The organism is Massilia sp. Masssp94, from assembly GCF_059491305.1.
The window spans coordinates 1,083,263-1,138,347 of sequence record NZ_CP168501.1; the positions used below are offsets into that span (position 1 = coordinate 1,083,263).

General features: G+C 66.4%; 58 protein-coding genes and 1 pseudogene. 23 read left to right on the top strand and 36 right to left on the bottom strand.

The features are described from left to right. Window positions 1-45: 45 nt before the first annotated feature. Window positions 46-285 (bottom strand): M13-type metalloendopeptidase, encoded by a 240-nt coding sequence (locus tag ACEN9G_RS04630; RefSeq protein ID WP_413341898.1) that lies wholly within the window; start codon window positions 283-285, stop codon window positions 46-48. Continuing rightward, the gene (locus ACEN9G_RS04635; protein ID WP_413341899.1) at window positions 177-458 is read right to left on the bottom strand and encodes a hypothetical protein; all 282 of its coding nucleotides are present in this window, start codon (window positions 456-458) and stop codon (window positions 177-179) included. Before ACEN9G_RS04635 ends, ACEN9G_RS04630 begins: the two co-directional genes overlap by 109 nt. A gap of 124 nt (window positions 459-582) precedes the next feature. On the opposite strand from ACEN9G_RS04635, the gene ACEN9G_RS04640 reads away from it, so the two are divergent. Then, on the top strand, window positions 583-867 hold the full coding sequence (locus tag ACEN9G_RS04640; RefSeq protein WP_091659394.1) for a flagellar protein FliT: 285 nt from the start codon (window positions 583-585) through the stop codon (window positions 865-867). A gap of 6 nt (window positions 868-873) precedes the next feature. Here the strand turns inward: ACEN9G_RS04640 and ACEN9G_RS04645 are convergent, their stop codons facing one another. From ACEN9G_RS04645 to ACEN9G_RS04655, 3 genes and pseudogenes are all read right to left on the bottom strand, one after another. After that, entirely contained in the window at window positions 874-1,269 is a 396-nt protein-coding gene (locus ACEN9G_RS04645) for a winged helix-turn-helix transcriptional regulator (RefSeq protein WP_413341894.1), read from the bottom strand. Between the two features lie 355 nt (window positions 1,270-1,624). Beyond that, complete coding sequence (locus tag ACEN9G_RS04650) at window positions 1,625-2,080, bottom strand: hypothetical protein (protein ID WP_495605575.1); 456 nt, start codon at window positions 2,078-2,080, stop codon at window positions 1,625-1,627. Window positions 2,081-2,321: 241 nt separating this feature from the next. Then, a pseudogene (locus ACEN9G_RS04655) lies at window positions 2,322-2,642 on the bottom strand (type IV pilus assembly protein FimV); the annotation flags it as partial. Window positions 2,643-2,728: 86 nt separating this feature from the next. Here ACEN9G_RS04655 and fumC point away from each other — a divergent pair. The 3 genes from fumC (at window position 2,729) to ACEN9G_RS04670 (ending at window position 4,887) form a co-directional block, all read left to right on the top strand. Beyond that, a complete protein-coding gene (gene fumC / locus ACEN9G_RS04660; RefSeq protein WP_413345061.1) occupies window positions 2,729-4,123 on the top strand; it encodes a class II fumarate hydratase in 1,395 nt (464 codons plus the stop codon). Window positions 4,124-4,240: 117 nt separating this feature from the next. Next, on the top strand, window positions 4,241-4,453 hold the full coding sequence (locus tag ACEN9G_RS04665) for an RNA-binding S4 domain-containing protein (RefSeq protein WP_413345059.1): 213 nt from the start codon (window positions 4,241-4,243) through the stop codon (window positions 4,451-4,453). A 170-nt stretch (window positions 4,454-4,623) separates the two neighbouring features. Beyond that, on the top strand, window positions 4,624-4,887 hold the full coding sequence (locus tag ACEN9G_RS04670; protein WP_413345057.1) for a DUF883 family protein: 264 nt from the start codon (window positions 4,624-4,626) through the stop codon (window positions 4,885-4,887). Here the strand turns inward: ACEN9G_RS04670 and bufB are convergent. The 8 genes from bufB to ACEN9G_RS04710 all read right to left on the bottom strand — a co-directional run bounded on the left by bufB (window position 4,878) and on the right by ACEN9G_RS04710 (window position 10,772). Further along, a complete protein-coding gene (gene bufB / locus ACEN9G_RS04675) occupies window positions 4,878-6,533 on the bottom strand; it encodes an MNIO family bufferin maturase (protein WP_483126435.1) in 1,656 nt (551 codons plus the stop codon). The two genes, ACEN9G_RS04670 and bufB, sit on opposite strands and share 10 nt — an antisense overlap. Before the next feature lie 8 nt (window positions 6,534-6,541). Further along, entirely contained in the window at window positions 6,542-6,811 is a 270-nt protein-coding gene (locus ACEN9G_RS04680) for a BufA1 family periplasmic bufferin-type metallophore (protein WP_371764832.1), read from the bottom strand. A gap of 237 nt (window positions 6,812-7,048) precedes the next feature. After that, window positions 7,049-7,249, bottom strand: coding sequence for a YjfB family protein (locus ACEN9G_RS04685; protein WP_413345589.1), 201 nt, complete (start codon window positions 7,247-7,249; stop codon window positions 7,049-7,051). 93 nt (window positions 7,250-7,342) lie between these two features. Beyond that, on the bottom strand, window positions 7,343-7,879 hold the full coding sequence (mobB, locus tag ACEN9G_RS04690) for a molybdopterin-guanine dinucleotide biosynthesis protein B (RefSeq protein WP_413387294.1): 537 nt from the start codon (window positions 7,877-7,879) through the stop codon (window positions 7,343-7,345). Then, entirely contained in the window at window positions 7,866-8,513 is a 648-nt protein-coding gene (locus tag ACEN9G_RS04695; protein ID WP_483126436.1) for a general secretion pathway protein GspB, read from the bottom strand. Before ACEN9G_RS04695 ends, mobB begins: the two co-directional genes overlap by 14 nt. 1 nt (window position 8,514) lies before the next feature. After that, on the bottom strand, window positions 8,515-10,104 hold the full coding sequence (locus ACEN9G_RS04700) for an ExeA family protein (RefSeq protein WP_483126437.1): 1,590 nt from the start codon (window positions 10,102-10,104) through the stop codon (window positions 8,515-8,517). Between the two features lie 15 nt (window positions 10,105-10,119). Beyond that, on the bottom strand, window positions 10,120-10,605 hold the full coding sequence (locus tag ACEN9G_RS04705) for a hypothetical protein (protein WP_413344912.1): 486 nt from the start codon (window positions 10,603-10,605) through the stop codon (window positions 10,120-10,122). After that, the gene (locus tag ACEN9G_RS04710; RefSeq protein WP_036238481.1) at window positions 10,587-10,772 is read right to left on the bottom strand and encodes a hypothetical protein; all 186 of its coding nucleotides are present in this window, start codon (window positions 10,770-10,772) and stop codon (window positions 10,587-10,589) included. Before ACEN9G_RS04710 ends, ACEN9G_RS04705 begins: the two co-directional genes overlap by 19 nt. A 185-nt stretch (window positions 10,773-10,957) precedes the next feature. Here ACEN9G_RS04710 and ACEN9G_RS04715 point away from each other — a divergent pair, with 185 nt between their 5' ends. The 12 genes from ACEN9G_RS04715 to ACEN9G_RS04770 all read left to right on the top strand — a co-directional run bounded on the left by ACEN9G_RS04715 (window position 10,958) and on the right by ACEN9G_RS04770 (window position 24,111). Beyond that, on the top strand, window positions 10,958-11,926 hold the full coding sequence (locus ACEN9G_RS04715; protein WP_413344910.1) for a hypothetical protein: 969 nt from the start codon (window positions 10,958-10,960) through the stop codon (window positions 11,924-11,926). Between the two features lie 217 nt (window positions 11,927-12,143). Further along, window positions 12,144-13,505: a GIN domain-containing protein gene (locus tag ACEN9G_RS04720; protein ID WP_483126438.1), complete on the top strand. Its 1,362-nt coding sequence runs from the start codon at window positions 12,144-12,146 to the stop codon at window positions 13,503-13,505. A 10-nt stretch (window positions 13,506-13,515) separates the two neighbouring features. Continuing rightward, window positions 13,516-13,740 carry a hypothetical protein gene (locus ACEN9G_RS04725; RefSeq protein WP_413343878.1) on the top strand — a complete coding sequence of 75 codons (225 nt, stop codon included), beginning with the start codon at window positions 13,516-13,518 and terminating at the stop codon, window positions 13,738-13,740. A gap of 38 nt (window positions 13,741-13,778) precedes the next feature. Continuing rightward, window positions 13,779-15,707, top strand: coding sequence for a CocE/NonD family hydrolase (locus ACEN9G_RS04730; RefSeq protein WP_413343880.1), 1,929 nt, complete (start codon window positions 13,779-13,781; stop codon window positions 15,705-15,707). An 8-nt stretch (window positions 15,708-15,715) separates the two neighbouring features. Further along, window positions 15,716-15,961, top strand: coding sequence for a GFA family protein (locus tag ACEN9G_RS04735; RefSeq protein ID WP_413343883.1), 246 nt, complete (start codon window positions 15,716-15,718; stop codon window positions 15,959-15,961). Window positions 15,962-16,083: 122 nt separating this feature from the next. Then, on the top strand, window positions 16,084-16,953 hold the full coding sequence (gene htpX, locus ACEN9G_RS04740; protein ID WP_413343885.1) for a protease HtpX: 870 nt from the start codon (window positions 16,084-16,086) through the stop codon (window positions 16,951-16,953). After that, window positions 16,950-18,068, top strand: coding sequence for an AI-2E family transporter (locus ACEN9G_RS04745; RefSeq protein WP_483126439.1), 1,119 nt, complete (start codon window positions 16,950-16,952; stop codon window positions 18,066-18,068). The genes htpX and ACEN9G_RS04745 overlap by 4 nt, the downstream gene beginning before the upstream one ends. Before the next feature lie 64 nt (window positions 18,069-18,132). After that, complete coding sequence (locus ACEN9G_RS04750; RefSeq protein WP_483126440.1) at window positions 18,133-19,008, top strand: glucosamine kinase nucleotide-binding domain-containing protein; 876 nt, start codon at window positions 18,133-18,135, stop codon at window positions 19,006-19,008. Window positions 19,009-19,019: 11 nt separating this feature from the next. Next, entirely contained in the window at window positions 19,020-20,129 is a 1,110-nt protein-coding gene (gene nagA / locus ACEN9G_RS04755) for an N-acetylglucosamine-6-phosphate deacetylase (protein WP_413345349.1), read from the top strand. Further along, window positions 20,122-21,132 (top strand): SIS domain-containing protein, encoded by a 1,011-nt coding sequence (locus ACEN9G_RS04760; RefSeq protein WP_413345350.1) that lies wholly within the window; start codon window positions 20,122-20,124, stop codon window positions 21,130-21,132. Before nagA ends, ACEN9G_RS04760 begins: the two co-directional genes overlap by 8 nt. A gap of 9 nt (window positions 21,133-21,141) precedes the next feature. After that, window positions 21,142-22,626 carry a glycoside hydrolase family 3 protein gene (locus ACEN9G_RS04765; RefSeq protein WP_495605529.1) on the top strand — a complete coding sequence of 495 codons (1,485 nt, stop codon included), beginning with the start codon at window positions 21,142-21,144 and terminating at the stop codon, window positions 22,624-22,626. A gap of 186 nt (window positions 22,627-22,812) precedes the next feature. Beyond that, window positions 22,813-24,111: a tetratricopeptide repeat protein gene (locus tag ACEN9G_RS04770; protein ID WP_413344951.1), complete on the top strand. Its 1,299-nt coding sequence runs from the start codon at window positions 22,813-22,815 to the stop codon at window positions 24,109-24,111. Between the two features lie 281 nt (window positions 24,112-24,392). Here the strand turns inward: ACEN9G_RS04770 and ACEN9G_RS04775 are convergent, their stop codons facing one another. Continuing rightward, window positions 24,393-25,532 carry an IS4 family transposase gene (locus ACEN9G_RS04775; RefSeq protein ID WP_413346176.1) on the bottom strand — a complete coding sequence of 380 codons (1,140 nt, stop codon included), beginning with the start codon at window positions 25,530-25,532 and terminating at the stop codon, window positions 24,393-24,395. Window positions 25,533-25,849: 317 nt separating this feature from the next. Between ACEN9G_RS04775 and ACEN9G_RS04780 the strand changes: the two genes are divergently transcribed. The 3 genes from ACEN9G_RS04780 to ACEN9G_RS04790 are packed head-to-tail and all read left to right on the top strand — an operon-like array spanning window position 25,850 to window position 27,993. Next, a complete protein-coding gene (locus ACEN9G_RS04780) occupies window positions 25,850-26,917 on the top strand; it encodes a flavodoxin family protein (protein ID WP_413340353.1) in 1,068 nt (355 codons plus the stop codon). 54 nt (window positions 26,918-26,971) lie between these two features. Next, window positions 26,972-27,712: a GntR family transcriptional regulator gene (locus ACEN9G_RS04785; protein WP_413340354.1), complete on the top strand. Its 741-nt coding sequence runs from the start codon at window positions 26,972-26,974 to the stop codon at window positions 27,710-27,712. Between the two features lie 23 nt (window positions 27,713-27,735). Continuing rightward, complete coding sequence (locus tag ACEN9G_RS04790) at window positions 27,736-27,993, top strand: hypothetical protein (protein WP_413340356.1); 258 nt, start codon at window positions 27,736-27,738, stop codon at window positions 27,991-27,993. A gap of 11 nt (window positions 27,994-28,004) precedes the next feature. On the opposite strand, the gene ACEN9G_RS04795 is transcribed toward ACEN9G_RS04790, so the two are convergent. The 10 genes from ACEN9G_RS04795 to rpsP all read right to left on the bottom strand — a co-directional run bounded on the left by ACEN9G_RS04795 (window position 28,005) and on the right by rpsP (window position 36,577). Then, window positions 28,005-28,787 carry an SDR family oxidoreductase gene (locus ACEN9G_RS04795; protein ID WP_371764849.1) on the bottom strand — a complete coding sequence of 261 codons (783 nt, stop codon included), beginning with the start codon at window positions 28,785-28,787 and terminating at the stop codon, window positions 28,005-28,007. A gap of 150 nt (window positions 28,788-28,937) precedes the next feature. Continuing rightward, window positions 28,938-31,670, bottom strand: a complete 2,733-nt coding sequence (locus tag ACEN9G_RS04800) for a M16 family metallopeptidase (RefSeq protein WP_413340358.1) — start codon at window positions 31,668-31,670, stop codon at window positions 28,938-28,940. A 67-nt stretch (window positions 31,671-31,737) separates the two neighbouring features. Then, complete coding sequence (locus ACEN9G_RS04805) at window positions 31,738-32,187, bottom strand: CBS domain-containing protein (RefSeq protein ID WP_056129047.1); 450 nt, start codon at window positions 32,185-32,187, stop codon at window positions 31,738-31,740. Between the two features lie 62 nt (window positions 32,188-32,249). Beyond that, complete coding sequence (locus ACEN9G_RS04810; protein ID WP_056129044.1) at window positions 32,250-32,594, bottom strand: DUF3579 domain-containing protein; 345 nt, start codon at window positions 32,592-32,594, stop codon at window positions 32,250-32,252. A 113-nt stretch (window positions 32,595-32,707) separates the two neighbouring features. Next, window positions 32,708-33,667, bottom strand: a complete 960-nt coding sequence (locus ACEN9G_RS04815; protein ID WP_413340359.1) for a CobD/CbiB family protein — start codon at window positions 33,665-33,667, stop codon at window positions 32,708-32,710. Window positions 33,668-33,745: 78 nt separating this feature from the next. Next, window positions 33,746-34,411, bottom strand: a complete 666-nt coding sequence (locus ACEN9G_RS04820; protein ID WP_413340361.1) for a CoA pyrophosphatase — start codon at window positions 34,409-34,411, stop codon at window positions 33,746-33,748. Window positions 34,412-34,471: 60 nt separating this feature from the next. Continuing rightward, window positions 34,472-34,855 carry a 50S ribosomal protein L19 gene (rplS, locus tag ACEN9G_RS04825; RefSeq protein ID WP_056440636.1) on the bottom strand — a complete coding sequence of 128 codons (384 nt, stop codon included), beginning with the start codon at window positions 34,853-34,855 and terminating at the stop codon, window positions 34,472-34,474. A gap of 89 nt (window positions 34,856-34,944) precedes the next feature. Next, entirely contained in the window at window positions 34,945-35,706 is a 762-nt protein-coding gene (gene trmD, locus ACEN9G_RS04830) for a tRNA (guanosine(37)-N1)-methyltransferase TrmD (RefSeq protein WP_413340363.1), read from the bottom strand. Between the two features lie 26 nt (window positions 35,707-35,732). Then, entirely contained in the window at window positions 35,733-36,263 is a 531-nt protein-coding gene (gene rimM, locus ACEN9G_RS04835) for a ribosome maturation factor RimM (RefSeq protein ID WP_413340365.1), read from the bottom strand. Window positions 36,264-36,328: 65 nt separating this feature from the next. Then, window positions 36,329-36,577 carry a 30S ribosomal protein S16 gene (gene rpsP, locus ACEN9G_RS04840; RefSeq protein WP_036238507.1) on the bottom strand — a complete coding sequence of 83 codons (249 nt, stop codon included), beginning with the start codon at window positions 36,575-36,577 and terminating at the stop codon, window positions 36,329-36,331. Window positions 36,578-36,780: 203 nt separating this feature from the next. Between rpsP and ACEN9G_RS04845 the strand changes: the two genes are divergently transcribed. Further along, window positions 36,781-37,194, top strand: a complete 414-nt coding sequence (locus ACEN9G_RS04845; protein WP_413340368.1) for an NINE protein — start codon at window positions 36,781-36,783, stop codon at window positions 37,192-37,194. Window positions 37,195-37,211: 17 nt separating this feature from the next. On the opposite strand, the gene ACEN9G_RS04850 is transcribed toward ACEN9G_RS04845, so the two are convergent. The 10 genes from ACEN9G_RS04850 to ACEN9G_RS04895 form a co-directional block, all read right to left on the bottom strand. Continuing rightward, window positions 37,212-37,955 carry a hypothetical protein gene (locus ACEN9G_RS04850; protein ID WP_483126442.1) on the bottom strand — a complete coding sequence of 248 codons (744 nt, stop codon included), beginning with the start codon at window positions 37,953-37,955 and terminating at the stop codon, window positions 37,212-37,214. Window positions 37,956-38,125: 170 nt separating this feature from the next. Then, complete coding sequence (locus ACEN9G_RS04855) at window positions 38,126-39,916, bottom strand: acyl-CoA dehydrogenase (protein ID WP_413341612.1); 1,791 nt, start codon at window positions 39,914-39,916, stop codon at window positions 38,126-38,128. 132 nt (window positions 39,917-40,048) lie between these two features. Beyond that, window positions 40,049-40,981: an electron transfer flavoprotein subunit alpha/FixB family protein gene (locus tag ACEN9G_RS04860; protein ID WP_413341614.1), complete on the bottom strand. Its 933-nt coding sequence runs from the start codon at window positions 40,979-40,981 to the stop codon at window positions 40,049-40,051. Between the two features lie 13 nt (window positions 40,982-40,994). Further along, the gene (locus ACEN9G_RS04865) at window positions 40,995-41,744 is read right to left on the bottom strand and encodes an electron transfer flavoprotein subunit beta/FixA family protein (protein WP_056129015.1); all 750 of its coding nucleotides are present in this window, start codon (window positions 41,742-41,744) and stop codon (window positions 40,995-40,997) included. 201 nt (window positions 41,745-41,945) lie between these two features. Further along, window positions 41,946-42,173 carry a sulfurtransferase TusA family protein gene (locus ACEN9G_RS04870; protein ID WP_036238555.1) on the bottom strand — a complete coding sequence of 76 codons (228 nt, stop codon included), beginning with the start codon at window positions 42,171-42,173 and terminating at the stop codon, window positions 41,946-41,948. A gap of 323 nt (window positions 42,174-42,496) precedes the next feature. Continuing rightward, a complete protein-coding gene (gene alaS, locus ACEN9G_RS04875) occupies window positions 42,497-45,112 on the bottom strand; it encodes an alanine--tRNA ligase (RefSeq protein ID WP_413341616.1) in 2,616 nt (871 codons plus the stop codon). 114 nt (window positions 45,113-45,226) lie between these two features. Further along, the gene (locus ACEN9G_RS04880) at window positions 45,227-46,858 is read right to left on the bottom strand and encodes a flagellinolysin (protein ID WP_495605530.1); all 1,632 of its coding nucleotides are present in this window, start codon (window positions 46,856-46,858) and stop codon (window positions 45,227-45,229) included. Between the two features lie 96 nt (window positions 46,859-46,954). Next, the gene (gene ugpQ / locus ACEN9G_RS04885; protein ID WP_483126443.1) at window positions 46,955-47,707 is read right to left on the bottom strand and encodes a glycerophosphodiester phosphodiesterase; all 753 of its coding nucleotides are present in this window, start codon (window positions 47,705-47,707) and stop codon (window positions 46,955-46,957) included. A 21-nt stretch (window positions 47,708-47,728) separates the two neighbouring features. Further along, on the bottom strand, window positions 47,729-48,070 hold the full coding sequence (locus ACEN9G_RS04890; protein WP_413345261.1) for a DUF1294 domain-containing protein: 342 nt from the start codon (window positions 48,068-48,070) through the stop codon (window positions 47,729-47,731). Between the two features lie 52 nt (window positions 48,071-48,122). Then, entirely contained in the window at window positions 48,123-49,088 is a 966-nt protein-coding gene (locus ACEN9G_RS04895) for an alpha/beta fold hydrolase (RefSeq protein ID WP_413345263.1), read from the bottom strand. Between the two features lie 137 nt (window positions 49,089-49,225). Between ACEN9G_RS04895 and ACEN9G_RS04900 the strand changes: the two genes are divergently transcribed. From ACEN9G_RS04900 to ACEN9G_RS04910, 3 genes are all read left to right on the top strand, one after another. Beyond that, entirely contained in the window at window positions 49,226-49,744 is a 519-nt protein-coding gene (locus ACEN9G_RS04900) for a hypothetical protein (RefSeq protein ID WP_413345265.1), read from the top strand. Window positions 49,745-49,775: 31 nt separating this feature from the next. After that, window positions 49,776-50,234 carry a DUF3597 domain-containing protein gene (locus ACEN9G_RS04905; protein ID WP_483126444.1) on the top strand — a complete coding sequence of 153 codons (459 nt, stop codon included), beginning with the start codon at window positions 49,776-49,778 and terminating at the stop codon, window positions 50,232-50,234. Between the two features lie 242 nt (window positions 50,235-50,476). After that, complete coding sequence (locus tag ACEN9G_RS04910) at window positions 50,477-52,666, top strand: glycoside hydrolase family 9 protein (protein ID WP_413342938.1); 2,190 nt, start codon at window positions 50,477-50,479, stop codon at window positions 52,664-52,666. 9 nt (window positions 52,667-52,675) lie between these two features. On the opposite strand, the gene ACEN9G_RS04915 is transcribed toward ACEN9G_RS04910, so the two are convergent. After that, window positions 52,676-53,725, bottom strand: coding sequence for a serine endopeptidase (locus ACEN9G_RS04915; RefSeq protein ID WP_413342940.1), 1,050 nt, complete (start codon window positions 53,723-53,725; stop codon window positions 52,676-52,678). 125 nt (window positions 53,726-53,850) lie between these two features. Further along, the gene (gene trpS, locus ACEN9G_RS04920) at window positions 53,851-54,873 is read right to left on the bottom strand and encodes a tryptophan--tRNA ligase (RefSeq protein WP_036238519.1); all 1,023 of its coding nucleotides are present in this window, start codon (window positions 54,871-54,873) and stop codon (window positions 53,851-53,853) included. Window positions 54,874-55,085: the final 212 nt, after the last annotated feature.

Sequence of the window (55,085 nt, forward strand, 5' to 3'; positions counted from 1 at the left end):
TCTTTCCGACCGGCGCAGCTTACCCGTCAGACATAAATCGCCGGTTTACCAAACGCGTACGCGCTCGTCCGGCGGCAGGTACAGCGCCTGCCCCGGCTGCACGTCGAACGCCTTGTACCAGGCGTCCAAGTTGCGCACGGTGGCAGTGCGATATTGCGGCGGAGCGTGGCCGTCCGTCAGGATACCGCGCCGCTCGGCCGCCTCGCGCGCCTTCGTGCGCCAGCTCTGCGCATAGCCCGGTCCTCGGGGATGGTCGTTTTGGCAAGCCAGTCCTTGTTGGCCCAGGCAAAGAAATCGTCGCCCGGCCGCAAGGTGGCCTGGGCGGTCCCGGCCGCATTGACGTCCTCCCTGGCCGCGGGCGGGGTCTGCCCGGATGCCGCCGCGCCCGTGGTAACGAGCGCGGTACCGCACATCGCGAGGACGATGACGGTCCTGACCGGAGTCCAGCTGATGTTCATGGTGCCTCTCCTAAAAAAATTTCAAAAAAATCTTTCGAAAACCCTAAAGTTCTCCAAAACGCTGCCGTAAAAGGCAGACAACCGGCAATCCGGCCGGAGTTTGCCTCATTGGTGGAGCGCAGTCATGACGTCCAACGAAGTCCTCGCAATGTACGAAAACATCGCCGCCCTCAGCAGCCGCATGGCTGTCGCTGCGCGCGAAGGGGATTGGGACGGCCTGGCACGCCTGGAAACGCAGTGCGCCCTGCAGTCGAGCGCGGCGAAGAGTGGCGTCCCGCCGCTGGATGGCGCCGCCCGCAAGCGCAAGATCGACCTGCTCAAGCAGATCATGGCCAACGACCGCGCCGTGCGCGACATCACCGAGCCGTGGATGGGCCAGCTGGACCGCGCACTGAGCCCCGCCCACTGATCCGTCCTACCCCGCCTGAGGCCCCTTCGACTTGCCGTCCAAGGGGCTTTTTGCTTTCTGCGCGGCCAGGATGCCATCCATGTTCCCTTCGATCCATGCGGCGAGGTCGCCAAGCTTGTGCCCGATCTGCTCGCCGAGCGGCGTCAGCCGGTATTCCACGTGAGGCGGGACGACGGGATGGGCGATGCGCTGCACGAAGCCGTCCTGCTCGAGCCAATACAGCGTCTGGGCCAGCATTTTTTCGCTGATGCCGCCCACCTTGCGGCGCAGTTCGCCGAAGCGGTGCGTGCCATCCGTCAACGCGACGAGCAGCAGCACGCCCCAGCGGCTCGTCACATGTTTCAGCACTTCACGCGACGGGCAGTATTCGGAGAATAAATCCGCGCGTACCAGCTCGTTCATGCCCCCTCCTCGATCGATGATCTGCCCCTATGGTAGCGATAACCCGAGCGGGAGGCCAACGCGCGCCGCGCAAACAAAAACCGCGCAGCGACGTGGGTCATCAGCGCGGTTTCCAGGAATGGGGAGCGCGACTACCAGGCATCCCCTGGCGTCGCCTCTTGCCGGTTGCCTCCGGCGTCCGTCTGCCACTGTTGGCAGCGAACCGCTTCCGGCATCAGGCGCTTCCTCAGCGATCGTCCGACCCCGCGCCACGCTATCGGTGGTGGCTGCGGCGGACCCTGATCCGTGTACTTCTGGATTGAGTATAACGCAAAATCCGCACTTGTGTAGACGAGTCGAGCGAAGATTTTGAACACTACTCCAGCGTCGGCTCGGCGGCCCCGCCTGCCGCAGGCGGCGCCTTGCGGCGACGGACGGCATATGCCCCCGCCCCACCCAGCGCCAGCACGCCGATGGCGGCGCCGATCCAGCCCCACGGCAAGCGTTCGTCCGGCGGCGGCGCCTTCGGCTTGTGCGGCACGAGCGGCTTGATCGACGAGATCGGGCGCGGGCCGGCGGGTTTCGGCAGAGGCGGCGCCGGCTTGCTCTCCGGCCTGGTCTCGGGCTTCGGCGCCTCGTGCGCCACGGCCGGCGCGGCCAGCGACACCTGCAGCTTCTTCATCCGGTCCTCGACCTGGCCGAGGCGGGAACGCAACTCGTCGTTCTTCGCGCCGAGGGCCGCGCAGGCCTGCACTTCCTCGGCCCGAGGCGCACAGGCGGGCGGCGGGACCTCCGGCCTGCCGACGGGCGCCGGCGGCGGACGGCGCACCACCGGCACTGGGCGGCGGCGTTACGGGTTTTGCGGCTTCGCGCCGGACCACCGGCGCCGCGTGCGCCACGCGGGCCCGTTCGACCTGCGCGAGCAATACCGCGTCGGGGTTGGCCGGCGGCACCGGCGCCGGCGCAGGTGCCGCCACGCGCACGGGCGCGGGCGGCGGCGCGGGATTCGGATCCGGTGTCAACCACAGCGTGGCCAGGCGCACGGCACGCTGGCCCTTGTCGACGAGTTCCAGGTACAGGTGCACATGGTCCGCGTCGACGGCACGCAGCGACGTCACGTGCAGGAACTGGCGGCCGTCGCGCCGCATCACCGACAAATTCAGGCTGGACAGCACGGGCGGCACGGCGATGCCCGCACCGTTGTAGACCTCCGGGCTGGCCACGCGCACCTGCACGGGCGTGGCGGCATCGTCGAGCATCGTCAGCTCGACGTCGGCCACGAGCGGCTGGCCGATGTGCGACGACACGCGCGGGTCGCCCAGCTCGGCCGCGTGGGCGGATGCAAGCGCGGCGAGAGCGAGGCTGGAGAGAATAAGGCGGGTGCGGCGGGCCATGGCGTGGAAAAATGGGGGCTACAACGTGGTTAACGGCCGTTGCGGTACACTCTTTAATTCCATTGTCAAACCAACAGGATGCATCCATGGAAAACCGGATTGAGAAGGACAGCTTCGGCCCGATCGACGTACCGAACGATCAGCTGTGGGGTGCGCAGACCCAGCGTTCGCTGCACCACTTCCACATTTCGAGCGAGAAGATGGCGCCGGAACTGGTCGCCGCACTGGCGCAGGTGAAGCGCGCGGCCGCCGCCGTCAACCGCTCGCTCGGCAAGCTCAAGCAAGACAAGGCCGACGCCATCATCCGCGCGGCCGACGAAGTGCTGGAAGGCCGTCATCCGTCCGAATTCCCGCTGTCCGTGTGGCAGACCGGCTCCGGCACCCAGAGCAACATGAACATGAACGAGGTGCTCGCGAACCGCGCCTCGGAACTGCTGGGCGGCGAGCGGGGCGAGGCGCGCCTGCTGCATCCGAACGACCACGTCAACATGGGCCAATCGTCGAACGACATGTTTCCCACCGCGATGCACGTGGCGGCCGCGCTGGCCGTCGCCAGGGACGTGCTGCCGGCGCTGGCGAAGCTGCGCGGCACGCTGGAAGTGAAGTCGCGCGACTTCGCCGACATCGTCAAGATCGGCCGCACGCACCTGCAGGATGCGACGCCGCTCACCTTGGGCCAGGAATTCTCCGGCTACGTGGCGCAACTCGAATTCGCCGAGCACGCGATCAAGAACACGTTGCCCGGCCTGCTGCTGCTGGCCGCCGGCGGCACCGCGGTGGGCACGGGCCTGAACGCGCATCCGGAATTCGCCAACCGCATCGCGGCCGAGATCTCGTCGCGCACCGGCCTGCAATTCAAGTCGGCGCCGAACAAGTTCATGGCGCTGGCCGGCCATGACGCGATGGTGCTGGCGCACGGCGCGTTCAAGACGCTGGCCACGGCGCTGATGAAGATCGCCAACGACGTGCGCTGGATGGCGTCCGGCCCCCGCTCCGGCCTGGGCGAGATCACGATCCCGGAAAACGAGCCGGGCAGCTCGATCATGCCGGGCAAGGTGAACCCGACCCAGTGCGAGGCACTGACGATGCTGTGTTGCCAGGTGTTCGGCAACGACGTCGCGATCACCGTCGGCGGCGCGCAGGGCAATTTCGAACTGAACGTGTTCAAGCCGATGATCGCCCACAACTTCCTGCAGAGCGCGCGCCTGCTGGCGGACGGCATGCGCTCGTTCGACGAGCATTGCGCGCAGGGCATCGAACCGAATCGCAAGCGCATCGGCGAGTTGATGGAGCAGTCGCTGATGCTGGTGACCGCGCTGGCCCCGCATATCGGTTATGATCGCGCCGCGCAAATCGCCAAGACGGCCCAGCACAACGGCCTGACCTTGCGCCAGGCAGCCCTGCAATCGGGCTTCGTCGACGAGACGCAGTTCGACCAGTGGATCGTGCCGATCGAGATGACGCGGCCCAGCCCGGCCTGACGGCACCGCATCGGATACATGACGTCGCCCCGCTCGCGTGGAGGCGACGTTGTTTTTTTGAAAAGTGTTGTCTAAACGAACACAACAATACGACGCCCATTTTTAACAGAGGATAAAATGCAAACAACAACTTTTGAACTGACTTCCGAGTTCGTCGAGCTGAACCAGCTGCTGAAGCTGGTCGGCGTGGTGGACAGCGGCGGCGCCGGCAAGCACGTGGTGGCAAGCGGCGACGTGTCGGTCGATGGAAAGAAGGAACTGCGCAAGACGGCCAAGATCCGTGCCGGCCAGGTCGTGACCTTGGGCGATATCCGTATCCAGGTACGCTGAAATGAGCTGAGGCGCACCGCGCGCGCCCCGCGGTTGCACCCCGCGAGCCGTCCCCGACGGTAGGGTTGACGTTTGCGCGCTGACAAACTTGGGCAGTCCCCCTTCTCTATATTGAAGTCGTAACATTCGGCCCAAAGGTGAGGAAGATGGAAACCCCAGAATCAAGCCCCATGACGCAGCAGCGCTTGATCGGCGACCTGCGTCTCGTCATCGAAAACGCGGAAGAGCTGCTCAAGAATACCGATCACTACACCGGTGTCGTGTACCAGAACGCCCGCGCCAAGCTGGCCGTCGCGCTCAATGCCGCCAATGAGGAACTGGCCCGCTTCGAAGAGGACCAGTTGAACCGGATGATGGAAGCGACGCGTGCGGCCAACGAGCTGCACCACGACAGGACCGGAGAAGAACGCATCCTGCGCGCCTTCTACCACTGAGCGCGCGGCGCCACCGTCCACGGCGCCGCGTTCGCCCCGTTTTTGATTCCCGCCACCATTCCCCGATCGAGCCAGCGCCGCAGGTGCATGGCCACGTCGAAGTCCTCGTCCAGATCGAATGCCGCATCGAGCGCCGCGCCGAACGAATCGCCGCGCGCCAGGCACGCCAGCGCCGCATGTTCCGCCGCGCCGATGGCTTCCACTTCCACGTCGAGCCGGGGCCGCAGCACCAGCGCGTGCGTGGGCGCCTGCAATTTATCCGGGAAGCCCGGACCGTCCGCCTGGTGCGCGCGCCACAGCGCCACCGTGGCCCACGGCGACGCATGCAGGCGCAGCGCCGGATGCAGCACGGCGCGCGCCGCTTCGAATGCGTCGGGCGCGAGGCCGGCGAGGCTCGCGGGTGCCGCATCCGCATCGGGCGCGTACCACGCCTCGTGCACACACCATTCGAGGCGCGCGACGTCGGGCAGGTAGGGATGATCGGCCGCCGGCGTAAAACCGGCGAGGAAGTCCGGCAGCGCGGCGCCGAAGCGATTGAGGTCCGGATCGCGTGCCGGATGCGCCTGGCCGTAGACCCGGGCGAGCGCGTCGAAAAATTCCCCGCCCACGAGCTGGCGCAGCACGGGGTATGCCGACGCCAGCGCGCGGGTCCAGTGCGCGTGCAGGTTGCCCCGGTAGATGCCGACGCGGCGCGGATCGCCTTTCAGCAGCGGAGACAATGCGGCGTCGTGCGTGCTGTCGAACAGCGCCGCGCCGAACGTTTGCTGGAGTGCCTCCAGGCCGGCGGCCGGCGCCGGGTCGATGGGCGCGGCGGCGCTGTCGGCGCTGTCGGCGATGATGCCCTGCCCCGCCGTCGCCGCCATCGCGTCCGCCCGCGCCGCCTCGTCGAGCAGCACGTCGAGCGGCGGCAGGTCCGTGTCCCATTCGACGAGCGTGGGCACGGCGCCGAAGCGCGCCAGCGCCGCGCGGTACAGGTCCCACACGGGCGGCGCGACCCGGGCGCCGTGGTGGTCGATGAGGCCATCGGCCGTGACGAGATGGCCGCCCAGGTGGATCTCGCCCACGCAGCCGGCCGGCAGCGCGGCGATGGCGGCATGCGGATCCTCGCCGTGATTGCGCTCGTTGACGTACAGGTTGTTCACGTCCAGCAGCACGCCGCAACCCGTGCGGCGCGCGAGTTCGGCGAGGAAGTCCGCTTCGCTCATCGCGTCGCCCGCGAAGCGCACGTAGGTGGAGACGTTTTCGACGAGGATGCGCCGTCCCAGCACGTCCTGCACGCGCCCGACGCGCGCGGCGACGAGGCCGAGCGCCTCATGGTCCAGCCGCAGGGGCAGCAGGTCGTTCAGCTGGCGGTCGCGCAGCGCGCCCCAGGACAAGTGTTCGGAGACGAGGACCGGCTGGAGTGTTTGCACGAGGGCGGCCACGCGGGCCAGGTGGTCATCGGAAAAGCCGTGCACAGACCCGAGGCCGAGGCCCACGCCGTGCAGGCTGACTTGATAGTCGCGGCGCACCGCGGACAGCACGCGCCAGTCGTGGCCCGCGCGCGCGAGAAAGTTTTCCGTGTGGACCTCGACCCAGCCAACGTCGGGCCGGCGGTCGAGGAAATCGCGGTAATGCGGCGCGCGCAGACCGATGCCGGCGGCCATGGTAGTGCTTATTTACCCTGCTTCGGCGGATTGAGTTTGCCGCCGGCTTTTTCGCAGGTGCCCTTCGGGACGAATTTCCATTCGCCCGGGTCCTTGTCGGCCGTCGCCATGCCGGCGCAACCGTGGGTGGCGGTACCGCAATCGTTCTGGCCGGCCTTGGCGACGCCGTAGCATTTTTCTTCGTTGCCGGATTGCGCATCCATCTGGCCGCCGGCCGTGGCCTGGGTGGCGCAGACGCTCGCGAGCGCGGCGGCGATCAGGGCTTGTCGTTTGTTCATGAGCATTCTCCAAAAATACGCGTACGTACCGCGGGAGGCATTCTATCCCGGTCGGAACGTGCTGAGGGGAAAAGTAACCCGGCCGGGGCGGCCGTTGTCGGCTGCGCGCCGGACGTTGTCGTCACTAGCGGCAGCCCGATGGTGGCGGCTGAGCGGATGGTATTGTGTGGCCGCCCCCGTCGCGCCGGGTACTGGGCCGATAACGCGGGCGGCGGGAATTCCGTTGACGCGCGCGCGTCAGGCCGTCGTGTTGATGTGGTTGCCCAGGTGCGGCGGCAGGTTCGACGCCGGCGCGGCGGACTGCACGGCTTCCAGCAGCTGGGTGGCTGCCGCAGCCTGGATGTCCTGCGTCTTTTTCAGCACGGCGACGGCGACGTCCTGGCGGGTGCCGGTGTCGGCGATGCTGGTGGCAAGCTTGGCGATACCTAAGGCGTCCATATGCGCTCCTGGTGGGTGTGTCGACAGTCGGGCAGCACGGGGGTCGCCCGCACTGCCGCTTATCCCCTGTTATCGACAGGGCGCGCAGGAACTTTAGGCGGGCAAACCATTAAATTGCCTGACCCAGCGCAAGACCGCGTCCGGATCGAGCAGGTCGAGCCACGCCACGTGCGGCGCCAGCCCCTCCGGGCGCGCCATCGTGGACGCGACGGCCACGATGTGCGGGTCGCCCGGAAACATCGGCGGCTTGCCGACCTCCGGCCGGTACACCTCCAGCTTGGGCAGCGCCTCCCATTTATAGCCTTCCACCAGGGTCAGGTCGGCCGGCGCGAGGCGTGCCAGGTGTTCGGCCAGCGACGGCTCCGCGGCGCCGCGCAGCTCGCGCATGATGGCCACGCGGTACGGCGACGCGATCATGACCTCGGCTGCGCCGGCCGCGCGCATGCGGGCGCTGTCCTTGTGCGGCGGTTCCAGCATGACGTCGTGGTGGCTGTGCTTGACGACGTTGACGCGCAGGCCCGACGCCGCCAGCCGCGCGACGAGGAGTTCCAGCAGCGTCGTCTTGCCGCTGCCCGACCAGCCGATGACGCCCAGCACGGGCCCGCGGCCGGCGAAATCAGTAGGCGACACGGTAGCGGATTCCCCGGAAGTTCATGACGGCCGCCTTGGGCAGCAGCTTTTCCAGCACGAGGCCCGGGGCGACCTCCTCGCCTTCGTGGCGCAGCGCCTTGTCGACGATCAGCAGGCGGTCGGCCGCGTTGGCGGAATACATGTAGCCGCCGAACGTGACGCGCGGGATGTCGCGCTGCTGGGCGTCGGGCAGCTGCTGCAGGAACGGCAGGCTGTCTTCCGGCGCCGCCTTCGCGACGGGCGCCGGCGCGGCCGGCACCGGGGCCGGGCGGGATGGCGCGGGCGCGGGCGCGGGTACGTGTTCGCGCACGGTCACGGGCGGCGGCGCGGGCGCGCGTTCGCGCACGGTCACGGGCGGCGGCGCGGGCGGCGCGCTCACCACCAGCGGCTCCGGCGCAGGTGCTGCCGGCGCGGGCACGCGCTGCGTGACGGTCTGCGGCGCCGGCCGCCACAGCACCAGCGCCCCCGCTACGACGACGAGCGCACCGGCGCCGAGGCCGACGAGGAGCGGCTTGCGGCTCGCCCCGGCGGCCGCCGGCGCGGGCGTCGCGGCCTGCGGCGCGTGAATCGTCGGCGCGTTGCCGAGCTGGCGTTCGGCCTGGGCCTTCTTCAAAGCTTCGAGGATGTACGACATATCACTTCCCGGTGGCTGCCAGCAGGCGCGGTTCGTCGACGCCCGACAGCTGGTTCAGGCGCATGTAGGTGCGCGGACCGGCCAGGCCGTCCGCCTTCAGGTTCTGCTTGACCTGGAACGCGCGCAGCAGGCGCCGCGTGGGCTCGTCCAGGACTTGCCCGGCCGGCGGCGCGGCGCGCCGGCCGTCCAGTTCCGCGAGGCGGGCGGCGATCCAGTCGACGTCCGGCCCGCTGTCGCCCGGCCCCACCTGGTCGCGGAAACCGCGCGGCACCTTCCACAAGGTCGTGTACTCGCCATCGATGCGGGTCGCGAGCAGCCCCAGGCTCACCGTGTGGCGCCGGCCGTTGATCGCGAGCGTGGCCGTGTCGTCGTCCATGCCGGTCAGCACGGCGTAGCCCACGCGGGCGCCGTCGTGCAGGCCGACGATGGCCGGCCGGTCGAGCAGGCGCAGTTCGTACAGGCCGCCGCGGCCCTGGTAGCAGCGCAGGCCGGCGCGCGGCGCGGCGTCGCACGCGGCGGCGGCCGGCAGTTGCTGGCCCCACAGCGCGCCCAGTTCGCGCAGCGCGTCGTCCTGCGTGGACAGCGCCAGCGGCTTGGGCTGCATGCCCGCCTTCGCGGGCGCGGGCTGCGCTTTCACGGCCACGGGCGCAACCGGAGCAGACGTCGGACGATGCGGCACCGCCTGCCACGCCGCCGCGCTGATGGCGGCGCCGGCCAGCACGCCGCCGGCCACGAACGGCCAGCGCAGCGGCTTGCGCGGCGCACCGCCGGCGCTCGCATCGTCGCCGGCGAACACCTCGCGCGCGGCACGGCGCAGGATCGCCGGCGTGACGTCGCGGCTGTTCTCGACATAGGCGCCAAGCAGCGCGCGGTCGCACAACAGGTTGATGCGGCGCGGGACGCCGTCCGTCAGGCGGTGGATCAATGGCGCCAGCGCGGCGGGAACCGGCGTCGCGGCCTGCACGCCCGCGACGGCCAGGCGGTGCGCGACATAGGCGCTCGTCTCCTCGGCGGACAACGGGCCGAGATGGTAGCGGGCGATGACGCGCTGGGCCAGCTGCTCCAGTTCCGGCCGCGCGAGCATCGTGCGCAGTTCCGGCTGGCCGATCAGGATGATCTGCAGGAGCTTGCGCTCGCTGGTCTCCAGGTTCGTCAGGAGGCGCAGCTGCTCCAGCACCTGGGCCGACAGGTTCTGCGCCTCGTCGATCACGAGCACGTTGTTGTGGCCTTGCGCGTGGCTGTCGAGCAGGTAGGCGTTGATCGCGTCCACATAGGCTTTCACCCCCGCCGCGGACGACACGGCGATGCGGAATTCGTCGCAGATCGTCTGCAGCAATTCCTCGACCGTCAGCTTCGGGTTGAAGATATAGGCCAGGCGGCAGTCGTCCGGCACCTGCTCGATGAAGCAGCGGCACACGGTCGTCTTGCCGGCGCCGATCTCGCCCGTGAGCAGCACGAAGCCCCCGCCGCTGCCTATCCCATACAGCAGGTGCGCGAGCGCCTCGCGATGGCGTTCGCTCATGAACAGGTAACGTGGATCGGGCGCGATGGAAAACGGCGCCTGTTTTAAGTGGAAGTAGTTTGTGTACATGTCAATACCAAAAGCTTACCGGCGCGGGGGCAGCGGTTTGAACTTCGCGCAGTATATTTTGCTTTTGGCATTGTAGTAAGCGATCGTGCTGCCGGGGACGGATACGCGCAAAGGGTAAGGCGACGCATCGGCCGCCAGGTGGCGCACGCCCGCCGCCTTGCGGACGGCCTGCTCCAGTTCGTCCGGCGCCACGTCGGCGACGGCGCCCACGAACACCCATTCGCTGGTGTCGTCGCTGACCATCACCTCGGTGACGGGCGCGCCCCACAGGATCGTCTCGCCCGTGCGGAACCAGTACGCGCCGCCTTCGTGCTTGTACGCGGGGCCGAAATGGGTCTTCAGCCAGGTATAGAAATACTTGTTGTCGAGATGGTCGTGGCACAGCAGGGCCGCGCCGATGACGGGGCCGAACGTGGACGGCGGCTTGTCCTGGGTCTGCGCGTGCACGGGCCCGGCGAGCGCCAGTGCGGCAGCCAGCAGGCCTACAATTTTCCCAACCATGCGCGGTTGGCGGCGATCTTCGCCTTCACCGAGGCCGGCAGCGCCTCGTAACAGCCTGGATGCTGCTTGAGCGCGTGCTCGCGCACTTCCTTTTCCATGCCGTTGACGATGAATATATAGACGGAGGCACCTTCCGCATTCTTGCGGGTGCCCATGTAGCGAATCACGATGATCTCCTTGACGAGCACCCATTATGACATTCGCCCTCCGTTCCGGCCACGGCCGGGCACCAGGCGTGCGTCGGGATGGGGTACGCGCAATGGCCCGGCAGGCGCCGTCGTTGCGCTCCAACCACATCTGCAGCAGGTCGCGGTTGTCATGCTGCCAAGCAATCCGTAGCTATAATTCCGGCATGACGACCGCCCTCCTCCCTCGCATCTTCGCGTGCCTGCTCACCCTGGCGGCCGGTACGGCGCATGCCGCCACGCCGCGTCTCTGGAAAGCCACGCATGCGGTCGAAGGCCATGGCATGACCACGCTGTACGTGCTCGCCGCGACGCCCGCCGGCCTGCCGGCCGAATTCGACGCCTATTACACCCGCGCCGTGCTGCCCGCGCTGCGCGCGTCCGCCACGCTGGCGGTCGAGGGCGTGGACGATGGCGAGGAAGGCCCCGCGGCACCCGGATGCGACCTGCGCCAGCTCGACGAGCAAGGCATCGCCATGCTGAACGACGCGCGCCAGCGCATCCTCACGCTCGCGCTGCAGGCCGACATGGCCCGGCGCGACGCGCTCGACGTCAAGGCGCTCGCGAAGGCGCCCGATCCGGACACGCAGGCGCAGTCCTGGGCGCGCCTGATCGAGATGAGCGACGAATTCACGCTGCTGCAGTTCGCGCGCATGCAGGTGGCCGCGCTCGCGTCCGCCGCGCCAGACCACAACAAAGGCGGCAACGTCGCCGAAGCCCTCGTGCGCGCGCGTCCGGACATCCCCGTGCACGACATCGATTACCGCACGGGCATGATGCACGCCTACTGCGCCGCCGGCCCGCGCCGCACGACGATGCTGCTGGACGTCGTGGACAGTGCGCCGCCCTCCCCGGCGGCCACGGCGCGCCTCACGCGCGACTTCGACGCCCTGCTGCACGGCCGCGCGCCGTCCGACGGGAGTCTGCTGACCAGGCTGGCGCCGCTGGACGCGGGCCTCGTGTGCGCGCGCAACCGCGCCTGGATCGCACGCATGGCGAAGGTGGCGGACGGCCGCACGCATTTCTACGTGGTCCCCGTGCGCAACCTGTTCGCGGCGCGGCACGACGATGCGGATTGCGGGGGGCTGCTGGACGATCTCGCACAGGCCGGTTTCACGGTCACGGCCGTCAAGTAACCCGTCGTTCCCGCGAAAACGGGAACCCATGCCGAGCATCCCAGTCAGCGCCGTATGGATCCCCGCCTTCGCGGGGATGACAGCGACGCCATCCACTCCTTGTTTTGCGCAGCCTGTCCCCCGTTTTCGCGCATTCGTCGAAAGCCGGCTGCATCGGCGTTCTGCCTGCCGTATCGTGCAGTCTCCCGGCGCTGCCGCAGACAACCACGACGACACCATGAAAAACGCCCTCAAGCTCACCGTCCTGGCCGCCGCGCTCGCGGCCGGCGCCTTCGTCACGATGCCCGCCTCGTTCGCCCAGCCGCAGGAGACCGGCAATGCCACGGAACGGCGTGCAATCACGGCATTCAGCGCGATCGAGCTGGCGGGCCCGTACCACGTCGTGATCGACGCGCAGGCGAAGCCGTCGCTGGAACTGAGCGGCGAACGCAAGCAGCTGGCCGAGATCGAGACCGTCGTGCGCGGCGACACGCTCGTCGTGCGGCCCGTGCAGCGCAACGGTTTCTTCTTCAACTTCGGCAAGCGCCGCGAGACCGTCACCGTCCGCATCGGCGCGTCTGCCCTGAAACGCCTGACGGTGGCCGGCAGCGGCGACGTCGAGATCGACCGCATCAACGCCGAGCGCTTCACGTTGGCCGGCAACGGCCCGGGCGACGTCCACGCGAGCGGCACCGTGCGCCAGCTGACCGTGACGTCCAGCGGCAGCGGCGACCTCGAGCTGCAGCACCTGAAAGCCGGCGACGTCGACCTGGCGCTGAACGGTCCGGGCGACGTGGAACTGGCCGACGTGAGCGGCACGCTGTCCGTGCAGGCCGGCGGCTCCGGCGACCTGGAAGCGGACGGCCTGCGCGCGAGCAAGGTGACGGCACGCATGCGCGGGCCGGGCAACGTCAAGCTGTCGGGCAGCGCGCGCGAACTGGACCTGGAGATGTCCGGCTCGGGCGATTTCGAAGGCTGCGACCTGCGCGTCGACGGCGGCGCGCGCAGCGTGCAGCGGGGACCGGGCAATGCGTGCCTCGCGGGCGCCATCCGCAAGTTCGACGGCGAAGTGGACGGCTCGGGCGAACTGGCCGTGCGCGGCCTGCAGGCCGGGACGGCGCAGCTGCGCATGAACGGGCCGGGCAACGTCGCGCTGGCCGGCACGGTGGGCGACCTGAACGTGGAACTGGCCGGCTCGGGCGATCTCGATGCGGCCGGCCTCAAGGCGGGCAAGGCGACGGTGCGGGCCCGCGGCCCCGGCGGCGTCACGCTGGCGAACGTGGGCGATACGCTGGACGCGGCCCTGTCGGGCTCCGGCGGCCTCAAGGCGAGCATGTCCGGCAAGCGCCTGCTGTTGCGCATGAACGGTCCGGGCGACGCCCGCATCGACGGCAACGTCGCGCAGGTCGACGCGCAGATCGCCGGCTCGGGCAGCCTCGATGGCCATGGCCTGACGGCCGCCCATGCGGACATCGTCGTGCACGGACCGGGCACCGCGTCGGTCAACGTCGTCTCTCAGCCCGACCGCGCGGACACGAAGACCGTCGCGCGCGGCCAGCTGCTGCTCGTCGACCGCAGCGGTTCGCACACGGCCCGGTAAGGAGGTCGCCATGCTGTCCACGATGTTGCCTATACTCGCCCGCCTGAAACGCCGCCTCGCGCCGGCGTCGGCCCCCGCCGTGCGCGTGTTCCCGGACTGCTTCGCCGCCGGCGATACCGTCGTGCCGTGGGCGGACGTGAGCCGCGTGCTGGCCTATGCGAACGAGGACGGCCTGCGACCATCCGCGCGCCGGGCAACGTGCCGCCCACGGCTGAACGCCTGGTCCTTGTGCTAATGTAGCGGGCGCCGCCCACGACACGCCCAAGGATATCGATGACGTCATTCCCAGTCCGCCTCGCGCCGCTCATCGGTGCAGTGGCGCTCGCCGGTTTCGCGCACGCGCAGACGGCGCCGCAGTATACGGAACTCCCGTCCGAGACCCCGGCCGAATTCAGGGCGCCCGACGCCGGCTTCAACTACGTGAAGCGCACGGTCATGATCCCGATGCGCGACGGGACGAAGCTGAACACCATCATCATCGTGCCGAAGGGCGTGCACGACGCACCCATCCTGCTCACGCGCACGCCGTACGATGCGTCCAGCCTCGTGAACCACGCGGACAGCTCCGACCTGGAGACGATCCTGACGGGCTACGACAACGCGGCCGACGTCATCGCCGGGGAAGGCTATATCCGCGTCGTGCAGGACGTGCGCGGCAAGTACGGGTCCGAAGGCGACTACGTGATGAACCGCCCGCTGCATGGGCCGCTGAACCCGACGCCCGTCGACCACTCGACCGACACGTACGACACGATCGAGTGGCTGACGAAGAACGTGCCGGAGACGAACGGCCGCGTGGGCATCATCGGCATTTCGTACGACGGCTTCCTGCCGCTGATGGCGCTCGTGAACCCGCACCCAGCGCTGAAGGTCGCGGTGCCGATGAATCCGATGGTGGACGGCTGGAAGGGCGACGACTGGTTCCACAACGGCGCCTTCCGGCAGATCAATATGTCGTACATGCTCGAACAGGTCGTCACGCGCGCGAACACGGCCAAGTGGCCCATCACGAACTACGACGACTACGACATGTACCTGCGCGCCGCTTCCGCGGGCGCGCTGGGCCGCGAGCGGGGCCTGGAACAGAGCGGCTTCTGGAACAAGGTCGTCGCGCATCCGGCGTACGACGCGTTCTGGCGGCAGCAGGCGATGGACGGCATCCTCGCGCGCCAGCCCGTCACGGTGCCGACACTCCTCGTGCACAGTTATTGGGACGCGGAAGACATCTACGGCGCCATCGCCGTGTGGAAGGCCATCAAGCCGCATGACACGGAGAACAAGGTATTCCTGTCGCTGGGCCCGTGGTCGCACGGCGGCTCGATCGGCGACGGCGCCACGCTCGGCGCCCTGAAATTCGGCAGCGACACGGCGCTGTACTGGCGCCAGCAGGTCTTGAAACCGTTCCTCGCGCGCTACCTGAAAGGGGATGCGAGTGTACCCGCGATCCCGACGGTGACCGCGTTCGAAACGGGCACGAACAAGTGGCGCAACCTGCCCGCGTGGCCGGGCGGCGCCATCGAACCCGTCGCGCTGCGCCTCGCCGCGAACCAGAAGGCCCGGTTGGGCGGCGCGGCCGATGCGAAGGGCTACGACGAATACGTGTCCGACCCGGCCAAGCCCGTGCCGTTCCGCCAGCGTCCGATCCCGCCATACGGCTATGACGAAGCGAAGGGACAGACGTGGCCGCGCTGGCTCGTCGACGACCAGCGCGAGGCGTCGGGCCGCACGGACGTCGCGACGTTCGTGTCCGACGTCCTGACGGCGCCCGTGAAAATCAGCGGCGAGCCGGTCGCGCACCTCGTCGCGTCGACGAGCGGCACGGATTCCGACTGGGTCGTGAAGCTGATCGACGTGTACCCGGACCAGGTGGGGTCGCAGCCGGCGATGGGCGGCTACCAGCTGATGGTGGCCGGCGACATCTTCCGCGGCCGCTACCGCGAAGGCTTCGACAAGCCGAAAGCGCTGGCGCCGAACAAGGCGCTGGCGTACCGCTTCGGCCTGCCGACGGCGAACCACGTGTTCCTGCCCGGCCACCGCATCATGGTGCAGGTGCAATCGAGCTGGTTCCCGCTGTACGACCGCAATCCGCAGACGTTCGTGCCGAACATCTTCTTCGCCCAGCCGGGCGACTACCGCAAGGCCACGCAGCGCGTCTACCACAGCAGCTACGTCGAACTGCCGCTCGTGAAAGCGGCGCAATGACGGGCGGCGTGCGCACCTGGCACGGCAGCTGCCACTGCGGTGCCGTGCGCACGGAGCGCCACCTGTTCTGCGCCACGTGCGGCATCCGGCCGTTCGGCACGGGCACGTCGCCGCGCTGGGGAGATTACGTCGCGGTCAGCGTGCACTGCCTGGACGACCTGCCGGCCGACGCACGCGCGGCGCTGCCCGTCACATACCTGAACGGCCGTGACGACGACTGGGACAATCCGCCGGCCGGCCTGCGTCAGTTATAATTCCATTTTTCCGAAGAAATCCTTCTGTTTACTTCGCTTTTTCAAGATCTGTCATTGTCCTATTCTCTTGCCTTGACAACGGCCCTCCCGGCCGCGATTCTTGTTATTGATGAGAGACGACCATGAAACGCATCCTGCTTTTCCTTGCCACCAACCTCGCCATCATGCTCGTGCTTGGCATCACGGCGAGCCTGCTGGGCGTTAACCATTACCTGACGGCCAAGGGCCTGAACCTGGGCGCCCTGCTCGTCTTCGCCGGCCTGATGGGCTTCGGCGGCGCGTTCATTTCGCTGTGGCTGTCGAAGCCCATCGCGAAATGGTCGACCGGTGCGCGCGTGATCGCGCAGCCGTCCAACCCCACCGAGCGCTGGCTGCTCGACACCGTCGCCCGCCAGGCGCAGAAGGCCGGCATCGCGATGCCGGAAGTCGCGATCTACGAAGGCGCACCGAACGCATTCGCGACCGGCGCGACGAAGAACGCGTCGCTCGTCGCCGTGTCGACGGGCCTGCTGACGTCGATGACGCACGATGAAGTGGAAGCGGTGCTGGCGCACGAAGTGGCGCACGTCGCGAACGGCGACATGGTGACGCTCACGCTGATCCAGGGCGTCGTGAACACGTTCGTGATCTTCCTGGCGCGCGTCGTCGCATACGCCGTCGACCAGTTCCTGCGCCGCGACGGCGAGGAGCGCGGCCCCGGCATCGCGTTCACGATCACCTCCGTCGTGTGCGACCTGCTGTTCGGCCTCGTGGCCAGCATCATCGTGGCCTGGTTCTCGCGCCAGCGCGAATACCGCGCCGACCGCGGCGCCGCGCAGATCATGGGCACGCCCCGTCCGATGATCGCCGCGCTCCGTCGCCTGGGCGGCCTGGATCACGCCGACCTGCCGAAGAACCTGGCCGCGTCGGGCATCGCCGGCGGCGGCGTGCTGGCCCTGTTCAGCAGCCACCCGTCGTGCGAGGACCGCATCGCGGCCTTGCAGCAGGCATGACGGACCGGCGCGCGTCCAGGCTTCTCGTGCCGGCGCTGTTCGCGCTGGCGCTGGGCGTCCTCCTGCAGCACTTCCTCGGCGCGCTGGCCTGGGCCGGCCTGCTCGCTGTGATCACCTGGCCCGCGCACGTCCACCTGCAGCGCCGCGGCTGGCCGCCCGCCGCCAGCGCGGCCTGCCTCGTGGGCCTGCTGATCCTCGGTTTCGTCGGCCCATCCATCGTGTTGCTGAATACGCTGGGCGGCGAACTGGCCGGCGTGCAGCGCCTCCTGGCCCGCGCCAACGAGACGGGCATCCCCGTCCCCGCCTGGATCGCGCACCTGCCGATGGTGGCCGAACACGCGGTCCAGTGGTGGAACGAACACCTTGCCCTGCCCGGCGGCTTGAACCGCCTCGTCGGCAGCGCGGCCGGCGACTTCGCCCCGCACCTGACGGGCGCCGCGCGCCTGTGGGGCTCGACGATCCTCGCGAATGCGCTGTACCTGTTCCTCGCCCTGCTCACCCTGTTCGTGCTGTACCTGCACGGCCCCGCCGCCATCCGCCACGTCGACACGGCTGGCATGCGCGCGCTGCCGCGCCAGTATCCGATGCTGCGCCGCGTGTTCCCCCTGTCCGTGCGCGGCACCGCGCTGGGCCTCGTCTCCGTCGCCATCCTCGAAGGCTGCGTGCTCGGCGCCGCCTACGCCATCGCGGGCGCGCCGGCGCCGGCGCTGCTGGGCGTCCTCACGGGCTATCTCGCGCTCGTGCCGGGCGGCGCGCCGCTGTCGTTCTCGCTCGTCTCGCTGCTGCTGCTGGGCCAGGGCCATTCCGGTGCCGCGCTGGGCCTGTTCTGCTGGGGCGCGTTCGAGCTGTTCCTCGTCGATAAATTCATCCGCCCGAAGCTGATCGGCCGGCGCGTCAACCTGCCGTTCCTCGCCGTGCTGTTCGGCCTTCTCGGCGGCGTCTCGACCCTGGGCGTGCTCGGCCTGTTCGTCGGTCCGTTCATGATGGCGATCCTGTTCGAGTGGCTGCGCGACAATACCGATTTTAATACCAATTCGTCCGTCGACATGGATACCTCCAGCAGGGAGGGCGAGACCAATCTTGTCTCCCCTGACCGGCTCGACAATACCAATTAAATACCTGTTGACAAGCCTATCAGTGCTGCCTATAGTGCCCTGACCTTCCCGGCACAGCACTCATATGATCGACTATCTCATCGGCGTCGACGGCGGCGGCACCGGCACCCGCGTGCGCCTTGCGCGCTTTTCTCCCCACGGTGTCGTCGAACTGGCCCAGGGCGCCAGCGGCCCGTCCGGCCTCGGCCTGGGCATCGCCCGCGCCTGGGCTTCCGTCCAGGACGCCGTCGCCCAGGCCTTCGCCGCGGCCGGCATCGAACAACCTTCGCTTGACCGCATCGCCATCGGCCTGGGCCTCGCCGGCGTGCACAATCGCCAGTGGGCGCAGGCGTTCGAGCAGGCGAATCCCGGCTACGCCGCGCTGCGCCTCGAAACCGATGCTTTTTCTACCCTTTTGGGCGCGCACGGCGGCCGTCCCGGCGCCATCGTCGCCATCGGCACGGGCAGCGTCGGCGAAGTGCTGCAGCCCGACGGCACGCGGCGCGAAGTGGGCGGCTGGGGCTTCCCCGCCGGCGACGAAGCGAGCGGCGGCTGGATCGGCCTCGCCGCCATCAACCATATCGAACAGGTGCTCGACGGACGCCGGCCCGGCGGCGCCTTCGCCGACGCCGTCGTCGACGCGTGCGGCGGCAACCGCGCCGCGATCCAGGTCTGGCTCGGCCAGGCCACGCAGACGACGTACGCCACGCTCGCGCCGCTCGTGCTGCAGCACGCGGACGACCCGGCCGCGCGCGCCATCCTGGTGCAGGCCGGCGAGGAAGCTGCCGCCATCGCCCGCGCGCTCGACCCGGACGGGCATCTCCCCCTCGCGCTGTGCGGCGGCCTGGGTAGCGCCCTGCGCGACTGGCTCCCGCCCGCGCTCGCGGCCCGCGCCCGCGCGCCCGAAGGCGATTCCGCACGTGGCGCACTACGGATGATCGAGCTGCACGTCGCGGCATGAAAGGACCCACCATGCAAGGCAATATCCTGACTCCGGACGGCTGGATCCGCGGCCGCATCGTCATCGAAGCCGGCACGGCGACGATCGCCGCCATCGAAGGCGACACGGCCGACCCGGCATCGAACAATGACGACTACATCCTGCCCGGCTTCATCGACCTGCACGTGCACGGGGGCGCGGGACGCGACATGATGGAAGGCGGCGACGCGCCGCACGTGATCGCCCGCCTGCATGCGCGGCACGGCACGACGAGCCTGCTGGCCACGACGATGACGGCGCCGCTGGACGACATCGACCGCGCGCTCGCCGCCATCGGCACCGCGTGCGAGCAGCGCGGCAAGGACGAAGCGCGCATCCTCGGCGTACACCTGGAAGGTCCGTACATCAACTCGGGCAAGCTGGGCGCGCAGCCGCCGTTCGCACGCGAAGCGACGATGGCGGAAGTGGAGCGATTCAACGCGCAGGCACCGATGCGGCTGATCACCGTGGCGCCCGAGATCGACGGCCACCTGTCTCTCGTGCGCCAGCTGGCCGACGCGGGCATCCGCGTGCAGATCGGCCACACGAACGGCAACTACGACGACGGCGTGCGCGCGCTGGAACACGGCGCGGCCGGCTTCACGCATCTGTTCAACGCGATGCCGGGCCTGCACCACCGCGATCCCGGCATGGTCGGCGCCGCGCTGGCGCATGCGCAGTACGCGGAAATCATCCCCGACCTGTTGCACGTGCATCCGGGCGCGATCCGCACGGCGCTGCGCTGCATCCCGCACCTGTACTGCGTGACGGATTCCACGGCCGCCGCCGGCATGCCGGACGGCCAGTACATGCTGGGCCGCCAGGTCGTCCACAAATGCATGGGCGGCGTGCGCCTCGCGGACGGCACGCTGGCCGGCAGCACGCTGACGATGGACCAGGCGCTGCGCAACCTCGTCTCGATCGGCCTCGATCTCGCCGACGCCGCGCGCCGCGTGTCGACGAACGCCGCCGACTACCTGGGCGAAACGCGCCGCGGCCGCATCGCGCCGGGCTGCTTCGCCGACCTCGTCGTGCTCGACCGCGACCTGAACCTGAAAACCGTTCATATCGAAGGAGAACAGTGTGACCTCGCTGATGCTTGAAGAAACCGTGTCCGCGGCCGACTGCGTTGCCATGCAGCTGGCAAACGACGCCGACCGCTACGCCGCGCTGGGCCACCACCTGCGGGGCGCCTCCTTCCATAACGCGGTGACGGTGGCGCGCGGCAGCTCGGACCACGCGTCCAGCTACCTCGCCTACTTGATCATGGCGCGCATGGGCCGTCTCGTGACGTCGCTGCCGATGTCGCTCGTCACGTTGTACAAGGCGCCGCTGCAGGCGTCCGGCACGCTGGCCATCTCGATCTCGCAATCGGGCCAGAGCCCGGACGTCGTCGAACCGGTCCGCTACTTCCGCCAGGGCGGCGCGACGACGGTAGCGCTCGTGAACGACATCGATTCGCCGCTGGCGCGTGAAGCCGAATGGGCGCTGCCCCTCCGGGCCGGGAAGGAGCAGAGCGTCGCCGCGACGAAGAGCTTCATCACGAGCCTGACGGCCGGCGCGCGCCTCGTCGCGGAATGGCAGCAGGATGCAGAGTTGAAGGACGGCCTGGCCGCCCTGCCGGACGCGCTGCGCCAGGCCGCGCGGACCGACTGGTCGGCGGCACTCGAGGTGCTGGCGCCGGCGCGCAACATCATGGTCGTGGGCCGCGGCATCAGCTTCCCCATCGCGCTGGAAGCGGCGCTGAAATTCAAGGAGACGTCCTCGCTGCAGGCCGAAGCGTTCTCCGGCGCCGAGATCAAGCACGGCCCGATGGCGTTGATCGACGAGGGCTATCCGCTGCTGATCTTCGCGACGCGCGGCCCGACGCAAGCGGGTCTCGTCGCGCTGGCCGACGAGATGCGCGGCCGCGGCGCGCGCGTGCTGCTCGCGGCGCCGACCGACATCGCCTCGCGCGATCTCGACCTGCCCGTATCGACCTGCGCGGACCTCGACCCGATCGTCGCGATCAACGCGTTCTACGTGATGGCGGCGCACCTGTCGAAAGCGCGCGGGCTCGATCCGGACAAGCCGCGCCACCTGAACAAAGTCACGAAAACACACTGAGCCGCATTGATGCCCACGAACGACCTACGCCAGCTGGCCGGCCGCCTGATCATGATCCGGCTGTTCGGCACGGCACTCGACGCCGACACGGCCGCCTTCATCCGCGCCAACCGCATCCGCGGCGCGTGCCTGTTCCGCCAGAACATGACGGACGCCGCGCAGCTCACGCGCTTCACGAGCGACTTGAAAGATGCGATGGGCGAGCACGCCCTGATCGCGCTCGACCAGGAAGGCGGCGCCGTCGTGCGCGCGCTGTGGGTGCCGCCGCCGCCGTCCGCGATGGCGCTCGGCGCGGCGGGCGACGAACCGCTCGCGCGCGACGTGGGCGCGGCCGGGGCGCGCGCGATCCGCGCGCTGGGCTTCAACTGGAACTTCGCGCCCGTGCTGGACCTGAACAACAACCCGCGCAATCCCGTCATCGCGGAACGCTCGTTCGGCGCCGATCCGGATCGCGCCACGGCCCTCGCGCTCGCGTGGATGGCGGGCAGCGGCAGCGAAGGCGTGGCCTGCTGCGTCAAGCATTTCCCCGGCCACGGCGACACGCACGTCGACTCGCACCGCGACCTGCCCACCGTCGACAAACCCTTGCCGGAACTGGAGCGCTTCGAATTCGCGCCGTTCCGCGCGGCCGCGCCGCACGCGCCGGCGGTGATGACGGCGCACATCGTCTACCCCGCCCTCGACGCCGACAATCCGGCCACGATGTCGCGCGCGATCCTGCACGACCTGCTGCGCACGCAATGGAATTACGACGGCGTGATCATCACGGACGGCATGGACATGCACGCTATCGCGCACCGGTACGACGCCGGCGACGCCGCCGTGAATGCGTTGATGGCGGGCGCGGACATGGTAATGGCCATCGGCAGCCGCGACACACAGGAACGCACGATCGCGGCGATCGCCGCCGCCATCGAGGACGGCCGCCTGCCGCTGGCCGACGTGCATGCGCGCCTGGCACGCCTTGACCGCCTCGCGCACACACATCCGGCGGGCGCCGTGCGGTATGCGACGGAAGACGCGGACCGCGCGTTGATGGCGGACGCATGGCGCCGGGCGCTCACGGCGCGCGGCAAGCCGCAGCGTCCCGCACCGGGCAGCAAGGTGCGCCTCGTCGCGCGGCAGGATGTCGTCAGCGACGGCGTGTCGGAAGCGGGCGTGCCGGCCAGCGCCATCGCGGCGATGCTGCACTCGCTGTTCGACGTGGACCTCGTCACGTTCGCGGATGCGGAAACGTTCGACTGGAACGCGCTGCCGCAGGATGGCCGCTTCACGATCCTCGCGTCGACCTCGCGCCGCCGCTACGGCCCGCACGCACGCGCCACCTGGACGCCGGACCTGCACCTCGCGTTGTGGAACCCGTACCAGGCCCTCGACTTCGCCGCGCCCGCGCTGATGACCTATGGCTTCGCACCGCCCGCGCTGGACGCGGTCCGTGCCTGGCTGGCTGGCGGGATCGATGCGGCGGGACAGTGTCCGGTGCCCGGCTTTTGACCTCGGGCGGTAACGCATTGTAACGACCCATACCGACGTCGCACCGCTGGGGCACAATTGCCACGCCCGTCAGCAGTTTGTGGGACAATGCACGCTTTGTCCGAGATCGGCACCCGGCACCGTCGGCGTATGTATTTGCAGTCACTGATAGGTGCAACTTTATCGTCATTAAGAGAGGATTTTTCAATGTCCCAATTCCGTTTCGCCCGCCTTGCCATGATGCTGGCCGCCCTTGGCCTGAACGCCGCGCCGGCCCTGATGCACAGCGCGTCGGCGCAGGACAAGAAAGCCGAGGCGCCCGCGCCGAAGCCTGATTCCGTCCGCCCGGAACTGTACAAGCTGCTCGACCCGGCGCAGATCAAGCCGCTGATGGACGCAAAAAACTATGGCGAGGTGAAGAACCGCATCACCCAGGCCGAAGCGTTCCCGGACAAGACGCCGTACGAGACCTATGTGCTGAACCGTATGAAGTTGTCGCTGGGTACGTCGACGGGTGACGATCAGATGGCGATCGGTGCGCTGGAAGCGATCCTGGCGTCGGGCAAGCTGCCGGACGCGGACAAGGGCAACTTCACGCAGGCGCTGGCCACGATGTACTACAACGCCAAGAATTATCCGAAGGCGATCGAGCTGTACAAGCAGATCCAGGCATCGGGCAAGTCGACGGACCAGATCAACTCGGCGCTGATCCGCGCGTACTACCTGAGCGGCGACTACGCGTCGGCGCTGAAAGCCCAGGAACCGGTGCTGCAGGCAGCGGAACAGGCCGGCAAGACCCCGACCCAGGAAGACCTGCGCCTGTACGCGTCGGCCGCGAACAAGGTCAAGGATGACGCCGCCTACCTGCGCGGCCTGGAAAAGCTGGCCGCCTACTACCCGACCGACGATTTCTGGACCGACCTGATCAGCCGCGGCATCGTGCGCAAGCCGGGCTTCCAGGACGCCAACATCCCTGACGTGCTGCGTCTCGAGTTCGCGGCCGTCAAGCAGATGTCGTCGGACGCCTACACGGAACTGGCCGAGCTGGCCATGAAGGATGGCTTCCCGACCGAAGCGAAGAAGGTCGTCGACGCGGGCTTCGCCGCCGGCGTGCTGGGCACGGGCAGCGGCGCCGCCAAGGACCGCCAGCTGCGCGACCGCGCCACCAAGGAAGCCGCAAGCGATGCGAAAAACATCGCCGCGGGCGAAGCGGGCGCCGCCAAGGCCAAGACCGGTGCCGGCCTCGTCAACCTGGGCTGGGCATACGTCACGATGGACCAGTTCGACAAGGGCATCCCGTTCATCCAGCAAGGTATCGCCAAGGGCGGCCTGAAGTCGCCGGACGAAGCCAAGCTGCGCCTGGGCATGGCCTATGCGAAAGCCGGCCAGAAGGACAAGGCCATCGAGACCTTCCAGCAAGTGAAAGCCGGCGGCGGCCTGTCCGACACGGCCAAGTACTGGATCCTGCTGCTGAACCACCCGACGGGTGCGATGGCGGCCAAGTAATCCCGGCCGGATCACCGGCAGACAGGGCGGCGCGGACTACGGTTCGCGCCGCTTTTTTTTCGTCTGCAAATTCGGGGTCAGAGCACATTTCGCGCCAAATTCGGGGTCAGAGCACATTTCGAATCAATGTCCAGAGCATATCGATCCGTGTCGTCTTGGCGTGCACGACTGCGGCATGACGGTAAGCGAACCCCAGACGGTGTTTGGTATGTGCACTAGCATGCTTCAAAACACATGTCCCAAAAAGTGCTCTGACCCTGAGCCTTCCCCTCAAATTTTGCTCAGATGTCATAGGTAAGCATCATGGAAGTCAGCTCTGACGATGCGTCGGCAAGCTGACTTCGTGTCAGCTTGGTTGCGTGAGGCTCGATCAGCCAATGGCGTGCCAACGACAGGATTGACAGCGTGGTTGCTGCCTTTTTACGGCTGCCGTATTCAATGCGGTACCCGGCGCACCTGACGGCCAAGCCAATCAACCACAGAGCAAAGCCAAGTAACGCCGCGATGAGCAGTAACGCAGCCAAACGTCGAGGTTTTCGCGTTTGTGCAGTAGTCAGTCCCATACCCCATTGCGCATTCTTGAGATCCCGGAAAGTCTGTTCGATCTGCATGCGGCACCTGTACAAGTCGACCACGGAGTCGGCGCTTAGCCGGGATAGCGATGGTGAGGAAGCCAGCAGCCACGGTTCGCGTTGCGAGGCCTGATTCTTGATACTGTGACGGCTGCGCGCCTTTTTGCCAAAGGCGGTCTTGCGCTGACGCCCCTTGCGCGGCTGCTTAATGAGCACGAGACGGCACGCCACTGGATTGGAGCGGACATAAAGAAAATCTCCCAGGTCGCGTGCCTTTCCCTTGGTGTCGGCATAAAGCTGTTTGCATCTGCGCCAAGTACATGAGCCGCTCTTTTTCACCATGTCGCGGTTGCGGATGCGGCCGACCCACGCATAGCCAAGCTCATTCAGCATCTTGAACCATGTGGCCCGAAAACCTGCGTCGCTAATGATGATGGGCTGGCACCCAGGCGGAAGCACCGAGCGCAAATTCTTCATGAAAGCCCGGTGAACCGAAGCGGCGCCATACAGCTCGGTCGGATGCACTTCCTCGTAGATGACCAAGGCTCGTCCACGAACGATCAATGCGGCACGCAGAACGTGCTGGCTTACGTCATTCAGCAAATTGGACCAGTCGACGATGATGCAAACACGCACCTGCTCGTGCAAGGCGCGTCGGGCCAGCGCTCGATACGCTAACAGGCGCTCAGAAGCTAGTTGCGGATTACTCAGCAATCGATCGCAGCGCTTTATGCGATGACGCAAACTAGTCTGGCCAGTGATCGCCTTGCCCATCTTCACCACACCGAGACCGCCACGGGCCGCAGCATCAGTCATCGCCGCCAAACACTCGCGTCGCTTGGCGTGCATGGATGGGCACTGCGCTTGAAGTAACTCCTGTATGATCCGCTGTGCATGCATGGCCTGTTCCCCTTTGTTCGCAGTTGGTAGCTACGAACGAAAGGGCTAACACAGCCATGCATGCGCCGTTTTTGGGATTGAAAGTTAACAGCTTCCCAAGCTGTTTACAACAAAAATTTGAGGGGAAGGCTCAGGCTCTGACCCCGAATTGTTTGGCGCGGGGAGTTATGGTTCGCGCCGCTTTTTTTCGTCTGTGTGAATTACCGTACGGGCAGAGCCGGAGCATGCGGCCGATAATCGCCGCAACTCTTCTGGAAAGGGCTGCCATGACGACCGTACGCAAGGGCCAGGCGCCCGCGAAGCTGAACCGCGACGAATTTCATCTCGTCTTTTCGCGCGACTTCTACGATCCCGCCTACCAGGCCGTCGCGAAAGAACTGGCGGCCGTCGAAGAGGTCGCGTGGCGCGCCTACATTGATTCGCACAAGGCGCCGATCACGGTGAAGGCCGGCCCCGGGTTCGCCGACCCGGACTACGACTTATCCGTCGAATGGAAAGAGGCGCACGACCGCCTGCTGGCCGCCGAGGCCCGCCAGAAAGATCCGGCGACGCCGCGCCGCATCCTCTTGATCAATGGCGCGGCGCGCAACGACGGCAGTTGCCCGGGCGAGATCTCGAAGACGTGGCGGCTCGCGAAGCTGTGCGAGGCCACCATCGCGGGCGAGGGCATCGAGACGGATCTGCTCGACCTGTCGCGCCTCATTTCCGACTACGACCGCCACATCCACCCGTGCAAGGCCTGCGTGTCGACGGCGATGCCGCTGTGCCATTGGCCGTGCAGCTGCTACCCGAACCATTCGCTGAACCAGGAAAACGACTGGATGAACGAGATCTACGAGCGCTGGGTGGCCGCGCACGGGGTCATCATCCTCACGCCCACGTACTGGTACCAGTCGCCATCGGTGCTGAAGCTGATGATCGACCGGCTCGTGTGCGCCGACGGCGGCAACCCCGATCCCACCTCCACGCACGGCAAGAAGGCGGAAGAAGCGAAGGCGCTGGAGCAGGACTGGGACTATCCGAAGCATCTCGCGGGCCGCGCCTACGGCCTCGTCGTGCATGGCGACGTGGCCGGCATCGAATCGACGCGGCGCTCGCTGTCCGACTGGCTCGACTGGATGGGCCTGATCGACGCGGGTCCCGCCGCCCTGCTCGACCGCTACGTCGGCTATTACGAATCGTATGCCGAAAGCCACGACACGCTCGACAAGGACACGGCGTTCCAGGAAGAGGTGCGCAACGTGGCGCGCTCCGTGTCGGCGGCCGTCGCGGCGGTGCGCTCGGGCAAGCTGCTGCAGCCGGACCGGAAGCTGGCCAATCCCCGGCCGAAGTGATGGCGGTCTTTTTTTGGTATCATCCCGGGATCGCTTGCCAATGAACCCCGCCGCATGTCCCACCTCGCGCAGCTGATGCATCAGCTTTCCGCCACCAGCAACCTGCCGCTCTACCAGCAATTGCAGCGCGCCCTGCGCGACGCGATCGACCGTGGCGTCTACGGCCCGGCGGAAGCGTTGCCGGCCGAGCGCCAGCTCGCGGCCGAACTGGACATCTCGCGCATCACGGTGCGCAAGGCAATCGACGGCCTCGTCGGGGAAGGCCTGCTCGTGCGCCGCGCGGGATCCGGCAATTTCATCAACACGCGCATCGAAAAGAATTTCGCCAAGCTGACGTCGTTTTCGGAAGACATGCGCTCGCGCGGCCGCACGCCGCGCAGCGTCTGGCTCAAGCGTTCGGAAGGATTGGTGACGCCGGAAGAAGCACTGCGTCTCGGCCTGTCGCCGGGCGCCGCCGTCTATCGCTTCAACCGCATCCGCTACGCCGACGACATGCCGATGTGCCTGGAATACGCGACCATTGCCGCGTCCGCCCTGCCCTCGCTGGACGCGGTGGACGTGTCGATGTACGAAGCGCTGGAAGCGAACGGCAAGCGTCCTGTGCGCGCGTTGCAGCGCCTGTCCGCCCTGCTGCTGAACGCCGAGCAGGCGAAGCTGCTGCAATCGAAGGAAGGCGATGCGGGACTGTGCGTGGAACGGCTGGGCTTTCTGCCGGACGGCCAGGCTGTGGAATTCTGCCGCTCCTATTTTCGGGGCGACATGTACGACTTCGTGGCCGAGCTGAGCGCCGGCTGATCAACTTTTACAACAACAACGCCATGACCAACCTGACCTACGAAGCCTATCTCGACGAAGTCGCCACCCTGCTGACCGAGCTGTACGACCTCGACGACGCCACCGCCATCAAGCTCGTCGTCGACGCGCAGGCGGCCGAGTATTTTTCGCCGCATGACGACCATCCGGAAATGCGGACGCTCACGCGTGCGCGCGAGGATGCCGTGGCGTTATACAAGGCACGCCAGGCCCGGGTGAGCACGCAAGCGAAGCAACAGCGCGCTACCCACAAGAAACGGTAGGCAAGCGCCCGTCAGATCGCCGTCAGGCCGCCATCGATGGCCAGTTGGTGGCCGGTGACGAACGACGCCTGCTCCGAGCACAGCCATAGCGCCGCGTTGGCGATCTCGGACGGGTCGGCGATGCGGCCCATCGGATGCGCCGCCTTGAGCTTCTTGTCGCGCCCCGGCTCGCGCTCGAGCATGCGCGCCAGCATCGGGGTCTTGACGGCGCCCGGGCATACGCTGTTGACGCGGATGCCGTCCTTGGCGTATTCGACGGCCGCGCTCTTCGTCAGGCCGACGACGGCGTGCTTGGACGCCGAATAGATGGCGCGGTGCGGTGCCGCCACGAGACCGCCGGCGTCCGCGATGTTGACGATCACGCCGCCGCCTTCCTGCTTGAGCATCTGGCGCAGCTGGCTCTTCATGCACAGCCAGACACCCTTGACGTTGACGCCCATGATGCGGTCGAACTGGTCGTCCTCGCCTTCGGCCAGCGGCAGGTATTCTTCCTCGACAGCGGCGCCATTGACGGCGCAGTCGATGCGGCCGTAATGGCCGACCGCCTTGTCCATCAAGGCCTCGACGTCCGCCGCGACCGTGACATTGGATTTCACAAACAGCGCCTTGCCGCCAGCTTCGACGATCAGGGCCGCAGTCATGTGGCCGCCGTCGACCGACGTGTCGGCGATGACGACACAGGCGCCCGCGCGCCCGAATGCCAGCGCCGTCGCCCGGCCGATGCCGCTGGCACCGCCGGTTACCAGCACTACCTTGCCTGCATACGAAATGCCGCTCGGAGTCTGCTTGGTCATGCCCTTCATCATGCTTCCTTTTCAATATCCTTGCGCAAGCTTTGCTTCCTACAAGCAATACTGCGCTCAGGCAACATGATAGCGCCCGTCCCGGGCATTGACCAAGTTTCTCAGCCATTCTGCAAGTGTATGAACGGCCGAGTGTTGCAATCAGGGTGCAGGTTTCACTTTTGCCTTGTCTCCAGCCATGACGACGGACATCTTCGCGGGGTCGATCGCCTTGCGGAACGCCGCGTTCAGCTGGGGCAAGGTGACGGCCATCAAACGCTGCTCGAACTCGGCCGACCACTCGAACGTGCGGCCGCGGTACATGTACGACGTCCAGCCGGCGGCCAGCGCGCCGTCGTCGGCACGGTTCTGGATCCTCTGTTGCATCAGACCCGACTTGGCGCCAGCGAGTTCCGCCGTCGTGAAGCCATCCTTGAGCACGCGCAGGAGTTCCTCCCGTACGGCGGCGTCGACCTTGGCCAGGTTCTGCGGCGCGGCGATGGCGCTGATCGCGAACATGCCTGCACGGTCGAGGTCGCCGGCGACGAGATTCGAGCCGCCGCCGTACGACAGCCCCTCTTTCTGGCGGATGCGGTCCATCAGGCGCGAGCGCATTCCGCCGCCGCCGAAGATGTAATCGGCCAGCATCAGCGCCGGGTAATCCGGATCTTCCACGTTGAGATCGACATTGATCCGCGCCGTATAAAAGCCGTTTTCCTTGTCGGGCGTATTCAGGAACGTATGGATGGGCGCGATGTCGCCGTTCTTGCGCAGCACGGGTGCCACGTGCATCGGGGCCTTCCACCGGCCGAACAGCTGGTCGACGAGGGGCGTGATCGCCTGCGCATCGAAATCGCCCACGATGGCCATCTCGGCCGGTACCGTGCCGTAGTAATCGCGGTGGAAGGCCTTGACCTGGTCCAGCGTCGCGCCCTTGATGTCCGCAAGATCTTCCTCGAGCGTCGTTTCGTGGCGAATATCACCCTTGGGATAAATATCAAAATGCTCGTTCAGCGCGCGCGATGCCACGTTGGTCGGCTCGCTACGGCTCGCTTCCAGCCCGACGATCGATTGCTGGCGCAATTGTTCGAATTCGGCAGCCGGGAAGCTCGGTTCGCGCAACACGTGGGCGACGAGTTTCAGCGCTTCGGGCAGGTTGTCGCGCGTCGTCTGGAAGTGCGTGAGGCTGCCGGAAATCTTGAGCTTGTCGAAGGCGTCGGCCAACTGCACGCGGTCGTACTTCGTCGTGCCGCGCATCAGCATCGCGTTCGTCAGCCCCGGCAGCGCCGCCTTGCCGAACAGGTTCTGCTCGTCGCCGATGTGCTGGCGCAGGTCGACGGTGACCGTCTGGCCGCGGTTCTTCTTCGGCAGCAACGCCAGTTTCACGCCGCCCGCCGTCGTCAGCGTCGTGCGTTTCATGATGTTGGCCTGGCTCGGATCGAAGTCCTCGGCGCTCAGGGTGGATGCCCGCGGCTTGAAATCCTTGAGCAGGCTTTGCACGCTGGGCGCGGGCGGGACCACGGCGCGCTGCGGATTGTCGTCCGGGATGAACTCGCCCGTGACGCGGTTATCGCGCTTGAAATAGCGCCCCGCTGCCGCGGCAACCTGTTCCGACGTAATCTTGTTGACACGGTCGCGGCCGACGAAGAACAGGCGCCAGTCGCCCAGCGCGATCACTTCCGACAGCGCGACGCCAACCTGCTGCGGATCGTTCAGGCTGCGCTCGAATTCGTTCAGGAAGGTGCGCTTCGTGCGCTCCATCTCTTCCTGGGTCGGCGGGTTCTTGGCGAATTCTTCCACGGCCTGCGTGAGGGCGGCGCGCACGGGTTCGAGCGGCGCGTCCTTCTTCACCACGGCGCCGAAGTATTGCAGGCCGGGCGCATAGCCCGTCTGGCCATAGGCGAATACCTGGCTCGCCTTGCCCGTCTCGACGAGCAGCTTGTGGAGGCGGCCCGTCGGCGAATCGCCGAGGATGGTCGAGGCGAAGCTCAGCACGTCGCTGTCGTCGTGCAGGCCGGACGGCACCTTGTAGCCGAGCGCGACGATCTGCACGTCGCCCTGGCGCCGCACGGTGAACGTACGGTCGCCGTCCTGCGTGGGCTCGACGGTCCAGAATTCCGGCAACGTGCGTTTCGGCTTCGGGATCGCGCCGAACAGGCGGTTAATCGACAGCAGGGTCTTCGCGGGATCGAACTTGCCGGCGACGAGCAGCACGGCATTGTCCGGCTGATAATACGTGTGATAAAAATTCTGCAGGTTCGAGATCCTGACGTTCTCGATGTCGCTCTTGTTGCCGATCGTCGAGCGGCCATACGAATGCCAGTCGTAGGCCACGCTCTGCATGCGCTTCATGAGGACGGCGCCCGGCGAGTTCTCGCCGTTTTCGTACTCGTTGCGCACGACCGTCATTTCGGAATCGAGATCCTTCCTGGCGATGCTGGAATGCGTCATGCGGTCCGCTTCCATGCCCAGCGCCCAGTTCAGGTTATCGTCGGACGCCTGGAACACCTCGTAGTAATTCGTGCGGTCGAGCGACGTCGTCCCGTTGAACTGCATGCCGCGGTCCTGGAACTGGCGCGTGATGTCGGGATGCTTCGGGCTGCCCTTGAACATCAGGTGTTCCAGCAGGTGGGCCATACCCGTCTCGCCATAATTCTCGTGGCGCGAGCCGACGAGGTACGTGACGTTGACGGTGACGGTGGGTCGCGACGAATCGGGGAACAGCAGCACTTTCAGCCCGTTCGGCAGCCGGTATTCCGTGATGCCTTCGACGGACGGGCCTTGCACGACACCCTTGGGCAGGTCGAAGGCGAAGGCGCTGCCGGCCGCGATGAACGTCAGGCCGCCCGCGACCGTATAAGCGGCCAGGCCGCGCTGGAAAAACGTCAAGCTCATGTCACTCCGTCAGTTACTGTTGTCCTCGGGACATGGTAACAGACGGGTACTTAGGCCAGGCTTACCATTATTGCCGCACCCGGCGTTCGTGCTGTTGCTGGTAGGGACTGATGCGGGCGAGGTCTTCCATTTCCTCGGCCAGGAAGCCGAGCAGGTCGTCCGCGCTGACGATGCCCGCCAGGCGTCCGCCCTCGCCCACGACGGGCACGCGCCGGATGCCGCGCAGGCGCATGCGTTCGATGGTGACGGAGACGTCGTCGTGCTCGTCGGCCGTGAGCAGGTCGTCCGTCATGATGTCGCCGACCTGCAGGCCGGCCGGATCGAGGCCGAGGGCGACGACGGACACGACGATGTCGCGGTCCGTCACGATGCCGGCGGGCGTGCGTTCGCCATCGACGTCGTCGACGACGACGATGTCGCCCACGTGATGTTTGCGCATGAGTAAGGCCGCGCCCTGCACGCTTTCATCGCGGGCGCAGCAGACGGTGTCGACCGTGCAGAGTTTTCCGACTTCCATGGCGAGCTCCAACGTCAAGCGTTAAAGCTACCCATGGTGCATTGATCGGAGTTTGAGGTAGATCAGGACTTCTTCTTTTCGTCCGCAGGTGGGACGAAGCACGCCTCGACGACTTGCAGGTCGTTGTCTTTGGCGAAATTGCACACGAAGTGGTAAGCGAGCGGTTCGATGCTTTTGAGGGCGTTGTTCACGACGACCGCCTTGACACCGTTCACGACGGTCGGGTGCACGTAGGGCGAGAACTTCAGGTGGGCGTTCGGACCACCGCTGCCGGCCGGCCGGAAACACGACATGACGCCGCACAGACGCTCGGCCCAGTCACTCGGGCGGAATTGCCTGCCCTTACTTGTCACGCCGAGAATGAAGAATTCGTCGGCGCCTTTCCCGGTTTGCGGTGAGTCGGCCATAGTGCGGCTTCTGAAACAAAGGCGTGGATGAGAACAACCCGACTATTATATCTTATAGAAGACCTGCGGACGAGCCCCATGTGCCGGCCCTGGTCGGACCGGCACGATGGACATCAACCGAGCAGGACTGCGCCCGACAGCAACAGCAGGAGCAGCATCCATAATAACAGCGCGCGCCAGACCAGGCCGACCGTACTTTGCAGTGCGCGCACGCTCGGCTCGTCGCCGGGCAGCATGTCGTCCTCGCTGGCGGTGCTGTCGACCGTCGCCGCGTCGGCCGGCAGGACGTGCGGTGCGTTCTCGGCCGGGCTGCCGAGGCGCACGCCCATCGCGCCGCCGCCCGCGGCCAGGATGATGCCTTTCGATTCGTCGGTCCAACGACTGGCGAAATTGCGCCACGCATAGATCGCATCCTCGAAATTGCCGACCACGGCAAACGCGATCGCCGTCAGGCGCACGGGAATCCAGTCGATCCAGTAGAACGCACGGGCCGCGAACTGGCCGAACGCCTCGTTGCGCATGTGATCCGGCTCGTTCCACGCGCGCGCGAGATATTCGGACACGCGGTACATGACGGCGCAAGCCGGGCCCAGCGGCATCAGGAACCAGAAGAACACGCCGAACACGTTGCGGTGCGTCGTGATCAGGGATTTTTCGACGGCGATGCGGGCGATCTCGCTGGCATCCATGCCGACCGTGTCGATCCTGGCCCACTCGGCCAGAAGTGTCCGCGCCGTCGCTTCGTCGCCCGCGTTGAGGGCGAACTGGATCGACGTGAAGTAATGGCTATAGTGGCGGAAACCGAGCGTGAGGTAGACGATCAGCACGTTCCAGGCGAACGCGGCGAACACGAAGCGGTAGTGCACGAGGACACCGTAGATGACGGCCGTCGGCACCATCAGCACGGCCATCATCAGGAACCAGCCCAGCCGGCCATGACTGACCTGGCCGGCATTGAACCAGCTCTCGATCTTCATGGCAAAGCGCTTGATCTCGGCGTAGATCTGGTTATCCGCGCGCAGCGGCTTCAGCTGTTCGATGAGCAGCGCGCACAGAATGGAGAAAAAAGTCATGCACGGTCCTTTGTACGTTGTTGCCTTACTTCATTGCCCGCTAGGGTAGCGCAGAGACCGGCGCGAGTCTACGTTTCGTCAAGCCCGCAGCAGGTGAAACAAGTTGCGCAGCATACCTGCTGTGGCGCCCCAGATGAAGAAGCGTTCGTACGGCATCGCATAAAAACTGCGGCGGCCGGCGCCGTCCGGCAGGTCGAACGACATGATCTGGTGGTTCATGCCATCCATGAGGAACCGCAAGGGCACTTCGAAGATATCGGCCACTTCATTCGATTCGGCCGTGAGGTCGAACGGCGGCGTGACGAGGCCCACGACGGGGGTGACGATGTAGGCGGACGCGGTGACGTGGTCGGGCAGCACGCCGACGATCTCGACGTGGCGGCGCGTGAGGCCGATCTCTTCTTCCGTCTCGCGCAGCGCGGTCTCGATGGGCGACGAGTCGTCCTCTTCCGCACGGCCGCCGGGAAAGCTGACCTGGCCCGCGTGGTTGCTCAGGTGTTCGGTGCGCTGCGTCAACAAGACCGTGAGGCCGTCCGGCCGGCGCACGAGGGGCACGAGGACGGCCGCGCGGCGCAACGTGGGGAAGCGCTGGCGCATGTCCTCGGGCAACTCCGGCACCCACGACGGCGGATGGGCGAGGCGTTCGCGCAGCCAGGCGACGTCCAGGCGCTCGGCCGGTAAGGCGGGCTCGCCGGCGATGGCGTCGACGGGCAGGCGCTTGGGATCGATATGCAGTTTTGCCAAGGGCTTTCTCCAAAAGAAAAAGGCATCCGACCGGATGCCTTTTCCCTACCGCAATCGCTATTACTTCGCAGCAGTGGTAGCGGCTTTGCGGGTCGGCAGTTTCTCTTTGATACGTGCCGATTTGCCCGAACGCTCGCGCAGGTAGTACAGCTTCGCACGACGCACGTCACCACGACGCTTCACTTCGATCGAAGCGATCAGCGGCGAATACAGCTGGAACGTACGCTCGACGCCTTCGCCCGACGAGATCTTGCGAACGATGAAGTTCGAGTTCAGGCCGCGGTTACGACGCGAGATGACGACGCCTTCGTATGCCTGGGCGCGCTTGCGGTTGCCTTCGACGACGTTGACGCTGACGACAACGGTGTCGCCCGGTGCGAAATCAGGGATGTTGCGGCCGAGGCGCGCAATCTCTTCTTGCTCGAGTTGCTGGATCAGATCCATTTTTATGACTCCTGTAACCATCTTGCCGGCGCGTTCGATGCCCGGTAGAGGATGGGATTAGACATGCGGTACCCCGGTGGGTACCGCCTTTATTCCGCGACCTTTTGCAAGGTTGCGAGAAACTGCTCGTCGGCCTTCGTCAGCAGACCGGCGCCACGCGCCTTGTCCAGCAGATCCGGCCGTTTCTTCGCGGTCGCCTCCAGCTGCTGCTTTCGGCGCCACTTCATGATCTCGGCGTGGTTGCCACCCATCAGCACGGGCGGCACGGCCACGCCTTCATAGACTTCAGGACGCGTGTAATGCGGCGAATCCAGCAGGCCGTTGACAAAACTGTCTTCGACCGCGGACGCGTCGTCGCCCAGCGCACCGGGCAACTGCCGCACCACGGCATCCATCAGCGCCATCGCAGGGAGCTCTCCGCCGGACAGCACGAAATCGCCGAGGGAGATTTCCTCGTCGACGACACGGTCCAGCAAACGCTGGTCGACCGCTTCGTAGCGTCCGCACAGCACGACGAGACCGGGCTCGTTCTTCAAGCCCATCACACGTTCGTGCGTCAGCGGTTTGCCTTGCGGCGACATGAACACGACGCGCGGTGCGGGCAAGCCCATGTCGATCTGGCGCTGCTTCGCCGCGTTGATCGTCGCTTCGAGCGGCCTGGCCAGCATCACCATGCCGGGACCGCCGCCATACGGGCGATCGTCCACGGTGCGGTGGCGGTCCGTCGTGAAATCGCGCGGATTCCAGATCGACAGGTTCCACAGGCCCTGCTCGTGCGCGCGCCGGGTCACGCCCGACTGCGTCAATGCGGCAAACATTTCGGGAAACAAGCTCACGACGTCAAACTGCATCGGGACCTCGCTTCAGGTGGACGGGATCAATAATCCAGGCCCCAGTCCAGGGTAATCATTTTGGCTTGCAAGTCGACCGTCTTGACGTACTGGTCCACGAACGGCACCAGCCGCTCCGGCGCTTTCGCATCGGGAGCGGCGTTCGGATCGGGCACGGGCGTGATCCGCAGGATGGACTGCGCGCCATTGTGCATCATGTCGGAAACCTTGCCGAGCGCTTCGCCCTGCAAGTTGACCGTATCCAAGCCGATCAGGTCGGTCCAGTAATATTCGTCTTCCGGGAGTTCCGGAAAGTCCGATCGCGAGACCTGCACCGTGGCACCCTTGAGCGCCTCGGCCGCTTCGCGGTCGGTCACGTCGACCAGCGTGGCCGTCACGTCGCCGCTGTGGTACTTCGCGTTCCGCATTTGCACGGGACGCAGCGACGGCTTGTCGATCCACCAGGTTTTGACGCTCAGCAGCGCATCCGCATCCATCGAATAGGGCGTCACGCGAACGCCGCCCCGGAGCCCGTAGGCACCGGTGATGTGGCCGACCTGGATCAGGTCGTCAGGCACCGCTTGCGCGGATGCCGATACAGGATGTGCTGCAGAATCTGTCAAACCGTAAAACCTTCGCTGTATTAAGCAGCAGCCTTTTGCGTAGCCACCAGGCGAGCAACAGCCGGCGACAGCTGTGCGCCCACGCCTTGCCAGTACGACAGGCGGTCAGCGGTGACGTTCAGGGCGACTTCTTTGCCCGAAGCCATCGGGTTGTAGTAACCGATGCGCTCGATGAAACGGCCGTCGCGGCGATTGCGCGAGTCGGTTGCAACGATGTTGTAGAACGGGCGCTTCTTGGCACCACCACGAGCTAAACGAATAACGACCATAATATTTCCAAAAGTAAGCTGGACGGAGAAAGCCGACGATTATAGCGCGCTCTATCCTGCATCAGCAAGCATTTACATAAAAACCAAGAACGCTGGCGCGCAGTCCCGGCCGAATCCAAGATTATCGCCGATTTCGCGACTCTCCGCCACTATGGCGGCCGCTTTTGGACGATACTGATGGCTTTCCTTTCAACAAACAGTCGATGTCGCAACATAAGAACAAGACCTTCGCCACCACCCTCGCCTTCCTGCTCGGCGGACTCGGCGCTCACCGCTTCTATCTCAAGGGCAGCGTCGACCGCCTCGGCCTGCTCCACGTCTGCAGCCTTCCGGCGGCCGGCCTCGTGTACGGCCTCGGCCACGCGCCGAATCCGTTCTGGGTCCTGCTGCCCCTGATCCTGTCCTGGCTCGTCGGCTTCGGCGAAGCACTGATCCTCGGCCTCACGCCGGACGAGAAATGGGATGCCCGCTACAACCGCAACTCCGGCCGCCGCTCCGCGTCGCACTGGTTCGTGATCCTGCTCGTCGTGGTCACGATGCTGGTGGGCACGACGGCACTCATCGCCACCATCTCGCGGCTGTTCGACCTGCTCTACACGGGCGGCGCGTACGGCTGACCAGCTCAGTATCAGCTTCACAGGCCGGTCGCGCTCCAGTCATACCGGGGCACCTGCACCGGCGGCGTGCCCGTCACGATCACGATCTCGCGGTGCGCGTTCAGCACGATCGTGGCGGGGTCGCCCGTGAAGCGCGTTACTTGTTCCTTGTCGATCACGTAATAGGTCGGCGTGCCGGGCAGCCCCGCCACCGCCGCGGTGCCGAGCGGCTGTCCCCACAAGGCAAAGAACTGCCCCAGCGTGAAGACCTTGGGCACATCCGTCTCGATGTGCAGGATGCCGGTGATGTCGTGGGTGTGCATTTCGTACGAACAGCCGCTGCCGCGCCCGATCGAATCCGGCAAGCCGAGCCGTACGCCGTCCTGGTAGATCGAAAGGAGCGCGTGGATGTGGTAATCCTCGTTCTTCGCGCACCCCACGCCGTCGACGACGGCCGTGCCCGTATGGCTCCACGCCGGCCAATGCGGGCTGCTGTCCAGGGTCGTATAGAGCTTGGAGTAGCCCGGCTCCAGCACGATGTCTGTCGGCGGCGCGGGATCGTCGGGCGGCTGCGGCGCCGGGGCGGGTGTCGGTGTCGGTGTCGGCGCCGGTGTCGGTGTCGGTGTCGGCGCGGGCGTGGGACTCGGCGCCGCCGGCGGATCGTTCGCGGCCGTCGTGGGGGTGGCGTCGCCGCCGCCGCCGCCGCCGCAGGCCACCAGCGCGCACAATGCGGCGCAGACGACGGCGATCGGTAATACCTTGCCAGGCTTCAGGGGATTCATGGGGCGCTCCTTCGATTGTGGATGCGACGAATCGATTCTAGGAGCGCCACTTACCCGTTACGCATGACGGGCATCAAACGCAGTGCAGCGGTCGGCAGTACGCAACAAATCGCCTGTTGCGGCCCATGAAAAAAGCGGCCCGCGGGCCGCTTCGAGATCACATCCAGCCGTCAGAACTGCTCGACGTCCAGCGCCAGCACGCCGGCGGCACCGTCCACGATCGCGTGGCGCAGTCCATCCGCCTGCGCCAGCACGTGGTCCGCGAAGAAGCGCGCGGTGGCGATCTTGGCGCGGTAGAACGCCGCGTCGCCATCGCCTGCGTCCAGCTTCTGGCGGGCCACGAGGGCCGCACGCGCCATCTGCCAGCCGCCCAGCACGACGCCGGCCAGCTTCAGATACAGCACGCTGCCCGCGAACACGGCACGCGGGTCGGCTTTCGTGTTCGCCACGACGTAGTCGACGACCGCTTCCAGCGCCGCGCTGCCGGCCGCCAGCTGCGCGCGGATTGCCGCCAAGTCCGCGTCCTGCGCATCGCCCAGCTGCGCCTCGGTCGCACGGACCTGCGCCAGGATGGACTTGGCCACGGCGCCGCCGTCGCGCACGGTCTTGCGTCCCACGAGGTCATTGGCCTGGATCGCGGTCGTGCCTTCATAGATCGTGAGGATCTTGGCGTCGCGGTAATGCTGCGCGGCGCCCGTCTCCTCGATGAAGCCCATGCCGCCATGCACCTGCACGCCGTCGCGGGCGACGTTCTCGCTCATCTCCGTCGACCAGCCCTTGATCACGGGGACGAGGTATTCGTACACGGCCAGGTTGGCCTTGCGGGTCGCTTCGTCCGGATGGCTGTGCGCGAGGTCCGAGAGGCCCGCGCCGACGTACGCCAGCGCGCGCGCCGCTTCCGTCTGCGCGCGCATCGACATCAGCATGCGGCGCACGTCCGGGTGGTGGATGATGGCGACGGGGCCGGCGGAACCTTCGACGGCGCGCGACTGCACGCGCTCCTTCGCGAACGCGACGGCCTGCTGGTACGCGCGCTCGGCCAGGCCGATACCCTGCATGCCGACGCCGAAGCGGGCCGCGTTCATCATGATGAACATGTATTCGAGGCCGCGGTTCTCTTCGCCGACGAGCGTGCCGATCGCGCCGCCATGGTCGCCGAACTGCAGCACCGCGGTCGGGCTCGCCTTGATGCCCAGCTTGTGCTCGATCGACACGCAGTGCACGTCGTTGCGCTCGCCCAGCGAACCGTCATCATTGACCATGAACTTCGGCACGATGAACAGCGAGATCCCCTTCACGCCCGGGGGCGCGTCCGGCGTGCGCGCCAGCACGAGGTGGATGATGTTCTCGGCCATGTCGTGCTCGCCGTAGGTGATGAAGATCTTGGTACCGAAGATTTTATAAGTGCCGTCGCCCTGCGGCACGGCGCGCGTGCGCACGGCGGCGAGGTCGGAACCGGCCTGCGGCTCCGTCAGGTTCATCGTGCCGGTCCACTTGCCGCTGATGAGCGGTTCGATGAAGCGCGTCTTCTGCTCGGCAGTACCGGCGGTCAGCAGCGCTTCGATGGCGCCGTCCGTCAGCAGGCCGACGAGGGCGAACGCGATGTTCGCGCTGTTGAGCATCTCGATGCACGGCGTGGCGACGAGTTTGGGCAGGCCCTGGCCGCCGAATTCGGCCGGGTGCTGCACGCCCTGCCAGCCGGCATCCGCGAAGCCGCGGAACGCTTCCTTGAAACCCTTCGACGTCGTGACCTGGCCGTCGTGCCAGTAGCTCGGCTCCTTGTCGCCGGAATGATTCAGCGGGGCGACGACTTCGCCGCAGAACTTCGCGTTCTCTTCCAGCACGGCTTCGACGGTGTCGGGCGTCGCGTCTTCGCAGCCGGGCAGTTGGTTGATCTCGGACAGGTTGGCCAGTTCGTTCACGACGAACAGCATGTCCTTCAGGGGGGCGTTGTAGGTCACCGCAGTCTCCTAGTTTCTCTTTACGTAAACGTCAATCGTCGGGCGCAAAAAAGGCGGGAACCCATACAAAATACACGCCGCAGTGACTACGTTTGATTCAGCATGGGTTCCCGCCTGCGCGGGAACGACGGTTTAGCCCAGTTCCTTGACCAGCGCCGGCACGACCTCGAACAGGTCGCCGACGATGCCGTAGTCGGCCACCGAGAAGATCGGCGCTTCCGGATCCTTGTTGATAGCGACGATGGTCTTCGAATCCTTCATGCCGGCGAGGTGCTGGATCGCGCCCGAGATACCGACGGCGATGTACAGCTGCGGGGCGACGATCTTGCCGGTCTGGCCCACCTGCCAGTCGTTCGGCACATAGCCCGCGTCGACGGCGGCACGCGATGCGCCCATCGCGGCGCCCAGCTTGTCGGCCAGCGGCTCCAGGATCTTGAAGTTGTCGCCCGAGCCCATGCCGCGGCCGCCGGAGACGACGACCTTGGCGCCGGTCAGTTCCGGACGGTCCGACTTGGCCAGCTCACGGCCGACGAACGACGATTTGCCCGAGTCCGCGACGGCGGCGACGGTTTCGACCGCGGCCGAACCACCTTCCGCTGCGGCGGCGTCGAAGCCGGTGCCGCGCACGGTGATGACTTTCACGTTGTCCGTCGACTGCACGGTGGCGATGGCGTTACCGGCGTAAATCGGACGCTCGAACGTGTCGGGCGAGTCGACCTTGGTGATTTCCGAGATCTGGGCGACGTCCAGCTTGGCAGCGACGCGCGGCAGCACGTTCTTGCCGAAGGCAGAAGCCGGGGCCAGGATGTGCGAGTAAGCGCCAGCCACGGCCAGGATCTGCTCGGCGACGTTCTCGGCGAGGCCGTCGGCGAATTGCGGCGCGTCGGCGACCAGCACTTTCGCCACGCCCGCGACCTTGGCGGCGGCTTCCGCGACGGCGCCGCAGCCGCTACCGGCGACGAGGATGTGGACGTCGCCGCCGCATTGCGCGGCCGCGGTGACGGTGTTCAGGGTGACAGCCTTCAGGTGGGCGTTGTCGTGTTCAGCAATGACGAGTGCGACCATGGTTATTCCTTAATTAGATGACTTTAGCTTCGGTGCGCAGCTTCGCAACCAGGGTCGCCACATCGGGCACCTTGACGCCGGCCGAACGCTTGGCCGGTTCGGCGACCTTGACGGTCTTCAGGCGCGGCGTGACGTCGACGCCCAGGTCTTCCGGCTTGACGGTCGTCAGCGGCTTTTTCTTGGCCTTCATGATGTTCGGCAGCGTGACATAGCGCGGCTCGTTCAGGCGCAGGTCGGTGGTGACGATGGCCGGCAGGCTCAGGGCCACGGTTTCCAGGCCGCCGTCCACTTCGCGGGTCACGGTGACCTTGCCGTCTTCCAGCACGACCTTCGACGCGAACGTCGCCTGCGGCCAGCCCAGCAGCGCAGCCAGCATCTGGCCGGTCTGGTTCGAATCGTCGTCGATCGCCTGCTTGCCCAGGATGATCAGTTGGGGCTGCTCTTCGACGGCCAGCGCCTTCAGTACCTTGGCGACGCCCAGCGGCTCGATCTCGGCACCGGTCTCGACCAGCACGCCGCGGTCGGCGCCGATCGCCATCGCGGTACGCAGGGTTTCCTGCGCCTGGGCCACGCCGCAGGTCACGGCCACGATCTCGGTGACCTTGCCGGCTTCCTTCAGGCGCGTGGCTTCTTCCACCGCGATCTCGTCGAACGGGTTCATCGACATCTTGACGTTGGCGATATCGACGCCGCTGCCGTCGGACTTGACGCGGACCTTGACGTTGTAGTCGACCACGCGTTTGACGGGTACCAGGACTTTCATAGTGTGCCTTTGAAAAATGGGTGAAAGACTAAAAATGATCCGAATTATAAGAGCAAATTCCGTTCAGGTCAGAATTAAAGCACGATCGTGCGTTTTTCGGTTAGAGGAAATACCCTAATCGTACTTGATTGTGCGTTAGCGGGTTTCCTTGCGGGTGCGGATGGAATGCCCGGTGTGCCGGGCTTCAGGAAAAGGCTGTCGTTATTTCCGGCGCAGCCAGAACGTGAATTCGCCGTTGATGTGCGTGTGCGCCAGCAGGGCGTTGCCCGTCTGCTTGGCGAACGCCTGGAAGTCGCGTACCGAACCGGTGTCGGTGGCGACGATGCGCAGCACCTCGCCACTGGCCAGTTCCGCGAGGGCCTTCTTGGCCTTAAGGATCGGCAGCGGGCAATTCAAGCCACGCGCATCCAGGTCCTTCTGGACCTCGATGGTGCCGGTGTCGATTATGGTTTCGCTCATCGATTGCCTGCTAGTTGGTAGGGCATGGACCCGATAGTACTCCAATTAGCCCATTATGACGCGCCGCACCAAAATTTGGTATCCGTGTTGCGTTGTAACAACGGCAATTACTTGACAGGCAGATAGAGATGAGGCGGAGATGACCGGATGAGAGGGATGCGGGGCCGACGGCTGTGCCGTCCACTTACACATCGAAACAAGAGTTGATTCAGCTCAAATCCCATTCGATTTACAGCGTACGCGCCGCCACAACATGCATATTGCGGCGGCGCGGTTACAACGCGCGATTACGGTTATGCGGAGACGCGCTCGCCGACCCAGCCGGCGACGCCCGCCAGCGCCTGCGGCAGCGCCGCGGGATCCGTACCGCCGGCCTGGGCCATGTCCGGACGGCCGCCGCCCTTGCCGCCCACCTGCTTGGCGACGAAGTTGACGAGATCGCCCGCCTTGACCTTGGACGTAGCGTCGGAGGTGACGCCGGCGATCAGACTGACCTTGCCCTCCAGCACCGACGCCAGCACGATGGCCGCCGTTCCAAGCTTGTCCTTCAGCTTGTCCATCGTCTCGCGGAGACTCCCAACGTCGGCGCCTTCCATCGTGGCGGCCAGCACCTTGATGCCGTTCACGTCGATGGCCTTCGTCACCAGTTCGTCGCCCTGGCCGGCAGCCAGCTTCGACTTCAGCGCGGCGATTTCCTTCTCCAGCGACTTGACCTGGTCCTGCACCTGGGCGATGCGCGACGGCAGTTCATCCGGGCTCGTCTTCAGCGCGCCGGCTGCTTCGTTCAGCTTGCGGTTGATCGATTGCACCAGGGCCAGAGCGCCCTCGCCCGTCACGGCTTCCACGCGGCGGATGCCGGCGGCCACACCCGATTCGGACACGATCTTGAACAGGCCGATGTCGCCCGTGCGGGTGACGTGCACGCCGCCGCACAGTTCCTTCGACGAGCCGATGTCCAGCACGCGCACGGTGTCGCCGTATTTCTCGCCGAACAGGGCCATGGCGCCATGCTTGATCGCATCGTCCATCGACATGTGCTGGGCCTGGGTCGCGTGATTCTCGAGAATTTCGCGATTCACGATGGTTTCCACCTGGGCGATCTGCTCGGCCGTCAGCGGCGCGTTGTGGCTGAAGTCGAAGCGGGTCTTGTCCGGATCGACCAGCGAGCCCTTCTGCTGCACGTGGCCGCCCAGCACTTCGCGCAGCGCCTTGTGCATCAGGTGCGTCGCCGAGTGGTTGCGGATCGTGCGGGCGCGCTTCACTTCATCGACTTGCGCGTCGACCATGTCGCCGACCTTCAGCGAGCCGGACTGCAGCACGCCGTGGTGGCCGAACACTTCCGCCTGGATCTTCAGCGTGTCTTCCACTTCGAACACGCCACCCTGCGCCTTCAGCAGGCCCTTGTCACCCACCTGGCCGCCGGACTCGGCGTAGAACGGGGTCGTGTCCAGCACGACGATGCCGTCCTGGCCCGCTTTCAGTTCCTGGACCGGTGCGCCGCCCGAGTACAGCGCGAGCACGCGGCTGTTGTGCACGAGGGCGTCGTAGCCGACGAAGGTCGTCTTCTCGCCCGAATACTCCACGTTGGCGGCCATCTTGAACTTGCCGGCGGCGCGGGCGGTCTTCTTCTGCTGCTCCATGGCGGCAGCGAAGCCTTCCTCGTCCAGCTTGATGCCGCGCTCGCGGCAGATGTCCGCGGTCAGGTCCAGCGGGAAGCCGTAGGTGTCGTACAGGGTGAACGCCGTGGCACCGTCGAGGTTCTGCGGATCCTTCGCGAGCTGCGCTTCCAGGATCTTCATGCCGTGCTCGAGGGTCTCGCCGAAGCGCTCTTCCTCGGCCTTCAGGGTCTGCATCACGCGCTCTTTCGCGTCGTGCAGTTCCGGGTAGGCGGCGCCCATCTCGATGTCGAGGTCTTCCACGAGCTTGTAGAAGAACGGCTTGGTCTGGCCCAGCTTGTGGCCATGACGCAGCGCGCGGCGGATGATGCGGCGCAGGACGTAGCCGTGGCCTTCGCTGCTCGGGATGATGCCGTCGACGATCATGAAGCTGGCGGCGCGGATGTGGTCGGCGATGACCTTCAGCGAGTTGTTCGCGAGGTCGGTCGCGCCGGTTTCGCGGGCGGCAGCCTTGATCAGGTTCTGGAACAGGTCGATCTCGTAGTTCGAGTGCACGTGCTGCAGCACGGCGGCCAGGCGCTCCAGGCCCATGCCGGTGTCGATCGACGGCTTCGGCAGCGGGGTCAGCACGCCGGCTTCGTCGCGGTTGAACTGCATGAACACGAGGTTCCAGATCTCGATGAAGCGGTCGCCGTCTTCTTCCGGCGAGCCCGGAGGACCGCCCCAGATCTCGGCGCCGTGGTCGTAGAAGATTTCCGTGCACGGACCGCACGGGCCGGTGTCGGCCATCTGCCAGAAGTTGTCCGATGCGTAGCGCGCGCCCTTGTTGTCGCCGATGCGGATGATGCGCTCCGTCGGGACACCGATTTCATTGGCCCAGATGCCGTAGGCTTCGTCGTCTTCGAAGTAGACGGTGATGGTCAGCTTTTCCGCCGGCAGGTTATAGACCTTGGTCAGCAGCTCCCAGGCAAAGTGGATGGCGTCGCGCTTGAAATAGTCGCCGAAGCTGAAATTGCCCAGCATTTCGAAGAACGTGTGGTGGCGCGCGGTGTAGCCGACGTTTTCCAGGTCGTTGTGCTTGCCGCCGGCGCGCACGCAGCGCTGTACGGTGGTGGCGCGCTTGTACGGACGCGTATCCAGGCCCAGGAACACGTCCTTGAACTGCACCATGCCGCTGTTGGTCAACAACATCGTCGGGTCGTTACCCGGCACGAGCGGGCTGGAGCGGACGATCGTGTGGCCTTTGGACTCAAAGAACTTGAGAAACTTTTCGCGTATTTCGGTGGATTTCATGTCGTAGGGGCGGATTCAGGCAGCTTGCTATATAAAGAAAATCGATTATAGCGTGGTATCGGCAGTTAACTGTACTTGTGCAATTTGCCGTTGCAGAAACGACAACAGCGCACGTCAGCGCAACAATGCCAGCACCGCCCTCGGCTCGCCATTGGCCTGGCTCAGCATGGCGGATGCCGCCTGCTGCAGGATCTGGGCGCGCGTCAGCCGGACCGCGGCCCCGGCATAGTCGACGTCCTCGATGCGGCTCTTCGCCGCCTCCAGGTTCATCGACATCGTCTGGTTGTTGCTGGCCGCGGCGTCCATGCGGTTGCTGTAGGCGCCCACCTGCACGCGCTGCTCGTTGACGGACGCGAGAGCGTCATCGATGTGCAGCAGCGCCACCGCCGGGTTGCGCATGTCCAGGTCAGCGAGGCCCAGCGCGCTGGCGTTCACGGCCGCGAACTCCATGTCGACCAGGTCGCCGGCGGACGCTCCGACCTGGATCTGCATCCGGTGCCTGCCCACACCCCCGCCGCCGATGTCCGGATACTCGACCTTGAAGTTGCGCAGCGGCCGGGCGGCCGTGCCGAAGCCGGATTCCGGCACGACGCCCCGCGCGTCGCGTGTCGGCCCGCCGTCCGCGTCGAGGCCGCCGATCGCGCCCGTGTCCGCATTCGCCAGGTTCATGCCCCCGATGAAGCCGGCGCCATTGGCGGCGAATTCCGTCATGAAGTCGCCGGTGCCCTGGTACTGCCCGCCCGTGACGGCCTTCAGCGCCGTGTCGAGGTCGGTCCCCTGGTGCCCGTTCAGGTAAGTCATCAGGCCCTTCATGCCGCCATCAACGCCCATCGATTTCAGCCGCTCATGCAGGTAGCGCGAGGCGACGTAGCCGCCTTCGTAGCTGAAGCCGCCGCCCGTGATCGTGTCGACGATGCCCTGCGCCGTCTGCCCGCCCGCCAGCGCACCGGCCACGCGTTCGTCGGCGCCATGGATCAGCTCGGCCGTGCCCTCGATGAACCACTGGGGAAGATTCATGCCGGTCGAGTGCAGCATGATCGCGTGCACCATCTCGTGCGCAATGACGCGGTCGTCGTACATCGGTCCGGTGCCGCCGTCCGGCGTGCTGATGTCGCTGAAATCGGCCATATCGATGTTCAGCGTGACGTCGTTGCCGAGCCCCGACGCGCCCGTGACGGACGCAAGCACGCCACTCTTGCCGTCCGTCGTGTCGAGGTTGATCTTCAGGGTCGAGCCATCGCCCTGCAGGCCGTAATACTGCTGGACCATGTCTTCGGCGGCGCTCAGCCAGCCGGCCTTGAGGCTGTCGAGCACGGCACGCTTCTTCTTGTCCTCGCTACCGCTCTCGGACGCCGGCGAAAAGATCGCCTGGCCATTGAACGAGGCGCCATTGCCCACCTGGGTGATCTGGGACAGGATCTGGTCCGCTTCCGCCTGCAACGTGTTGCGGTCGCTGTCCGTGTACGAGCCGTTGCCGGACGCCACCGCCAATTCGCGCAGGCGCTGCAGGCTGTCGTTAATGTTCGACAGCGCGCTGTCCGCCACCTGCAGCATCGACGTCGCGTCGTTGATGCCGCGCGAGGCCTGGCGCATCCCGGTCAGCTGCGACCTCATGCGGCCCGTGATGGCCTGGCCGGCCGGATCGTCCGCGGCGCTCGCGATGCCGGTGCCCGAGCTCAGGCGCGCGACGAGGCGCGTCACCTCGTTCGTGTGCTCCGCCAGCTTGCGCTGGGCGTTCAGGGACAACGATTGATTATTGATCGAAAGTGACATAAGGCCGTGACCGGGAGCCGAATGTCATTAACGACAAGACGTTACAATTCTTGAGGGAAAATTTTGGTTCTAGGAAAAATCAGGCGGGATGAGGTCGATCCGGTCCGTGCACAACCCGTCCACGCCCCAGCCGAACAGTTCGCGCGCCCGCGCCGGCGCGTTGACCGTGTAGCAGAACAGGCCGAAGCCGGCGGCTTTCACTTGCGCGGCGCCGGCCGCCGTCAGCCGCGTATGGTCGGTGTGGATCGCGACGGCGTCCAGCGCCCGCGCACGGGCTTCCCAATCCGGCGGCAACGCCTCCGTCAGCCAGGCGCGCGGGACCTGGGGCGCGGCCTCCCGGGCCGCCGCCAGCGCGGTCTCGCTGAACGACGACAGCAGCGGCACCTGCGCCATCCTGCCCGCGCCGATCTCGGCGGCGAACAGTGCGGCCGCCAGGCGCGCGACCACGGTGCCGGTCGCCTCGTCATGGCCGGGCACGGGCTTGATCTCGATGTTCATCCACACGCCGTGGGCCTTGCTATACTGCGCGAACTCGACGAACAGCGGCACCGGTTCGCCCTCGTATTCCGGACCGAACCACGAGCCCGCATCGCGCGCGGCGAGGTCGAGCGCATCGATGTCCGCCACCGATCCCCTCCCGGCCACCGTGCGGCCCAGCCTGGGGTCGTGCAGCACGACGGGGACGCCGTCGCGCGCCAGCATGACGTCGAATTCGATGGCGCGAAAACCCGCGTCCATGCCGCGGCGCAGTCCGGCCACCGTGTTTTCCGGCGCCAGCGTGCCGCCGCCGCGGTGGGCCAGGATCCTGGGGTAAGGCCACATGGTATTCCTTCCGAACGGTAGTCAGGCCGGCGCCAGCGCGCGCGCCAGCCAGCAGAAACCGGCCAGGTTGAGGCCGACGGTCAGCCAGAACCCCTGCCGGAACGGACGTTTCACGGTCTTGTGCCGCAGCCATTGCTGCGCCAGCAAGCCGCCCGGCCAGCCGCCGGCCAGCCCCAGCAGCAGCAAGTGCCGCTCGGGCGTGCGCCGGTCGCCGCGCCGCGCGGCCGCCTTGTCGCGCGCATACAGCGCGAAACAGGCGGCGCTCGCGAGCGCGTACGCGACGCCCACCGCGGCCGGCAGGCCGAGGGCCAGCGCGGCGTAGCCATACAGGCCAAAAAAGAACAGCAGCGGCGTATAGATCATGGCGCCAGCTTACGCGCCGGCGGCGCGGGTGTCCACCGGGCAAACCGACCCGTCAGGGCGTGGCCAGGAAGTCCGTGACGTCGCGCGTAAACCGGTCGGGCGCATCGAGGTACAGGAAGTGTCCGGCGCCCGCGTATTCGACGACGCGCGCATGCGGCAACGCCTGGCCCAGCGCGCGCTGGGCCGGCAGGCCGATCGCGTAGTCCGCGGCGCCGGCCAGCACGAGCACGGGCATCGTCACGCGTTCCGGATGGGCGAAGCGGTATTGCGTGAAGCCGCCGCCGAACAGCGCGTTGCCCAGTTCGCCCGTATTGCGCAGGCCGCTCTTCGCGTCGATGGCATCCTGGCGCTTGCCGACCAGCATGTCCGGGAACATCACTTCGTCGTTCACACGTTGGTGCAGGTCCGGTCCGACGGTGTTGAAGGCGTAGAAGCAGGCGTCAGGCGTCTCGTTGCGCGCCTTCGCCTCGGCGCGCGCCTTGTCGAGCCGGTCGCCGTAGTGCCGCGCGATGTAGTCCACGCGCGCCGCGCAGGCGGCCGGGATGTCCGAGGCGGCGCTCACGAGCACCATCTGCGCCACGTGTCCGGGGTATTTGGCCGCGTACTCGAGCGCCAGCGTGCCGCCGAACGAATGCCCCATCAGCGCGAGCTTGTCGACGCCGAGCGTCTTGCGCAGCGCCTCGATGTCGTCGACGAGGGCGGCGATCGAATAATCGCCGCGCCACGGGCGCTCGGAGCGGCCGCTGCCGCGCTGGTCGAGGTAGATCACCCGCAGTGTTTTCTCGAGTGCCGGACCGGCCTGGGCTTCGAAGCTGTAGCTGTTGTAGCCGGGGCCGCCGTGCAGGAACAGCAGCGGCGGCGCGCCCTTCGCGCCGTGGCCGGCGACCTTGTACCACAGGCGGACGTCGCCCACGACGACCTGGTGTTCGCCGGGCTGCATCGCGGCGGTGCCGGCGGCGTGGACGGATGTGCACAGGACGGCAGCGGCGAGCGCGGCCGAACGGAAGATGGTATGCATAGTCTCTCTCGGGCAAGTTGTTTTATTTATGTACAGCAATGCGGATTATAGATGCAGCCCCTCCGTTAGCGAACGTACGGAGGAATGCTCCGCGAACGCCTACCCTTGCGCTTCGAGGTTTCAACGTGGAGAACATCATGAGCTTTGATTTGGGCAACCTGTTGCAGCAATACCTGGGCGGAGCCAACCCGAACGCCAACCCGGCGCAGGCCGAGAGCGATTTCGACCACGTGGCGCAGAACGTGCCGCGCGCCACCGTCGCGCAGGGCGTGACGCAGGCGCTGCGCTCGGACCAGACACCGCCGTTTTCGCAGATGGTCGGCCAGCTGTTTGGCAACAGCAATCCCGACCAGCGCGCCGGCATGCTGAACCACCTGCTGGCCAATGTGGGACCGTCCGTGCTCGCATCCGTCGCGGGCGGCTCGCTCGGCAACCTGCTCGGCGCCGACCAGGCCCGCGTGTCGCCGGAACAGGCGAACCAGGTGTCGCCGGAACAGGTGCAGGAACTGGCCGCCAAGGCCGAGCAGCAAAATCCCGGCATCGTCGAACGCATGGGCGACTTCTATGCCGAACACCCGACCCTGGTCAAGGCCATCGGCGGCGCCGCACTGGCGATCGCACTTGGCCACATGGCCCAGGGCATGCAGCGCCACTGAGCGCATCCACCATCATCGAGAAGGAATCGACATGGGTATCCTGAGCAATATCTTCCACAAGATTTTCCCGTCCTCGCACCCGGCCGCGCAGAACAGCAGCCAGGCGGCCCCGGGCGCCCAGCAACGCGCGCCGCAGCCGACGCAGCCACCCGCGCAGCAACCGGCACAGCAGCCCGCGCAACAACCGCAGGCCGCGCCCGCGGCAAGCGCGCCGGCGGCGGCACCGATGCAGCAGGTCGACGTGGAAGCTGTCCTGAACAACATGCAGCAGCAATCCGGCCAACAGCTGAACTGGCGCACATCGATCGTCGACCTGCTGAAGCTGCTGGGCCTCGATTCCAGCCTGCAGGCACGCAAGGAACTGGCCGCCGAGCTGAACTATTCGGGCGATACCGGCGACTCGGCCAGCATGAACATCTGGCTGCACCGCCAGGTCATGAACAAGCTGGCGGCAAATGGCGGCAAGGTGCCGGCCGACCTCAAGGACTAACCTCCTCCCTCCCGCCGGCGGCGTCCATGCCGTCGGCGAATTTCATACCTCGAGTTGACGGTTTTCGGTCTGGCAGCGACGCCATGTCCCTCGCATAATCAACTCAACCATACATCCCCGATGACGCATCATCCGCTGCTTTCAGCGGCTTCAACGACGGCCGGCCGTTGAAGCCCGGCCTGCCCACGCCTGAACGGGACTGGCGCGACGAGCCCGGCCTGCACACGACAAAGAGAAAAACGATGGAGATCAAAAAAAGCGTACTGCTGACACTGGCAGCATTGAGCGCACCCGCGTGGGCACAAACGTGCCAACCCAGTACCACCACCCCGTACGTCAACATCAATGGCACGACGTCATGGGCAGTGACGTCGTCGCTCGCCCTGAACACCGGCTCGACCGTCGTCCTCGGGCCGCAACCGGCATCGGGCGGCACGTGGGCGTGGAGTGGTTGCGGCACATCGGGGGCGGCGCGCGAACAGACCATCAAGCTCACCAATACCGGCACCAGCGCCACCACCTGCACGGCCACGGCCACGTACACGAACAGCTGCGGCGCCAAGTCGACCCAGCAGTACAACTTCACGGTGTGGCCGGCGCAGGCGGCCAATGCCGGCAAGTACATCATGGTCGACCAGTTCGGCTACCTGACCAACGCGCGCAAGGTGGCGGTGCTGCGCATGCCCCGCGCCGGCTACGACGCGAACAGCCCCCAGTTCTGGCCGCAGCAGGTCAGCGTGGTGAACTCAGCCACGGGCGCGACCGTGTACACGTGGTGGCCCACGGAGTGGAACACGCGCGCCACCGATCCGTCGTCGGGCGACCAGGTCTGGCACTTCGACTTCAGCAACATCACGACGCCGGGCACGTATGAAATCGTCGATGCCGGCGGCCAGCGCTCGGCCCGCTTCGAGATCGGCGACAACGTCTACCGCAACGTGCTGGTCCAGGCCGTGCGCATGTTCTACTACCAGCGCCTGGGCCAGGCCCGCACCGCGAACAATGCCGGCCTGAACTGGGCCGACGGCGCCAGCAACCTCGGGCCGGGCCAGGATTCGCAGGCACGGCGCTTCCTCGATTCCGGCAACGCCGCCACGGCGCGCGACCTGCGCGGCGGCTGGGCCGACGCGGGCGATTACAACAAGTACACGAGCTGGGCGGCCGGCTACGCGGGCGAACTGATGGACGCCTATGTCCAGAATCCCACCGTGTTCACCGACGATTTCAATCTCCCGGAATCGTGGAACGGCATCCCGGACATCCTCGACGAAGCGAAGTGGGGCCTGGACTGGCTGAAGCGCATGCAGAACAGCGACGGCTCCGTGCTGTCCGTCGTCGGCGTCGTGGGTGCGAGCCCGCCGTCCTCGTCCACCGGCCCCAGCTACTACGGCGACGCCAGCACGACGGCCACGCTGGCGGCGGCCGCCGCGTTCGCGGAAGGCGCCAAGGTGCTGGGCAGCCTGAACAACGCGTCGCTGAACACGTATGCGGCCGACCTGCTGACGCGTGCGAAAAACGCGTGGAACTGGGCGCAGGCCAACCCGAACGTCCTGTTCTACAACAACGATGCGAACCGCGGCACCCAGGGCCTCGCCGTCGGCCAGCAGGAGACCGACGACAACGGACGCAAGTCGCTGAAGCTGATGGCTGCCGTCCGGCTGTTCGCCGCCACCGGCGATGCCACGTACAAGAGCTACGTCGACGCGAACTACACCGATGCGGCGATGTTCAAGAGCTGGAACCTGTCGGGCTTCAGCGCCGGCGACGCCCGCAACCTGCTGTACTACGCGTCGCTCCCGAACGCGACGTCCACCGTGGCCACCGCGATCCGTACGCAATTCCTCGACCTGTGGGGCCGCGCGGACTACGACGGCTGGGGCAAGGTCGATGCGCAGACGGACCCATACCGCGCCTTCATCGGCTCTTACACGTGGGCCAGCAACGCGGTCAAGGCGAACGCCGGCTCGCTGTTCGCGGAAGAAAGCTATTACGGCATCAGCCGCCACACGGCCGAGCAGGATGCCAATGCCGCGGCCGACTACGTGCACTACCTGCATGGCGTGAACCCGCTGGGCAAAGTCTACCTGTCGAACATGGTCAGCTTCGGCGCGGAGAATTCCGTCAACCGTCTGTGGCATACGTGGTTCACCCAGGGCACGCCGTGGAACGACGCCAAGCAGTCGCCGTACGGCCCGGCACCGGGCTACCTGGCTGGCGGTCCGGCGGGCACGCAGTACAACTGGGACAGCAACTGCCCGAACGTGTCGGCGCAGTGCGGCTCGGCCCCGCCGTCGCCGCCGTATGGCCAACCGTCGCAGAAGACCTATCTCGACTTCAACGACGGCTGGCCGCTGAACTCGTGGTCGGTCAGCGAGCCGTCGAACGGCTACCAGACGGCGTACATCCGCCTGCTGGCCCGCTTCGTGAAGTAAGCTCCCCGCTCAGTCCGCAAGGCTGACGTTGGCCGGCGTGCCGCACGAAAAGCAGTAGCGCGTGAAAGCATTCTTGCGCGTCGTGCACGCCGGGCAGCGGTCGAACAGGCCGATGCCGCAGTGCGGGCAATGGGCCAGGTGTTCGTCCTTGAAATTCGTCGCACGCTCGCACGACGGGCACACGCTCTTGGCGATGCGTTCCATCGCCACATCGTAGCGCATCGTCGTGCGGCGCTCGGCATCGGGCATGGCCTCCGCGGCCCGCTGGCGTTCCAGCCACGCGTGCAGCCAGCGGATCGCGTAGCGGCCCACGACGACCGTCACCACGATGCCCACGCCGTAGCGCACGTAGCCGCCGTAGCTGGGCAAGTAAGGCACCAGCTCGACGAAGAACGCGAACAGCGCGAAGAAGATGAAACCCCACGTGAACGGCCAGTACGTGCCGTTGCGCTTGTATTTGAACAGCGCGCCCGCGACCAGCAGCAGCGGCAGGGTCACGCCGAGGCGGATCAGGAAGACCTTGCGCGCGGCCCTGGCCGCGGCCTCGTTCGCGGCCTCGCGTGCCGGTTCCAGAAGCGCCTCGTAGGCCGCCGCGGCCTTCTGCTGGGCCTGTTTGGCGTCGAGTTCGACCTGTTCCTGGGCTTCGACTGCGGCGAGCGCGGCGCGTTCCGCTGCCACGAGTTTATCGAGTTCCCGGTTGCGCGCGATCAGTTCCGTGTCCTGGTCGGGGCGCGCCGTCACGTGGCGCGTCGCGATCCAGTTCTCGAAGGCGTCGCGCGCGCTTGTCGTGTTGGCCTGCGCCACGCGGTGTTTCTGCTGGGCCTGCTCCAGCGCCGCGTCCGCCGCTTCGCGCGTCTGCTGCGCCTGCTCGGCCGCGGCCCGCAGCGGGCCCGCCTTTGCGGGATCGAGAAATTGTTCGGCTGGGGGCACGGGCTCCAGGTACATCACGTTGTCGACGACCTGGTTGCCGAGCCCGATCAGGAATCCGGCGAAGACGAACGCGACGAGCCACAGCGCCCGGCGCATCCATTGTTCGGTCCAACGCAATCCTTTGCTCATGGTGCGGCTCCTTCATCGGTGGCGAAAGCCGCAGCTTGCCATCGATACACGAACCGGACCACAAGAAAGCGCAAGGCGATCACCTTGCGCTACCTCAAAGCGCGTTTTCCGCTACCCGCTGCGGTTTAGAAGTAGGACAGACCAAGCGCCTTGCGCACCTCGTCCGTCGTACGCGCCGCCACTTCGCGCGCCTTCATCGTGCCTTCCTTGAGGATTTGCATGACCTGGCCCTTGTCCTTGGCCAGTTCCTCGCGGCGGGCGCGGATCGGCGCCAGCATGTCCTGCAGGATGCCTTCCAGGCGCTTCTTGACGACGGAATCGCCCAGGCCGCCGCGCACGTAATGCGCCTTCATCTCGGCCAGGCCTTCCTTGTCCGTGTCGAACGCGTCCAGGTACAGGAACGCGACGTTGCCTTCCAGGTGGCCCGGGTCGGATACCTTCAGGTGCAGCGGGTCCGTGTAGACCATCTTGACGGCGGCACGGATCTCGTCGGCGGACGCGCCCAGGTTGATTGTATTGCCCAGCGACTTGCTCATCTTGGCCTTGCCGTCGATGCCCGGCAGGCGGCCGACTTCCGGCACGATCGCCTTGCACTCGACGAGGATGTCGCGGCCGGCGTTGCGGTTGAACTTGCGCACGATCTCGTTGCACTGCTCGATCATCGGGATCTGGTCCTCGCCGACCGGCACGATGGTCGCCTTGAACGCGCTGATGTCGGCGGCCTGGCTGGCCGGGTAGGTGAGGAAGCCGGCCGGGATGTCGCGCTCGAAGCCGCGCAGGATGATTTCCTGCTTGACGGTCGGGTTGCGCTCGAGGCGCGCGACGGTCACGAGGTTCAGGTAATAAAACGTCAGCTCGGCCAGTTCCGGGATCTGCGACTGGATCAGGATGGTCGATTTGGCGGGGTCGATCCCTACGGCAAGGTAATCGAGCGCCACCTCGATCACGTTCCGGTGTACCTTACCGATATCATCCATATTGTCCGTGAGCGCCTGGGCGTCCGCGAGCATGATGAACTGGCGATATTGGTCCTGGTAAGTGACGCGATTGCGCAGGCTGCCGACGAAGTGGCCGAGGTGCAGCGGCCCGGTGGGACGGTCGCCGGTGAGGATGATGGGCGTGGTAGCGGTAGGGGTTTGCAGACTCATCGAGTTTTCCTTGGGTGATTGACCGCCCTGCCTCGATCCTGCTGCGCCAACAAAAACGCCACCTTGGAATCGAGGCGGCGTTTCGGAATACCTATCCAATTCACTGGCCGCGCGCAATCAGCGGCGCCACCAGGTGAGAACAGGATGTGGATACGAAAAATTCATGGATGGCATGGTTGCAGGTTGACGCGTCGCTGTCAACCGCCACCACT

What these genes read in the sequence shown, in the direction of transcription:
- ACEN9G_RS04635 (WP_413341899.1), bottom strand. Translation starts at nt 458, where the DNA reads ATGAACATCAGCTGGACTCCGGTCAGGACCGTCATCGTCCTCGCGATG.
- ACEN9G_RS04640 (WP_091659394.1), top strand. Translation starts at nt 583, where the DNA reads ATGACGTCCAACGAAGTCCTCGCAATGTACGAAAACATCGCCGCCCTC.
- ACEN9G_RS04645 (WP_413341894.1), bottom strand. Translation starts at nt 1,269, where the DNA reads ATGAACGAGCTGGTACGCGCGGATTTATTCTCCGAATACTGCCCGTCG.
- fumC (WP_413345061.1), top strand. Translation starts at nt 2,729, where the DNA reads ATGGAAAACCGGATTGAGAAGGACAGCTTCGGCCCGATCGACGTACCG.
- ACEN9G_RS04665 (WP_413345059.1), top strand. Translation starts at nt 4,241, where the DNA reads ATGCAAACAACAACTTTTGAACTGACTTCCGAGTTCGTCGAGCTGAAC.
- ACEN9G_RS04670 (WP_413345057.1), top strand. Translation starts at nt 4,624, where the DNA reads ATGACGCAGCAGCGCTTGATCGGCGACCTGCGTCTCGTCATCGAAAAC.
- bufB (WP_483126435.1), bottom strand. Translation starts at nt 6,533, where the DNA reads ATGGCCGCCGGCATCGGTCTGCGCGCGCCGCATTACCGCGATTTCCTC.
- ACEN9G_RS04680 (WP_371764832.1), bottom strand. Translation starts at nt 6,811, where the DNA reads ATGAACAAACGACAAGCCCTGATCGCCGCCGCGCTCGCGAGCGTCTGC.
- ACEN9G_RS04685 (WP_413345589.1), bottom strand. Translation starts at nt 7,249, where the DNA reads ATGGACGCCTTAGGTATCGCCAAGCTTGCCACCAGCATCGCCGACACC.
- ACEN9G_RS04695 (WP_483126436.1), bottom strand. Translation starts at nt 8,513, where the DNA reads ATGTCGTACATCCTCGAAGCTTTGAAGAAGGCCCAGGCCGAACGCCAG.
- ACEN9G_RS04700 (WP_483126437.1), bottom strand. Translation starts at nt 10,104, where the DNA reads ATGTACACAAACTACTTCCACTTAAAACAGGCGCCGTTTTCCATCGCG.
- ACEN9G_RS04705 (WP_413344912.1), bottom strand. Translation starts at nt 10,605, where the DNA reads ATGGTTGGGAAAATTGTAGGCCTGCTGGCTGCCGCACTGGCGCTCGCC.
- ACEN9G_RS04715 (WP_413344910.1), top strand. Translation starts at nt 10,958, where the DNA reads ATGACGACCGCCCTCCTCCCTCGCATCTTCGCGTGCCTGCTCACCCTG.
- ACEN9G_RS04720 (WP_483126438.1), top strand. Translation starts at nt 12,144, where the DNA reads ATGAAAAACGCCCTCAAGCTCACCGTCCTGGCCGCCGCGCTCGCGGCC.
- ACEN9G_RS04725 (WP_413343878.1), top strand. Translation starts at nt 13,516, where the DNA reads ATGCTGTCCACGATGTTGCCTATACTCGCCCGCCTGAAACGCCGCCTC.
- ACEN9G_RS04730 (WP_413343880.1), top strand. Translation starts at nt 13,779, where the DNA reads ATGACGTCATTCCCAGTCCGCCTCGCGCCGCTCATCGGTGCAGTGGCG.
- htpX (WP_413343885.1), top strand. Translation starts at nt 16,084, where the DNA reads ATGAAACGCATCCTGCTTTTCCTTGCCACCAACCTCGCCATCATGCTC.
- ACEN9G_RS04745 (WP_483126439.1), top strand. Translation starts at nt 16,950, where the DNA reads ATGACGGACCGGCGCGCGTCCAGGCTTCTCGTGCCGGCGCTGTTCGCG.
- ACEN9G_RS04750 (WP_483126440.1), top strand. Translation starts at nt 18,133, where the DNA reads ATGATCGACTATCTCATCGGCGTCGACGGCGGCGGCACCGGCACCCGC.
- nagA (WP_413345349.1), top strand. Translation starts at nt 19,020, where the DNA reads ATGCAAGGCAATATCCTGACTCCGGACGGCTGGATCCGCGGCCGCATC.
- ACEN9G_RS04760 (WP_413345350.1), top strand. Translation starts at nt 20,122, where the DNA reads ATGCTTGAAGAAACCGTGTCCGCGGCCGACTGCGTTGCCATGCAGCTG.
- ACEN9G_RS04765 (WP_495605529.1), top strand. Translation starts at nt 21,142, where the DNA reads ATGCCCACGAACGACCTACGCCAGCTGGCCGGCCGCCTGATCATGATC.
- ACEN9G_RS04770 (WP_413344951.1), top strand. Translation starts at nt 22,813, where the DNA reads ATGTCCCAATTCCGTTTCGCCCGCCTTGCCATGATGCTGGCCGCCCTT.
- ACEN9G_RS04775 (WP_413346176.1), bottom strand. Translation starts at nt 25,532, where the DNA reads ATGCACGCCAAGCGACGCGAGTGTTTGGCGGCGATGACTGATGCTGCG.
- ACEN9G_RS04780 (WP_413340353.1), top strand. Translation starts at nt 25,850, where the DNA reads ATGACGACCGTACGCAAGGGCCAGGCGCCCGCGAAGCTGAACCGCGAC.
- ACEN9G_RS04785 (WP_413340354.1), top strand. Translation starts at nt 26,972, where the DNA reads ATGTCCCACCTCGCGCAGCTGATGCATCAGCTTTCCGCCACCAGCAAC.
- ACEN9G_RS04790 (WP_413340356.1), top strand. Translation starts at nt 27,736, where the DNA reads ATGACCAACCTGACCTACGAAGCCTATCTCGACGAAGTCGCCACCCTG.
- ACEN9G_RS04795 (WP_371764849.1), bottom strand. Translation starts at nt 28,787, where the DNA reads ATGACCAAGCAGACTCCGAGCGGCATTTCGTATGCAGGCAAGGTAGTG.
- ACEN9G_RS04800 (WP_413340358.1), bottom strand. Translation starts at nt 31,670, where the DNA reads ATGAGCTTGACGTTTTTCCAGCGCGGCCTGGCCGCTTATACGGTCGCG.
- ACEN9G_RS04805 (WP_056129047.1), bottom strand. Translation starts at nt 32,187, where the DNA reads ATGGAAGTCGGAAAACTCTGCACGGTCGACACCGTCTGCTGCGCCCGC.
- ACEN9G_RS04810 (WP_056129044.1), bottom strand. Translation starts at nt 32,594, where the DNA reads ATGGCCGACTCACCGCAAACCGGGAAAGGCGCCGACGAATTCTTCATT.
- ACEN9G_RS04815 (WP_413340359.1), bottom strand. Translation starts at nt 33,667, where the DNA reads ATGACTTTTTTCTCCATTCTGTGCGCGCTGCTCATCGAACAGCTGAAG.
- rplS (WP_056440636.1), bottom strand. Translation starts at nt 34,855, where the DNA reads ATGGATCTGATCCAGCAACTCGAGCAAGAAGAGATTGCGCGCCTCGGC.
- trmD (WP_413340363.1), bottom strand. Translation starts at nt 35,706, where the DNA reads ATGCAGTTTGACGTCGTGAGCTTGTTTCCCGAAATGTTTGCCGCATTG.
- rpsP (WP_036238507.1), bottom strand. Translation starts at nt 36,577, where the DNA reads ATGGTCGTTATTCGTTTAGCTCGTGGTGGTGCCAAGAAGCGCCCGTTC.
- ACEN9G_RS04845 (WP_413340368.1), top strand. Translation starts at nt 36,781, where the DNA reads ATGTCGCAACATAAGAACAAGACCTTCGCCACCACCCTCGCCTTCCTG.
- ACEN9G_RS04850 (WP_483126442.1), bottom strand. Translation starts at nt 37,955, where the DNA reads ATGAATCCCCTGAAGCCTGGCAAGGTATTACCGATCGCCGTCGTCTGC.
- ACEN9G_RS04860 (WP_413341614.1), bottom strand. Translation starts at nt 40,981, where the DNA reads ATGGTCGCACTCGTCATTGCTGAACACGACAACGCCCACCTGAAGGCT.
- ACEN9G_RS04865 (WP_056129015.1), bottom strand. Translation starts at nt 41,744, where the DNA reads ATGAAAGTCCTGGTACCCGTCAAACGCGTGGTCGACTACAACGTCAAG.
- alaS (WP_413341616.1), bottom strand. Translation starts at nt 45,112, where the DNA reads ATGAAATCCACCGAAATACGCGAAAAGTTTCTCAAGTTCTTTGAGTCC.
- ugpQ (WP_483126443.1), bottom strand. Translation starts at nt 47,707, where the DNA reads ATGTGGCCTTACCCCAGGATCCTGGCCCACCGCGGCGGCGGCACGCTG.
- ACEN9G_RS04890 (WP_413345261.1), bottom strand. Translation starts at nt 48,070, where the DNA reads ATGATCTATACGCCGCTGCTGTTCTTTTTTGGCCTGTATGGCTACGCC.
- ACEN9G_RS04895 (WP_413345263.1), bottom strand. Translation starts at nt 49,088, where the DNA reads ATGCATACCATCTTCCGTTCGGCCGCGCTCGCCGCTGCCGTCCTGTGC.
- ACEN9G_RS04900 (WP_413345265.1), top strand. Translation starts at nt 49,226, where the DNA reads ATGAGCTTTGATTTGGGCAACCTGTTGCAGCAATACCTGGGCGGAGCC.
- ACEN9G_RS04905 (WP_483126444.1), top strand. Translation starts at nt 49,776, where the DNA reads ATGGGTATCCTGAGCAATATCTTCCACAAGATTTTCCCGTCCTCGCAC.
- ACEN9G_RS04910 (WP_413342938.1), top strand. Translation starts at nt 50,477, where the DNA reads ATGGAGATCAAAAAAAGCGTACTGCTGACACTGGCAGCATTGAGCGCA.
- ACEN9G_RS04915 (WP_413342940.1), bottom strand. Translation starts at nt 53,725, where the DNA reads ATGAGCAAAGGATTGCGTTGGACCGAACAATGGATGCGCCGGGCGCTG.
- trpS (WP_036238519.1), bottom strand. Translation starts at nt 54,873, where the DNA reads ATGAGTCTGCAAACCCCTACCGCTACCACGCCCATCATCCTCACCGGC.